This is a genomic window from Enterococcus sp. LJL120, from assembly GCF_054871765.1.
Genome location: NZ_JBTXLV010000009.1, coordinates 57,672 through 114,878, shown reverse-complemented (window position 1 = coordinate 114,878; position 57,207 = coordinate 57,672). Strand labels below are relative to the sequence as shown.

Here is a 57,207-nt window from a genome sequence, read left to right as displayed (position 1 = left end):
AAAAGCGATGGAGTATGCAAGAAGAAAAGATTTCGGAAAAATGTTAAGAATTACTCTTGTATCGACATTTTCGATGGGCTTGACGGCTGCCGTTCCAGTCTTTTTATCAATTACATTAGGTGTTAGTGTCGTTAGTCAGCTGTTAGAATTCTTACCGGATTGGTTTACAAGTGGCTTACAAGTCGCTGGTGGAATGTTACCGGCTGTTGGTATTGCCATGCTGCTAATGTATATGCCTGTTAAGAAACTATGGAGTTATTTAGCAATCGGCTTTGTCTTATCAGCTTATCTAGGAACACCGGTCCTAGGTGTTGCAATCATCGGAGCAGCTTTAGCATTTGAATTTTATAAAAGAGTTATTAATAGTAGTGGAGATAATCAACAAGTGATAGGAGTTGACATGGAAGATGAATAATCCAAATACAAACGGTGTGTTAACAAAAAAAGATTTAAAAAAGGTTGGTAATCGCTGGTTTATCGGAGTTTCAACTTTCAACTATGAAACTCAGATGGCGCCTAGTGTAGTATATGCACTTTTTCCAGCATTAAGAAAAATTTATGACAATGATGATGACTTACTAGAATCAATTGAAAACCATTATAAATACTTCAATACGCATCCCTGGATTGCTAATATTGTACTAGGTGCTGCACTAGCAGTTGAAGATGAGGGGAAATTGAACAGTTTGGAAGCCGTTCAAGATTTGAAAGTTGGTTTGATGGGACCTTTGGCTGGAATTGGTGATACTATTATCTGGGCAATGCTACCAACTATACTTGGTTCTATTGCAGCCTCTATGGCCCAAGAAGGTAGCCCGATTGGTGTCTTTATCTGGGTGTTAATTTACGGCTTGTCTTTATTTATTCGTCCTAGCTTGTATGAATTTGGTTATAAACAAGGAGCCAAGTTAATCACGCAGATGGGGAGTCAACTAAGTGCTTTTACCGATGCAATTTCTGTTCTCGGATTAGCTGTAGTTGGAGCGATTATTCCTACTACGATTAAACTCTCTACGGGTTTTGTATTTAAAAATGGAGATGTTGAACTTGAACTGCAGTCAATGCTGGACCAAATACTACCAGCTTTACTTCCGGTTCTCTTAGTAGGGCTAATCTATTTCTTAATGTCTAAAAAACATATTAAAATGACGACGATTATTCTGTTGGTAATAGCAGTTGCTTTGTTGGGAGCTTTTTTAGGGGTATTTACAGTTTAAGAGGAGAGATGTCATCTGATAGAAGTAGCAATTAAAAAAATATCAATTAACCCAACCGGTTATAAAGTTTATATGCCAGGTTATCCTCGACTGCAAGAGGCGCAAGGGATACATGATGATCCTGAAGCAGTTATGTTACTATTAAAATCAAATGGTACTGAAATTCTTTTTGTCAGTGTAGACGTGGTCATTGTCACAAAAGATCGAGCAGACAAGTTAAGAGAATTAATTTCTCGCAAAAATAAAATTCCCATGAATCAGATTTTTGTTGAAGCAACTCATACACATTCAGGGCCAAGTGGTTTTGATACGATGATAAAGATTCCAGACGACAATGAAAATAGTTGCTTTTTTACTTGGTCGATTAAAAAAATCCAAGAATCTGTTAATCAATTACGAGAGAATCTACAACAGGTATCTGCGGAAATATGTGAAACAACCAGTCAAGGGTTCTATAGCAATCGAATAGACGCAAGAAAAAAGTATAATAATAAAATATGGATTCTAAATTTTATCAATTCTGAAGATAAAATTATAGCAGGTATGCTAAATATAAATGTGCATTCAACTGTAGTTGGTCCAGAAAATACTTGGATTTCCAAGGATTTGATTGGCAGTATCAGAGAAACCTGTTATCAAGAACTCGGTGTACTTTATTATGCTTTTCCAGGAGCTTGTGGGGATGTCTCAAATCGGCATAACCGGCAAGGGAATGATTTCGCTGAATTAAGTCGAGTGGTAAAAGGAATCACAAGCCAAATTATAGATGCGAAGGATTTCAAAAAGATTACGATGGATTATCAGCAGATCCAGGCATTTTCTTACATCATCGATTATGATAATCAAACTAACTTTCCAGCTTATCATGAGTCCTTAACTAGGATTGACAGCATTCTAAATGCGCCAGAGACACTTAGCTTTGATGAAATTAAACTGAAAAAATCTGAAAAGAGTGCCCTTGAAAGTAAATTAATGACAAAGCATGTGCATATGGACGTAGAGATGGTGAAGATTGATTTTGGGGAGATTATCTTAATAACCTTTCCGGGGGAATTGTCTTCAAAATTAGGCGAGATAGTAGCAGATAGTTATACTCCTGAAATCGCGCTAATTCTCGGGTATACAAATGATTTTCACATGTATTTTATGGAGAAGGAATTATACGGAAAAACATACGAGACAATCGCTTCGTTGGTTCCTGAAGGTGAACCAGAAAAAATAGTTGAAAGGATGTCCAAAATATGAGGAAATTTTTAATAGCCACCCACCGGAGTATGGCTGAGGGTATTAAGGATACAGTCAATTTTTTTACTGGGTCAACTTATGATATTAGTGCTTTATCGGCATATATGGATAACAATGAATTACAGTCTGATGAAATCAACGATTTCATTCCACTATCTGCAGATGATGAATTAGTCATTTTTACGGATATTGCTTCAGGCAGCGTGACCCAAAAGTTTTATCCTTATCTAAAACAAGAAAATATTTTTTTGGTAAGTGGGATTAACTTGCCGATAGTCCTGTCAATCGTGTTAGCTACAGATCAAAAGTTAAGTTATCAAAAAATTGACGAATTGATTCGAGAAGCAAAGGACCAGATTGTACAAATTAAGTTAGAAGAAACTGTAAATATCGATGATGAGTAAAGATTGTTTTGTTATGTACAAAAGGAGTGAAGTGCTTTGAAAATTAACGAAATTATTACGAAATTAAAAGGGTATTACTCTGGAATTGATTTTAATGGTCAAATAATAGATGAAGAGACAACTAGAGACAAAGTTCTATTTGGCTCCGAAAAAATAGACATAGAATGCACTGGGATTGTAACATGCTGCTGGGCTTCAGCAGAGGTAATTAAAAAAGCTGGTGAATTGAATGCCAATTTAATAATTTGTCATGAAGCTCTTTTCTGGAATCATGGAGATCGTACTGACTGGCTCAAAGAGAACGAAACATATCTCGAAAAGAAACAATTATTAGAAGAAAACAAGATTGTGGTATGGCGTAATCATGATTATATTCATTCAGGTTTTCCTCTAAATGGGGCAGGGTATGTGGACGGAATTTTTTATGGCTTAGCCAAGAAACTAGGCTGGGAAAGTTATATTCAAGAGGACAAAAAATTAGTCACAAGTTTTTTGTTACCTGAAACGACTGTCGAAGAAGTTGCCAACGATTTTATTCAAAAACTTAATTTAAATGGGGCAAAGATAATCGGAAACTCTAAGACGAAGGTGAGCAAGACCTTCATTTGTGCCCATGTAATGGGGGAGCACGATCGTGAACTAATCACTCTGGCTGAAAAAGAAAAAATTGAGCTACTAATTGCGTTGGAACTAATAGATTATACTTTAACTGAAAACATCCATGACCGTAGCTTTCTTAATCAAGATAAAGCAATTTTAACTGTCGGCCACTTCAACACTGAAGAAGTTGGTATGGAATATATGCTTGAATATCTCGATGAGGCTCTAGGTGAAAAAGTCCCAGCTCATTTTATTCAATCGGGAGACATGTACACCTATATCACGCCTTAGGAAAAAATAAAGAATCAGAAAGAGCCAGTAAAACTATAGGGCTCTTTCTTTTTTGTATAAAGTGCCCCTCTCCTTTATAATTGAACTTGAGGTGAAAAAAGTGGAAAAACGCCGTCAATTCAATCAAGGCAAAAGCAATTGGATTCAAATCAGCAGTCACAATTCAGATACGATTACCGATTTAAAGGAAAAATACCAGCTCACCGATGAAATTTTGGCATATGCGCTGGACCGCCATGAGCAAGGGCGAGTGGAATATGATGGCGATGAGGCTACTTTATTGGTAGTCTTCAATGTCCCCTTTAAAAAACAACCGGACAATCATTATATGACAAAGCCAATCACTTTTATTTTAAAAGAAGAAAATATTTTCACCTTCACAATGAAGGAAAACGAGTTTATCGTACCGATGATTGAAGGCATTTTGCATCAACATCCCGATCAAAGCATCTACAGCTTGCTGTTTCACAGTCTCTTGTCGATTAGTGAAAGCTATTTTCCGCTACTGGAGGAAATCACGGCCCAGCGGATTTTATTAAATGATCGCTTGCGGAACCATACCACTAATAAAAATTTGATTGCCTTGTCAGATCTTTCTGTAGGGCTGGTCTATTTAGTGACGGCCACTAAACAAAATGCGATGCTCTTGGAATCCATCAAAACGTTGGAGGTCTATCGCAAAATGAAGGCCAATGAAAAAGAAGAACTGGATGATGCGCTAGTCGAAGCCAAGCAGGCCGACAGCATGGCGCAAATGGCGGCCGACATCCTGCGTCAGCTTTCCAGCACTTACAATAATTTATTGAATAATAATTTGAACGACACCATGAAATTGTTAACGGTCTGGTCTTTACTACTGACTATTCCGACAATTGTCACCGGCTTTTTCGGCATGAACATGGACCTGCCTTTTACTAATTCAGCCTTTAGCTGGGGAATTGTGGTGGTTATCAGTTTAGGACTATCCCTGTGGCTACTGATTATTTTGTGGCGGCGGATAAAATAGAGACTTAAAATAAGGTTTAATCAGAATGGTTAAATTAAAAAGCAGCCTTTCTAAAGTAGGCAGACAGTTCAACAGGTAGCTTAAGTTAACCTGCTGAAGCTGATGCTCCTTTAGAGAAGTTGCTTTTTAATCCTCAATTAGCAAACCTAACCCAGCAGCAATGACGATAGCATGCTCTTGGTTGACCTTCAAGCCTTTCAAAAGTTCTTGAGATAACGCAATTTTTTGAAAAGAATTGCTGGAGAAATCAAGGCCACTGAGCTTTGTTCGAAACCAGTTGCTGTCGTCAAGGTTGCAGTTAATTAATTTTAAATGCTGCCAAGTGCTTTCGAAAAATTCACTTTGCGGCAGCTGACAATTTTCAAAGGTGACAACTTTCAAATTGGTACTGCTAAAGCTGCTGAAATCTCCCAGACAATCATCAAAGAGGCAGTCGCGGAAATAACTATCGGCAAAATTAGTGCCGGTCAGCTTGCAGTTTTTAAAAAGAACTCGATGAAAGCTGCCGCCAAACATTTCGGCATTGGAAAAATCACAGTGGTCAAAGATGGTATTGCTGATATCCAGATGATCCAATCGGGTTTTGTGGAAAATCACATGGTCCAAATGACTGCTTCTGACCGCAATATTATCGGCGGTTTGATAGCTGATATCCTGACTGTTAAATTGTAAATTTTCAAACAGCGCTTCTTCCTCCACATCAAAGAAACCTTCTGTGAGGGCGGGCAACTCAGGCAGCGCCGGATTATTTTTCTTCATTTGTTTTCGCTCCAATAAATTTTTTGCTCGTTTAAAATTTGCGGTACAAGGTTTGTTGATGAAATACCCAATAGCCGACAAAGATTTCTTTGACTTTACAGGTGATAAAGGTGGCGAAGGGGCGAACTGCTGTAAAACCAACTGCCGCCAGTAGCGCTGCTAAAATTAGCCGCCACAAAGCAAAAGCTTGCAGGTGCATGACATCAGCTAAAACAACTAGCAGTGGCGATGCGATAAATGTAGCCACAACCACCCACAACGAAAAGATAATTGCCACCAAGCCAACCGCAAAACCAAATAAAACCACATCAAGAAATAGTAAACCAACCAAAGCAAGACCATTTATTCTCATAGAGATACTCCTTATTTTGTTTTCTATTTTATTAGTATCCCTTAGAAAACTAAAAATGGCAACGGGACTTTGGTCGGAGAATAATATTACTAACATCTGATCCAAGCTAAAAAATTTATTGAGACGAAAATAAAATCTTTTCTATTTTTCACAATAAAATGATATAATCTAATATAGAAAATGCCCTACTGGTCTTGTATGCGAGGTCATTTAAATGAATATTTTTAATTCAGTAAATATGCTACTCCTATTCTTTACAATTCTGTTTATGTCGTTAGTTTTTTTTGGTTGTTACTATTGTTTGGTTAGTGATACACTACGTGAGAAAAAAGCGAAATGGGTTTTTTTAAAAATTCTTGAATTATATAACAATACTTTGCTTTTTTTTAGAAGAAAAAAGTAGCTCATTAACATCTCTTTTAAACTTTCATTTTGCATCTTAATTTCACAAGGATATACCGTGCATTTCGTAAATAAACAAGTACTGTAGGAGCGTAGAATGAAAGAAAATAGCCTTTCAGATGAGTAAGTCGTAATTACTCATCTGGAGGCTATTTTTTCTGAAAAACCTTATAAAGGTAGCTTGATAATTAATTGAAGTTAGTATCTGACTTTGACTGGTAGTATTTGATTAAAATCCAATTAAAAAAGTAATCTCATATTCTTTTTTGTTCTCATAAAAAATATTATCCATTTACTTTTTCATTAGTAAAACAAATAATTTGATATTTTCTTAACTCTTAAGAATCTCCTCCTATCCATAATTTCCTCACGGTGCTATAGATCTTTGGAAATCTAGGACTTTTTCTTACTTAAGTAAAAACTTAAGTATAATGATCATAATCACAAACTATTTCACACCCAATATAAGATTTTTTCAGACTGAGGGCTACTCCTCAATACTATTCTATTAGGATTTGTAAAAAAAAACAACTAATTTCCAAAATAAAATCCTCTTGACATCCTTTCTAAAAGTCTGTATACTGTAAAAGTTGAGAAATAAAAGCAGAAGCCCCGCTTCTCGCCTTAGTTGACAGTGTCACTGGGCTAGATAGAAATTTTCCTGAGGTAACTCAGTTTAATTTGTACGGGCGTGTTCTGAAAAAGGACGCGTTTTTTTGTGTCTTGATTTGTTTCTCTCAATATATTCGGAGGTGAATGACCATAGCAAAGGATATGATGGTTAACGACGGCATTCGTGCTAGAGAATTACGATTGATCGGTGCAGACGGCGAACAATTAGGCGTTAAAACTAAAGCAGAAGCTTTATCAATTGCTGAAGCAGCCAACTTGGACTTAGTTTTAGTCGCTCCAACCGCAAAACCACCAGTTGCACGAATTATGGATTACGGGAAATTCCGCTTTGAACAACAGAAAAAAGATCGTGAAGCTCGTAAGAAACAAAAAGTGATCAGCGTAAAAGAAGTTCGTTTAAGTCCGACAATTGATGTCAATGACTTCAACACAAAACTTCGTAATGCACGGAAATTCTTAGAAAAAGGCGATAAAGTGAAAGCTTCAATCCGTTTCAAAGGCCGTGCCATTACCCACAAAGAAATTGGTCAAAAAGTTCTTGATCGCTTAGCTGAAGAAACTGCAGACATTGCTACAGTTGAGCAAAAAGCGAAAATGGATGGACGCAGCATGTTTCTAACGCTGGCACCGAAAAACGAAAAGTAAGCATAACCGGTGAAAAATTCACCGATGAAAGATTTTGAGGAGGAAATTAGTCATGCCAAAACAAAAAACCCACCGCGGATTAGCAAAACGTGTTAAACGTACTGGTAATGGCGGTTTGAAAAGATTCCGCGCGTTTACTAGTCACCGTTTTCACGGAAAAACTAAGAAACAACGTCGCCAACTTCGCAAAGCAAGTATGGTATCTCGTGGCGATTACCGTCGTATTCGTCAACAATTAGCAAGATTAAAATAAGAGCCTTACTTGGCTTCAAGAAAACAAAAATTTATCTAGCTTCACCGCTGCTTGTCAGTCGTTGTGAAGGTTTTAAAAATTAGGAGGAATTAACCATGGCACGTGTTAAAGGTGGAACTGTAACTCGTAAACGCCGTAAAAAAATCCTTAAGTTAGCAAAAGGATATTACGGATCAAAACACACTTTATTTAAAACAGCTAAAGAACAAGTAATGAATTCATACAACTACGCATACCGCGATCGTCGTCAAAAGAAACGCGACTTCCGCAAATTGTGGATTGCCCGCATCAACGCGGCAGCTCGTATGAACGGCTTGAGCTATTCTAAATTAATGCACGGTTTGAAATTGGCAGAGATTGATATCAACCGCAAAATGTTAGCAGACTTAGCAGTTAACGATGCATCAGCATTCACTGCGCTAGCTGACCAAGCTAAAACAGCTTTAGCAAAATAATATTTTAAACAATAAAAACTACCTCTCTTGGATGATTTTTTCAAGGGAGGTAGTTTTTTTGTTTGGTTAGAAGTATTGGAGGACGCTAGGATTTTTAATGGTTAGTTTTTGTTTTAAAATAAGCGGCTTAGATAAATAATCTATGCGGTCACTCCTCGTTAATCTTGATAATCAATCGGTTATTTAGAAACGGTGAAATTATTTCTAATAAAACTATCTTTGTTTTATTTCCGAATTGTGTTGAAATGTAAAAAAACAGGTTGGAAATTCATAAGTCTTTTTTAGAAAATTTCATTAAGATATAGGTAAAAGAAATCTGGGAGTGGGACAAATGCTATTAAAAAATGAAACCTTCTCTTTGAAAGTATCTAAAGAAGGGATTGTGAAATCTTTATACTTAAATAATGATGTTGAGAGGATGAATTGGGTTATTTCAGAGGATTATCTGCAGGAAGCAGGTTATTTTTCCTGTGATAAGCTATTTGGAAACTTTGAAATAAAAGTAGAAGATAAGTTTTATACCAATCAAAATCTACGACCAATCATCATGCAAGAGGCGCAAAAAATTAGTTGTCTTTATAATTTTGGCTCATTTTCTTTGTTAGTGACTTTCGATGTGTCGGAGGAAAGAAGCTTACTCCTTGATATTGAATTTAAGAATGAGGCACTTATTCCTTTGAAAATTCAGCATTTCAGCTTTTGGACCTCCTTTAGTTACATTATGTTTAGGGATAAAAATGTTTTAAGAAATGCTCAACATTCAGCGGCTATATTTTCTGGAATATCACCAGATTACAGCAAAATTGCGATAATGCGGCGCAGTCAAAAGAACACAAGTTTAGGAATGTATCAGTTGAAGGGTCAAACTTGTTCAGTCGGAAGCTATTGTGAATTTACAAATCGTTTTCTTGAGGATGTCTCACCGTCGTTGGATGGATTGCTGTATCATAAATTAATTTTAGCAGTGGATGAACATTTTCAACAGAATCCAAAAGATTGGATTTATTCAGGAAAAGTTATAGAAGTTATGCCAGAAGGAAGCTATAGCTGGCGTTACTCAATCAATGAGATTAACAACTTTAATGGATTTCAAGAAATGGGGCTATCTTTGGGGCATCCAATTATTGATTACCCTCCCTTTATTTTAAGAGGGAGCCCTTTATCTATTGATGTTTCTGGTAAAACGATAACGAATGTGTTTACTCGATGGAAAGACGACAAAGGATTACAAAACCGAATTTTAAATTTTGAATCGAATCGGATAATAGATAGTTTAGAAGAGTTAGGGGAGCATCAAATCTTGATTACGTTTGCGGATGGTAGCGAGGATCAAATAATCATGAATGTGATGGAGAACCTTGCTGAGATTGTAACGCAAAGAGTAGATTATTTGTGTAACGTCGCTTTTCAACCGGCCGATTCAGAGATGCCGTTTGCTTTTTTACCCGTGTCTAATCAAGGGGAATCCTTAGGGAAGCTGAGTCTAATTATAAAAAAAAATTTATTGGCAACTCCGGATTTTGAAGAGATAAAAAAGGTTGAGATGAGTGTTAACTATTATGTATTGCCGAAATGGTTTGAATCAGGGGATTTAAAAAAGCCACGCGATTTGTATGGTAAGTTTTATAGAGTCATGGATTTTGAATATTTAGCTCATGTACTCTATCTGTTGGCACTGTTACCGGCCGATTCACTGCACTTGCAGGATTCAGATACCTATTTATTATGGGCGGGTGAAATTTTAAATCAAAGAATAAATCCTTCCTTACATCATACGCTAAGAGAAAAAGAAGAAGCCGAAATGTTAGGTGTTTATTTCCTTTATATTGAGGATTTAATTTCAGAATTAATAAAAAGAGGTTTCCCTTTAGGAGAGCAGCTAGCAAAATTATGGCAGAATAATTTGTTTTTGATTTTAGAGGAAAAGCAGAATCTGAAAGCTGCGATGACAGAACATTATTTTGATAATGCTGGTTTTGCTCCTGCAGCGGCGGCATTATGTAATGCCGGCTATGTTTCTGAAGCGGAGGGGTATTGCGACTTACTATTGGCTAATATTGGTTTTAGCAATGATTTTCGAAGTCAAAATCCTGATCGTTGGTGGGAGAGTTTAGCGTATATGATTCATTCTTTATGGGGGGGAGTCAGTGCGGCAGCAGCTCTAGATGTGTTTTTAGCTACATTAAATCCTGAATACTTACTTGCTAGTTATCGGGCTTACGCAGCTGTTCTATATTGTTATGATAGTCACTCCACCACAACCACTCCTTTAAAAAAAGGACAAGCAGCATCAACATATGCTGTGGCTAATCCTTTAGATAACCGACCAGACCTCTCTCATAATCGTTTTGGACAAGAGGTTTTTGCGAAGGATGGTGGAATATTTTCGAAAATATTTGAACCAGATACCCAACAAACCAGTGACTGGGATATGGGAGAAGAGCTGGTCGGCTATCTGGATCGTTTTGGTCAGACTGCATATTGTTTTTTTGAAGGAGAAATCTTACATGTAGTGAACGGCTGTTATCAAGAAGAAGATGAATGCTATCGTATTTCTTCATGGGCTCCATATCCTAAAGAAATAAAGTTCCTAAAAGGACAACATTTATTCTCTCTAGAGGGAAATGGCAGAGAGGCAATTTTACCAAAACCCTCATTAAAAAAAGAGGCAAATCTATGACTACCTATCAAAGTCCGGAATGAGCCTTTCGATAAGCCAAAGGGGAAAGCGAATATTTTCCCTTAAAGCAAAGAGAAAAATAAGCCGCACTTTGAAACCCGCATTTTTGGGCAATCTCTGAAACAGAAGAGTTTGTTTTAATCAACAGACCAGCTGCTTTTTCTAGACGGTAGTTAGATAAATATTCTAATGGGGTACACTGAAAAACTTGTTTCATACAACGAATCAGATAATTCTCATGAAAATGGAAATGGCTCGCTAAAGAATGATTAGTAATGCTGGTATTATAGTTTTCTTTTAGGAAAAGTTCGATATTTTCAGCTAGTTCAATCCCGCTAGTTTTTGAATAACTTTGTTCCTCCAAAACTTTCAATAATTGTGAAAAGCGTTTTTGATTATCCCAAAAAACGATTGATTTTTTTTCACCTTTTGTACCGAGTAACAGCCTATCCAACAAATTATAAATGTAATTTGAATCAGACAATTTTTGATTTTTCCTAAGATGTAGGGTGTAGTCTTCATTGTGATAATGAAGATCAGGCATAAAAATATTAGAACTTAAGTCAACAGGATAATCAGACATTTCCCAGTGTCCATCATAATGAAAATGCAGCCAATAGAAATTAGTATCCTCTTGACAAGGTTGCGTTGCATAATGGTTGGAAAAAGGCGATAAAATAAGCATATCGCCTTTGCTGACAGTATAATCTTGCTGGTCTTCGGTGAGGAAAAGCTGTCCCTTAATAACGAAAATCAAATCAAAGTAAGGAAGATGATTTCGCTTAGGGTGACTGTGACCTGCATTGTATCGCGTGAGATTACCTTCAATAAAAGTAGGAAAAGGAGGTACTATTAAAGACAAGATATTTTTTTCTTTCATTTTTATTTATTCCTCCCTATAGTGTGAAATTTTATAAATTAAGTTTAAATATCTATAAAAAATAAAAGCGATTACATTATATAATATATATAAATAAAGAGGGTTTTGCAAACGGAATATCATCAACAGAAAGGACACAAACCAATGCTTAACGGGAAAATTAAGGTAGAAAAGAAACGAATTATTAGTCATATTGATAACCGTTTATATGGGTCATTTATCGAACACATGGGAAGAGCTGTATATGGTGGGATTTATGATCCTCAACATGATTCGGCAGATCCGGATGGGTTTAGGGAAGATGTAAAAAAATTAGTTAGAGAATTGAACGTACCGCTAATTCGTTACCCAGGGGGGAATTTCTTGTCGGGCTATAATTGGGAGGATGGCATCGGTCCCCGTAATCAAAGACCAACTCGTTTAGATTTAGCTTGGGAAACAATTGAAACAAATGAAGTAGGATTGCACGAGTTCATGAAATGGGCTAATGAAGTTAATGCTGAAGTCATGATGGGTGTTAATTTGGGTACTAGAGGCATTGACGCTGCTAGAAACTTAGTTGAGTATTGTAATTTTCCTAAAGGTACCTATTATAGTGATTTAAGAAGAAAAAATGGTCAGGAGTCCCCTTATGCAATCAAAACTTGGTGCTTGGGAAATGAAATGGACGGTCCTTGGCAAATTGGTGCAAAAACTGCCGAAGAATATGGACGTTTAGCTTGTGAAACAGCTAAAGTGATGAAATTAGTTGATGAGAAGATTGAATTAGTAGTTTGTGGTAGTTCAACTAGTTCAATGGCGACCTTTGGTTCATGGGAGGAAACAGTTTTAGACCACACATATGAACATGTCGATTATCTTTCATTGCATATGTATTATGGAAATTCAGAAAATGACATAAAAAATTATTTAGCTAAATCATTGGATATGGATCAGTTCATCAAAGGTGTCGTAGCCATTTGCGATTCAATTAAGGCGAAAAAGCATAGTAAAAAGACGATTAATCTATCCTTCGATGAGTGGAATATTTGGTACCACACTTTGGATTCTGATAAACAAATTGAAAAATGGCAAAAAGCTAGACCAGTTTTAGAAGACATCTACAATTTTGAGGATGCTTTAGTTTTAGGTTGTTTACTAATTACTTTATTAAAAAATAGTAACCGTGTGAAGATTGCCTGTCTGGCACAGTTGGTGAATGTTATTGCGCCAATTATGACTGAAACAGGTGGTGCAAGCTGGCGGCAAAGTACCTTCTATCCCTTCCAACAAGTAGCAACTTTTGCGCGTGGATCAGTTTTGGAAACTGAAGTGATTGCTGATAAATATGACAGCCTAGATTTTACTGATGTTCCTTATTTAGAAAGTGTCGTCGTGGAAAACTCAGAAGCTGGAGAGTTAGTTATTTATGCAGTTAATCGTTCGGAAACAGAAAGCTTAGAGTTGTCAATGGACTTAGCAAACTATCAGCTTCAGCAAGTTATTGAGTTTCAGTCAATGCAGGGACATGATTTAAAACAGACAAATACTAAATCTATTGGAGATGTTAAACCTAAAAATAGCGAAGCAATTACGATTGTTAATCAGCAAACCGTTACAGCTAGATTAGCACCATTATCATGGAATATGATCCGAGTGAAAATTTAAAAAGATACAAATACAATAGTTGATTGATGAGGAGGGGTGACTATGAAAAAGACTAAGAGGAGGACTCTTAAAGGGTTGCTGTATTCACAGAAAGTTGCACCTTATGTTTTTATATTACCGTTTGTTTTAACATTTCTGCTATTTTGGCTGACACCAATCATTCGCTCTGGAATTATGAGTTTTCAGAATATTTTAATGACAGATAAATGGGTTGGATGGGCAAATTACAGTAAATTACTCAACGACAAGACATTTTTGCTAGCTATTGAAAATAGTCTTATTTACACCGTTCTAACAATTGTTGTTTTGATTCCTATCCCATTATTTTTAGCTACTTTGATTAATTCAAAATTGCTTGGTTCACGCTTTAAAAATATTTTTAAGTCCTCATTATTTGTTCCGGCTCTGACATCTGTAGTTGTTGCTGGTACCATCTTTCGGTTGATTTTTGGAGAAAGAGATTCTTCTCTAATGAATGAATTAATTAGCCTACTTGGCTTGGCACCGATTAAGTGGTTAAAAAATCGTGCAACAGCAATGTTTGCCTTAGTCCTGTTGGCTTCTTGGAAATGGATTGGTGTGAATACAATGTATTTTCTATCCGGGCTTCAAAGCATCTCTGAAGATTATTATGAGGCGGCTTCAATTGATGGCGCTACCAAATGGCAAGGGTTCTCAAAAATCACCTTGCCAATGTTGAAACCAACGATGGTTTATGTCTTGACTATCAGTATCTATGGCGGCTTATCTATGTTTAATGAGTCTTATGTTTTGTGGGCGGGCAAAGCTTCACCGAATAATATCGGTCTAACAATCGTTCGCTATTTATATCAACAGGGAATTGAAAAAAATCAGATGGGCTATGCCTCAGCGGTTGGAATTGTCCTATTAATTTTAGTTTTAGGGATCAATCTGATTCAGCTAACAGCCACCGGTATGTTTAAAAAGGAGGAGAGGTAGGATGGATGGTGCCAAAAGGAAAAAGAATGTGACAAAATTCCCTAAAATCATTGCCTACCTGTTTAGTTTTACTTTAATTGTGGTTATTTTGATTCCTTTGTGGGCAATTTTTGTCGGGACGTTTCAAGATGGTACTTTATTGGTTAGAAATGGCTTAAATTTAACTCTCGACTTTGCAACAGCCAATTTGGAAAATTATAAGCTGCTTTTTACTAACTCAGGAGATTACTTCACTTGGTTTTTTAACAGTATTTTACTAACTGTCGTTCAGGTCTTAGGGACATTATTTATCAGCTCCTTTGTTGCTTATGGATTTGCAGCATACAATTTTCGGTTCAAGAATGTCCTGTTTATCTGCGTTCTGATTATTATGTCTGTCCCTTTCGAAATGGTCATGTTACCACTATACTCGCAAATGAATCAAATGGGTCTGAGTGACACTTACACAGCAATCTTACTGCCATTTCTGGCCCATGCCTCAACAATATTTTTCTTCCGCCAGTACTTGAGGGGAATCCCATTAGAGATAGTTGAATCAGCCCGGGTAGATGGTGCTACAGAATACGGAATCTTTTTCAGAATTATCGTGCCGATTATGAAGCCATCATTTGCAGCGATGGCAATTTTAAATGGGATGAATAGTTGGAATAATTTTCTCTGGCCACTGTTAGTCTTAAGATCATCACAAAAATATACTTTACCAATTGGGTTAAATACTCTAGTCACTCCATACGGAAATAATTACGATTTATTGATTGTGGGAGCCTTTTTCTCGGTCATCCCGATTCTAATCCTGTTCCTTTGCTTCCAGAAATATTTTATTGAAGGTATGACAGCTGGTGCTGTAAAAGGTTAATAAAAAGTGAGTTAACGAGGAGGAAAAAACATGAAAAACAAATGGAAATTGGCAGTCGTAGGTCTTTTAGGGGTAAGCTTGTTATCGGCGTGTGGCGGTAGTGACAGCGCTGGGTCATCTTCCAGTACATCGGCGACTACTGAAGATGGAGCGACAGTGTTGGAGTACTGGACTTTTACTGAACTACATCAAGAATTTTTTGAAACAATGGAAGAAAAATGGAATGATGAAAATCCCGACAATTTGATTTCAATCAATGCCCAAGTACTACCGTATGAGGACATGCACAACAAATTACAAATTGCCTTGTCTGACAATCAAGGGACACCAGACTTTGTAGATATTGAAGTTGGAAAATTTTCCAATTTTACTCGAGGCGATAATGTTGGATTAATGGATTTAACTGATGTAGCGGCTCCTTACCGAGAAGATATTGTGGAATCCAGAATGCAATTGTATACTAAAGATGACCACTTGTACGGTTTGCCGACCCATGTTGGAACTACTGTCGCCTTTTACAATACTGAATTATTAGCAGCAGCAGATATTGATTATGCAACAATTGAAACATGGGCAGACTATCAAGCTGCTGGTGAAGCATATTATGAGGCCACCGGAAATTATTTAGGGACAGCAGATACTGGAGCATTGTGGCAACTAAATTTATTAACTGTTCAAAATGGTGGCGATTATGTGGATGAGGCTGGTGATTTAACGATTGATAGTGCAGCGGTGAAAGCAGGACTAGATACAATTGTTGAATTGAGGGATGCAAATGCAACAGCAACAGTTCCTGGCGGAAATCCAGACACTGAAGAAGCTTTCGGAGCCTTTAATGATGGCGAATATGCAACAGCAATTATGCCATTATGGCAAATGTCCCGTTATTTGGAATATATGCCGGACTTAGCAGGGAAAATTGCAATTGCTCCTGTTCCGCAAGTAGCTGCTGGTGATCAAGTTACAGTTGGTGGCGGTGGTACTGGTACGGCAGTCATTGCCGACAAAGCTAATTCAGAATTAGCTGCTGAATTCATTGCATATGCTAAACTTTCAGTGGAAGGAAATATTGAAATTTGGAATCAACTAGGCTTTGATCCTTGTAATATGAGTGTATGGGAAGATGAGACAGTTACCCATAATCCAGACAATAAATTTGTAGAATATTTTGCAAATAACCCATTTGACATCTTGAATGAAATGAAGGATGGCATTAAAGGTTTGCATGCAGAAACAACACCTTATTATCCATTAATCAACACAGAATTTTCTAGTATTACGTTGAATGATGTGCTGGAAAGTGGGACTGATGTATCAGAAGCTTTGGCGACTGCCCAAGATTCTGTCGCAAACCAAGCAGATTAAACTAGCTAATTATTGAGGTTGTGACATTAGTTAGAACAGAGTCGAATTTTACCAACCATATCTAGTGAAAACCACTAGATATGGTTGGTTTGCGATGAAGACCTACTGGATCGCAGGAGCAAATATAATATAGTTCGGGATTTCATCTGTTAATAAGACTAAAGTCACAGGCTCAATAATTTTTAGAAAGAAGGGAAGGTTATGAAAAATAAAACAGTACTTCATTTTTTTGATTGGTTAGGGACTGCCCTACTAGTTAATTTATTAGTTTTGTTGACATCTTTTCCGTTGATTACTTTTGGGTCTGCGCTAAGTGGAGCAGCTGCTGTTTATCAACAGGTGGCAGAAGGCTCAAACTCAAATTTAGTTCGAACATTTTTCCATCATTTCCGAGAAAATTTTATTAGCAAACTTTTACTTACTAGCTTACTTTTTGTGAGTGTTTTTTTTGTAAGTTTCGACTTTTTCTTGCTTTCTCAATTACTAACAAATGATTTATTAGCAGTAATGTTGTACATGGCTTTAATCTTTAGTTTAATCATTCTTAGCTTGACATTTTTAAACTTATTTACAATAATCAATTTCACTCAAACAAGAAAAATTAAAGAGTTACTTTTCCAAAGCTTTTTTTTCACAATGGGGCGGCTAGGTGATTCTTTAAAAATAATCGTAGTCAGTGTTTTACCCTTTTTTATAATGCTAATTTCACCCTATTTTGGTGTTTTCTTATTCTTGGTTCTGGGATTTAGCTGTCCAGTATATCTTTCTTACTCAACTGTTAAGCGAGGAAAACAGTGGATTGTCATTTAATTAAAAAAACTGAAAAAATAATTTTGACAAAATTTGTTTTCAAACGGTTGAGAAGTAGATTTCGTTGTCCTTTTTAGTTCTTTCTAACTTATCATCGTTGTTGTAGCTGAAAATCGCAAAATGAGAAAGGAAATAGATCCTATGACGCATCCCCCCACCCTAACCCAAATCTTCCAACAAGCTGAAGCCATCTATACCTTCAAAGTCCAAAAGGAAATCAAAAACGGTCTTTCTGGCAGTTGGGTCTTTGAAACACAGGGGCGATTACCGGGAATTCTAAAAATTTCTGAGTATAGCAAAGCTAGAGCAGCTCACCTTAACTTTGAAACCAAGTGGACAGCATATCTGGCGGAAAATATGACAGGCGTCGCTAGACCAGTGCTGAGTTGTAATAAGCGGTTGGTTGAAACAATTACTACGGAGGATGGCAAAGAATATCTTTTATTTCTTCAAGAAAAGGCCGCTGGAAAATTGATTGACAGCGAAAATCCAGCTGAATTTAATCTACAATTGTTTGAAAATCTTGGAGCAGTGATGGGCGAGATGCATCAATTGACCCGGCACTATCCTGAAAATCAAGAGGATTTTAGCTTTGCTTGGAATGGTCCGCAGATTTGGCGCAGCAATATTCCGATTTTGGATAAGGCAGTCAGCCAGCGGGAGCAGGAGTTGATTCATCAACTAACTTGTTTGCCAAAGGAGTCGGCAATTTACGGGATTGTCCATTTTGATATTCATCCTGAAAATTTTTTGGTGGAGGAAACGCAGATTACGCTGATTGATTTTGATGCTTGCCAGTTTAATTGGTATGCGGCGGATATTGCGAGCACGTTATTTTTTATGGTTCAAACAGCAGCCGGGCCACAAAAAAGATTGGCTGAGGAAAAGCGTAGCGAATTTGCTGAACAATTTTTGATTGCTTATCTAAAAGGCTATTTAGAGAAAAAAACGATTGAGCCTGAATGGATCCGTCGGCTTGATTTGTTCATGAAATATCAGATGGTCGACGAGTATGTCGCTGCCCAGACCTTTTGGCAAAATGATGATCAGGCAGAACAACAGTGGTATTTACAATGGTTCAAAGGGCGTTTGTTGGATAATTTGTCATATGTCGAAATTGTTTTTGATAAGGTTGTTAATAATGTTTTTTCTGAGTAGTGTTGGAAAATATCTTTAAAATTCCAAGCTGAGCATGGATGAATTTACCAACCAATAACACAAGTAGTTTGAAATTTTTTTACTTGAAATATTAAGCGGGCAGATGGCTATAGATACTATGCCATCTGTTTTTTTATTTGTCTCAGACGCTCCATAAAAATGTTACACTTTTTTTCATTTTCAACCACTTTTCTTCCTAAAGGATTACTTAATATCTGTTCTGTATTAAAGACAGCATAGCAAAAGTTTGCTACCATTCTAGAAAAGGTGAATGTTAGGACGAGGGGAGAAATCTGAGTGTCAGAAAATAGAAGAAGTAGCGGGCCGCAGACAAAAGGCGGGAAAAAATGGCCGCTGATTATTGGTGGCGTTGTGATTGTGTTAGGTGTCGGGGGCTTTTTTGCTTATCGTGCTTATAGCAGCAGTCAAAATTTGCAGGCAGCGGAAACGACTGTCACCGAATTTACGGACAATTTGATAGCGGCTGATTATGAAGCACTGCCGGAATTATTAGTAACGGATGAAGCACAGAAAAGTGATTATAGCGATCAAGAAATTATCGATAAATATCAGGCCGTCTATGGCGGTGTTGGGGCGGAAAATCTTTCTGTGGAAAATCTTTCGGTGACTGCCAGCGATGAGGGGTATGATTTTACTTATGATTTAAGCATGACAACCTCTGTTGGAGAATTACAGAATTTAGCTTATTCTGGCACGGTCGTGTTAGAAGATGGCGGGGCTAAGATGATTTGGGCGCCGAGTCTAGTTTTTCCTGATATGAGCGGGCAGGATAAAGTCAGCGTGTCGGTGGATGAAGCGGTGCGTGGGGAAATCTTAGACCGCAATCAGCGGCAGTTGGCGGCTAATGGTCAGTTAAATGAGTTGGGTGTAGTCCCGGAAAACTTAGGTGAAGGGGATGAGCGCACGCAAAATATCGCTGCAATCGCAGAAAGATTTTCGTTGGAAGTGGCGACGATTGAAGCGGCTTTGGAGCAGGAATGGGTTCAGCCGGATTATTTTGTGCCGCTGAAGGTGGTGGACAGTGATTCTGGAAATTTACCGGAAGGTGCAGTTGCAGCGACTGAGGAATTGCCGGCCGGAGCAGACATTCGTTTGGTGGATGCGAGAACTTATCCTTTGGGGGAAGCAGCAGCCCATTTAATCGGTTATGTCGGACAAGTCACGGCGGAGGATTTAGAAAATGATCCGACGCTATCCAGCAATAGTGAAATTGGTCGGGCTGGTTTGGAGGCGACCTTTGATGAGGAGCTGCGGGGGCAAAATGGCGGCAGCATCACTATCACCGATGAAGAAGGCAATTTGAAAACGACTTTGGTGGAGGCAGAAAAAACTGATGGTCAGACAATTCATGTGACGATTGACAGTCAAGCGCAGCAAATTGCGTATGATGCATTGGAGGGTCAAGCGGGTTCGACGGTGGTGACGCAGCCGACGACTGGCGATTTAATCGTTTTGACGAGTTCGCCGAGCTTTAATCCTAATAAGATGAGTCAAGGGATTTCCCAAGCTGACTATGATGCCTACGCCAATAATCCTGAGCTGCCGTTTATCAGTCGCTTTGCTACTGGTTATGCACCGGGCTCGACCTTTAAGGTGATTACCTCAGCGATTGGTTTGGATAACGGCACGATTACGCCGGAGGAAGAAGTCAGCATTGAGGGCTTGAAATGGCAAAAAGATGCTTCTTGGGGGGATTATCAAGTGACACGGGTTTCTGATGTGGACCCGGTTAATCTTCGGAGCGCTTTAGTTTATTCTGATAATATTTACATGGCGCAGGAAACTTTAAAAATGGGTGAGGAGGCCTTTCGAGAGGGCCTGAATAAATTTATTTTCGGAGAAACTTTGGATGTGCCGATTGCGATGAATACCGCTCAGATTTCTAATGAAGACAGCTTTAATTCAGAAATTTTGCTGGCAGATACCGGTTACGGTCAAGGGGAGCTGCTGATTAATCCAATTCAGCAGGCAACGATGTATTCGGTTTTTGCAAATGACGGCACCTTAGTTTATCCGAGATTAATCGTAGATGCAGAAGTTAAGACCAAAGCCGATGTGGTATCGGCTGGAGCGGTGGCAACAATCGTCGAAGATATGCAGGCGGTTGTCTCTGACGCGAATGGCACGGCTCATTCACTAAGTAGTTTAGGCATTCCGTTGGCTGCTAAAACTGGGACGGCTGAAATTAAAGAAACGCAGGATGAATCTGGTCAGGAAAATAGTTTTCTTTTGGCCTTCAATCCCGAAAAGAAAAATTATCTGGCAATTTCAATGATGGAAAACAGCCAAGACACGACATCGGCTAAAAATACTGCACCAGCTTTGCTGCAGTATCTAAACGGCTTGTTGTAAACTTGTAAATAATCAAATGACCGCTCACTGTTAGCTAAAAACTAACAGCGAGCGGTCATTTTTTGTGACTGTAAATCTCTTCAAAAACAGAAATTTAGTTCACTTTTTCAAAATTGGATAAAACGGCCAGCCTTATTAAATGGCAGTGTAGCCGCCGTCGATGATAAAGTCGGCACCAGTAGCAAAAGAGCTGACATCACTGGCTAAATAAAGCGCAATGCCCTGTAATTCCTCCGGCTTTCCTAAGCGGCGTTGCGGGGTGATTTCTTCCCATTTTTCTAAAAGCGGTTGCAGTTCTTCGGCTTCGAAAATTAAATCTGTGCCGATGTAACCGGGACTAATAGTATTGACCCGCACGCCTCGGTCGGCCCATTCGACTGCGAGTGATTTGCTTAAGTGTTTGACGCCGGCTTTGGCTGCATTGTAGGAAGCTTGCGGTTGCGGCACATTGACGATACTGCCGGACATTGAAGCGGTATTAATAATCGAGCCGCTGCCTTGTTTTAACATGACTTTTCCTGCTGCTTGAGAGGTTAAAAAGACACCATTCAAATCTAAATCAATTACTTTGTGCCAGTCTTCCGGGCTCATTTCCTCAGCGGGAATGTTCATGGTGATACCGGCATTGTTGAAGGCGATATCTAATCTGCCAAAGGCCTGGACAATTGTTTCAATCATTTGATTGACTGAATCTGCATCGGTGACATCTGTTTGGACTGCTAAAGTTTGACCGCCGGTTGCTTGAGCAATTTCATCGGCGACCTCTTGTGCTTTGCCACCCTCCAAATCAACGATGGCAACTTTTGCGCCGGCTTCTGCTAGAGCGGTGGCGATACTTTTACCAATGCCACCGGCTCCCCCTGTGACATAAGCTGCTTTTCCATCTAAACGCATTTTTTCAATGATTCCCATTTTCTTCGCCTCTTTTCTTAATTTTTATCTGAAAACAGCTGAGGTACAAGCTGGCTGGCAGTAAGAATCGCAATTGCTGCGTTCTTATTGGAAGTCGACCTGCCCTCAGCTGTTTACAACCTAAAAGGGTAAAACTTTATTCAATTTTTATTTTACATTTCGTCTTCCATCGGCGTGGCTTTGACAAAATTAGCTCCTAGCATGCCGGCAACAGAAGTTAAGACTAAGCCAACAACCATAGCAACAAAGGCCCAGATTGAAGCGCTAGCCGTTGCATCAGTGGCATCGTCAGCTGTTTCCCGGACTTCTTGAATCGCTTCGTCTAAATCATCACGAGCTTGCGCTAGACCGTCACGAGCATTTTCAATTTGGGTTTGCGCTTCTTCACTGGCAGTGTTCAAAGCAGTCACAATATTTGTGGTTGCTTCTTGAGCTTCCTGCTGCGTTAAAGAAGTGTTAGCAGAGACCGCATTGGCAATGACATCTTCATCAATAGCGTCGCCAATGGTCATGGCCCGCTCTTCTAAATCGGCTGACAAGTCATCAATAATTTGATCCGAATTATTTGGATTGGTTAACAATTCACGCCCGGCATCCGTAATTTGGGTAGTTGCTTCTGTTAATTCATTCCGCAAATAATCTGGTTGCAATTCTGGAATATCTGTATCGGTTAAAACCGCTTCGACATCTGTTTGCAAGGCATCGACATCAACTGAATCGATATTATTTGCGACTTCATCAAAACCATCTGAGATTAAATTGCCAGCTGTTGAAGCGACGTTGCCGACGCCATCCGTCACAGCACCGGTAATGTTTCCAAACAAAGAACCAACTGCTGAAAAAACGCCGACCGTCAGATAAGAAAGCATTAAAACTAAAACGAAAGCGCTGGCTGCCCAAGATAAAAATCCATGGAGCAGGCCGACCCGCCGTGCTGCCATCCCAGCAACAAAACCGCCGCCAAAGAAAGATAAAATTAAAGTAATTGCCGTCCAAATTAATACGCCGGTTCCTACGCCGTCAAGGGGATTTGCGGCCGTTGGGTCAGTCATGCCAAACCCGATAGCAGAGCTGATTAAAGATAAGGTGAAAAATAAAGCAAAGAATGTTACAACACCTGCAAAAATCGCTCCCCAAGAAATATTGTAGCCGGCCTCTCTTTCGCCTGCGCCTAAGTAGGATTTAAATCCTCTATTCATAACAAATGTACCTCCCAATAAATTTTAGTAACAGCCTTACTCTAACAAGCCAACTGTTTTTTTATCAATAAATAAAGCCAGCCGACAAGTTTACAAGGATTGTTAGCTTTCGGCGTTAGAAATTTGAAATATAATTAAATAAAGGTTGTTATATCAGTAGTTTTTAACGATTGTTAAGAAAGATTGGCAATTGTTTCAAAGAGATTTCACGCAGGCTTGTCAGGAGCAGCTGTCACAAATGGAAATTCATCTAAACGCTATTTATTCAAGGGTTTAAGAGCTTTTTCATTATTAAAAGAAAACGAGGGTTCATAATTTTCTGGAAAAATCCGCTCCTTGAAGGAAAGCGGATCACCCACAAAATAATTTCTTTTAAACTGAACAGCGTCTTATAAATTAGCCAAAAACAAACAGTAAAGGGAAAAAATTTTACAGGCTAAAACAGCACCTTTTTTCAAAATATATTATAGAAAGAAAAGTAACGACAGATTGAAATTTCAAGCAAGATTAAAATTAAATGAAAAAAACTTTGGCAAAAGGTGTTGACTTCTCTTTATTTGTCCTGTATTCTAATCCCAAGTTAATAATTACTTGCTCCGTTGAAGAGGAAAGTACTTTTGGGAAACTTTTAGAGAGATGTTGGTTGGTGAAAAGCATCAGTGAAACAAAAGGAAAAATGGCCTTTGAGGAGGACTGTCGATAGGTAGGCAGTCACGGTCCGCTAGTCCGATACCACTAGCACCATTCTTATAAGCACACTTATAACGATGGATCTGAGGGAATTTTATTCCGAACAAAAGGTGGTAACACGCATCGTCGTCCTTTTACTAGAGTTAATCTAGTAAAGGGACTTTTTTTATAGCCAAAATTGCAGTGAATTGATAAGTAATAGAGCAACTCTTTTGACAGAGAGCCTTGGTAGCTGAAAAAAGGCAGAGAGAAACTTTATGAAAATGGTCAAGGAGCAATTCGTCTCAAGCAGCAAATTATTTTAACAAATGCTGTGAGGTGGCGACGGGAGCAACCGTTATATTGCTAGAGTATGGAAGTACTTGAAGAGGGTTTATGTCAGAGCATAAACTAAACTGAGGTGGTAACACGCAATCGCGTCCTCATACAGCTGTCAATTTTTTGACGGCTGTATGGGGACTTTTTTATTTGGCAAAGGAGAGGGAAAAATGATTGAACTGAAAAATATTGACGTGACGTTTAAAGAGAAAAAACAGGAAATTGCCGCAGTCAGGGAAGTCAACCTGACGATTGAAGACGGTGATGTTTACGGAATTGTCGGCTATTCCGGTGCTGGCAAAAGCACCTTAGTTCGTGTAATTAATCTGCTGCAGCGCCCCACCAATGGCGAAGTTTTGATTAATCAGGTCAATCTGACAAAGCTGAACCAAAAGGAATTACGGCAGGCTCGCAAGAAAATCGGTATGATTTTCCAGCACTTTAATTTGATGCAGGCCCGCACGATTTTTGACAACGTGGATTTTTCTTTGCGCTATTCAAAATTGAATAAACAGGAACGCCAAGCAAAAGTCACACAGCTATTAGAGCTAGTCGGGATTGCCGACAAAGCTCAAGCTTATCCCAGTCAATTATCTGGCGGGCAAAAGCAGCGGGTGGCGATTGCCAGAGCGTTGGCCAATGATCCGGAAATTCTTTTGTGTGATGAAGCCACTAGCGCTTTAGACCCAAAAACGACATTGCAAATCTTAGAGCTGTTGAAAAAATTAAATAAAGAGCTGGGACTGACGATTGTCTTAATTACCCATGAGATGCAGGTCGTCAAAGAAATTTGCAATAAAGTGGCAGTGATGGAGGCGGGGTTAATCATCGAAAAGGGCAGTGCGATTGATGTCTTCAGCGCACCACATGAACCCTTGACGAAGGATTTTATTCGGACGGCCACCCATGTCGATCAAGCCTTAGCGACGATTTTGGAACATCCGAAATTTTCCGCTTTGCAGCCTAATGAATGGCTGGTGGAGCTGGCTTATGTCGGCGATGAAACTAACGAACCGCTGATTGCTTCGCTGTATAGCCGCTACCAAGTTGCCACCAATATTCTTTACGGCAATGTTGAAATTATTCAAGAAACGCCGCTGGGTAGCTTGATTGTCACGCTACAAGGTGGCTTACAGCAAAGACAGCAGGCCTTAAATTATTTAGCCGAGCAGGGCGTGCGGACGCAAGTCTTGAAAAAAGAAAATGCCGCCGCAACGAATGTCTATGTTTTAGAAGGGAGTAATCAACGATGAACCTATCACAACTTTTAGAAAAATGGCTGCCGAATGTAGTGGCTTACCCGACTGATTTTGTGGAAGCCACGCTGGAAACTTTATACATGGTTTTTTGGACGGCTTTAATTGCCGGTATATTAGGCATTATCGTGGGCGTCTTTTTAGTGGTAATCCGCCCGGGGGGGATTTTGGAAAACCGCTACGTTTATCAACTCTTTGATAAAGTCATCAACGTGGTGCGCTCGATTCCCTTTATTATTTTATTGACTTTATTAGCAGTCGTAACTCGCTTTATCGTGGGGACGACGATTGGCGCACAGGCGGCTTTAGTGCCGCTGATTATCGGCGTGATTCCCTTTTTCGCCCGCCAAGTTGAAAATGCCCTCTTGGAAGTTGACCACGGCGTGATTGAAGCGGCCCAAGCGATGGGCACGAGTAATATCGGTATTATTTTACGCGTCTATCTGGTGGAGGGGCTACCGGGAATTGTCCGGGCCTCGGCCTTGACGATTATCAATGTGATTGGGTTAACGGCGATGGCAGGAGCGGTTGGTGCCGGTGGCTTGGGTAATCTGGCCATCACCCGGGGCTATAATCGTTTTCAAACAGATGTCACGATTGTCGCCACTTTGTTGATTTTAATCTTAGTTTTTATCAGCCAATTTATCAGTAACTTAATTATTAAAAGAGTAACTCATTAAAAAAAATAGCAAACAACCATTTGGAGGAAATTATTTATGAAAAAATTAGTTGCAGGTTTATTTATCGGATTAGCAGGATTTACCTTAGCGGCGTGCTCCACTAGCTCCGCCTCACCATCAGAAAGCTCTAGCGATGAGGCAGTGACCGTAAAATTAGGTGTCGTCGGGGACAATACGGATGTCTGGGACAGCGTTAGTGAACGCTTGGCCGATGAAGGTATCAACATTGAATATGTAAAATTTACTGATTACACACAGCCAAATGTCGCTTTAAGTGATGGTTCAATTGATTTGAATTCCTTTCAAACGGAAATTTTCTTAGATGCTTATAATGAAGAATCCGGCGATGATTTGACACCCATCGGCTTGACGGTGATTGCGCCACTAGGAATTTATTCAGATAAGGTGACAGATGTAAAGGATCTAACAGAAGGGGCGACCATCGCCATCCCGAATGATACGACGAACGGCGGCAGAGCATTATTATTATTGGAAACAGCCGGCTTAATTGAAGTAGATGATGCCGCTGGTTCAACGCCGACAACTTCTGACATCACAGACAATCCATTGAATTTAAATATCGAAGAAGTCGATGCTTCCCAAACCGCTCGCTCGTTGCAAGATGTCGATGCATCAGTTATCAATAGCGGCATGGCTGTGGATGCTGGCTTTACACCGAGTGAAGATGCAATTTTCTTAGAGCCAGTCAGCGACACGTCCCGACCTTATGTCAATGTAATTGTGGCCCGCAGTGAAGATGTCGACAATGAAGCCTATCAAAAAATTGTCGCAGCTTACCAAACTGAGGAAACCGAAAAAGTAATTGATGACACATCTAAAGGCTCATCAATTGCTGCTTGGAATGATTTTGAATTATAGAATAGTAACCATTGAAAAAGCTGGCTGTTTAACAGTACAGGAGTGAAGCAGCCGGCTTGTCAAATAATTTAACCAAATAAAAAATTTACTGGAGGAATTTCCATGACCTATAAAGAAGAATTTGAAACATTTATCGCAGAACGCTTACCAGAATACCAAGCCTTGGCCTTAGACATCCATGACCATCCAGAAGTCAGCAATTACGAATTTTATTCCTCAGACGTTTTAATTGACCGTCTGAAAAAAGAAGGCTTTGCCGTCGAAAAAGATGTTGCCGGTCACCGGACGGGCTTTGATGCCCGCTATCAATCCGGCAAGGCTGGTCCAACGATTGCCTTTTTAGCCGAATACGACGCCTTGCCAGGCATTGGCCATGCCTGTGGTCACAATTTATTTGGCACTACTTCGATTTTAGCAGCCAGTGCGCTCAAACAAATTATTGATGAAATTGGTGGCGAAATCCGGGTTTATGGAACACCCGGCGAAGAAGGCGGCGAAAATGGATCGGCGAAAGGCAGCTTTGTGCGGGAAGGATTTTTTGAGGATGTGGATGCGGCGGTTTGCTGCCATCCGGGCCATCGCTATAGTTTGACGAGTCCCGGCTTAGCTAATGACCCGGTGGATATTAAATTTTACGGGCGGGCCTCCCATGCAGCGGCCGCTCCGGAAAAAGGGATTAACGCTTTGGATGCGGTGATTCAAGTCTATAACAGTATCAACGCCTTGCGGGAACATTTGCCAGGCGATGTGCGGATTCACGGCATTATCACCGACGGCGGTGTCGCAGCAAATGTTGTGCCGGAATTTGCATCAGCTCGTTTTTATCTGCGGGCTTTAAAACGCAATACTTTAAATGAAGTGTATCAAAAGGTTGAAAATATTGTGAAGGGGGCTGCCTTGGCCACCGGAACAACCTATGAATTTGGCTTATTCCAAAATTCTGTCGATGATATCATCGTGACGCCAGCCTTTGACGCAGTCTTTTTAAAACATCTGCGGGATTTGGGTATTTCTGAGGAGGAAATTGCCACCAAGAAACCAGATGCTTTAGGCTCATCAGATGTAGGAAATGTCAGCCAAGTCATTCCAACAATTCAACCTCTAGTCTCCATTTCGGACGACTACATCGCTGGTCACAGCATTGAATTTAAAGCGGCGGCCCGCAGTGAAAAAGGGCTAGCCTCTATCGGCATCGGAGCAGAATTATTAGCCCTCACAGCACTGGATTTGATTTTGCAACCAGAGCTATTGGCGCAAATTAAAGCGCAGCACCAAGCGGCGATTCAAACGGAAGTTTTAGTATAATAAAATACGACTTCTTTAGGCTAAAGAATCTAGCTTAAAGAGGTCGCATTTTGTTTTGAGGCAGACAAAGCAAGTCTGGCTGCTTGTCTTTTTATTTCAGTTGCCATTCAAAGTTGGCAAATAGTCATTTTTTGTGGTGCTTATTCCACATCGATTTTGCGGTACAAGTCGATGATTTCTTTAGCTAAGTCAGTAAAAGCAATCGCTGTCATTAAATGGTCTTGTGAGTGAACAGTTAATAATGTCACTTCCATATGATTGCCTTGGGCTTCTTCAGTTAACATATTGGTTTGAGAATGGTGAGCTTGTACTAAAGATTGTTCAGCATCGACGATTTTTTGGTCAGCTAATTCAAAGTTGCCTTCTTTGGCTGCTTGAATGGCTTCCATTGCATCGCTTTTAGCATTGCCTCCGTACATAATTAAGCCCATGATTGCTTCTAAATTTTGTTGATCTTCCATCGTTGTTCCCTCCAAATTTTGTTATTTCATTAAACTTTCAGCTTGGTCTAACACTTTTTCGCCATTCATCATGCCGTAATCAGACATGTTGATAACGTCCAAAGGAATGCCCAATGGTGCTAATTTATCAGCGAACTGATTTTTCATAAAGCGCACTTGCGGGCCTAAAAGTAAGACATCAATATTTTTGCTTTCGATATTATTGTCCGCTTCAGAAGCTGACACTGCAAAAATATCTGCATCCAGGCCGCGTTCGTCCGCCGCTTTTTGCATTTTTGTTACTAGTAAACTCGTACTCATGCCGGCTGAACAAACCAGCATAATTGTTTTTTTAGCCATTGTTATCACTCCTTATATTTTGATACCTTCTTATCATAATCTAATCTAAGCAGAAAATCAAAGCCGCTTTTTGAAAAGTTTTCTAAAAAGCTAGAACAGCAATCTAGAGAAAAGTTTCAAAGAGGCGGCTTGCTTTTTTATGGTTAACGTAGTGTTTCTTTAAAGGCTGCTACATCCTTCATGCTCAAGGAACGGATAAAGGCCACCAACAGCTGAATGGTTTGCCGATAATCCTCTTGGTGAATCAATAAACGGGAAGAGTGCATGTAACGGGTGGGCAAAGAGAGGGTCATGGTGACAACGCCCTCCATCGCCTTGTGAATATTACACGCATCGGTGCCCCCGACAGTCATAAAGTCATAGCGAACATTTAAATTTTCTTCTTTAATAATTGTTTCCATGCGCTCTAGTAAACCACGATTGGCAATCGTCAAGGAATCTAACACTGCTAAAATACAGCCATCACCTAATCGCAGCCCGTCTTTATCAAAGGGAGTGTCTTTTGCTGTGGTGACATCTAAAGCAATCGCAATATCAGGCTTGATGCTATGGACGGCCGTTCGTGCGCCCCGAATGCCGACTTCTTCTTGGACGGTTGCCGCAAAATAAACATCTGCCGCAATTTCGGATTGCGCTATATTACGTAGCACTTCTAAGCTTGTCCCTAGACAAATTCTGTCGTCCCAGGCTTTGCCCATTAAATATTCAGGGTCATTCATTTGCCGAAATTGCGTATTTGGCGTAATCATATCGCCCACGGCAATTCCCAGCTCGTTAATTTTTGCAGCGCTGCTAACCCCCATGTCTAAATAGAAATCCATCGGTGCAAAGACTTTATTTTTTTCTTCAGCAGGCATTCCGTGGGGCGCCCGACTGCCGATAACCCCAATATATTTTTGACCAGTGGCGGTGGTGACTTTCATTTCTTGGGCGGGCATTACATGGCCCCACCAACCACCAACAGGTAAAAGATAAAGATAGCCGTCAGGTGTAATTTTTCGCACCATAAAGCCGACTTCATCCATGTGGGCGGAGAGCATAATTTTCGGACCGGGACCTTTTTTGTGCAAAATCAAAGAGCCCAGATTGTCATAAAAATACTCATCGACTAACGGTGCGCCGTAGTTTTTGACGACACGGGAGACTTCCCGTTCACAGCCGCCGATACCATCGGCTTCACTTAAATTTTTCAGGAGCTCAAGGTCAATTGCTTGAATTGTCATAGTGAGGCCTCCTAACGATTTTCTTCTTGATAAGCTATAATTTTTTCAGGGGTCAAGGCTTTCAAGAAGGCAACTAAGGCAGCGGCGATTGCTTGATAATCTGTTTGCCTTGCGACCTGCAAACCAGCATCTAAATTACGCAGAGCTTGTCCGATTAATAAAGTCGGGCAGCCGGTCCGCAATTTATTAATCCAACCGGCATCAGAGCCAGTTAAAGAATAATAATTTTGATAAGCAATTTTTTCTGTATCACACAACTGACGGAGCTCACTTAAAAGCAAACGATTTGGTAAAACGGAGGGGTCGTAGTAGGTGAGTAATAAGCCCTCACCTAAAACCCCTTGTTGGTCATTCGCATCTGTTTGATAATCCCACGCCTGCTGCGTATCCAGCATCACCGCCAAGTCAGGTTGAACTAAATTGGCGGCGGTTTGGGCGCCGCGGGTACCGACTTGTTCCTGCACTGTACAGCCGACATATAAATCAAAAGGCAGAGTCACATCAGCTAATGCCCGTAGGATGTCAATTGTTTGACTGACGGCCAAGCGACCATTCCAATTTGCAGCATACCAAGTTTCCTGATTTTCTGAAGTGAAAAAATCAGCTGCTAAAGTAATCATATCGCCGACCATGATTTCCTTAGTCGCCGCTTCGGCTTCTGAAATAAAGCCAAAATCCAAGAGCACATCGCCGGTTTTGCCTAAGGCAGTGCCAGCTTGGTCTTGCCCTAGGATGACGCCGGTGAAAGTTTTTTGACTGCGGGTCATTAGGTTAACTTTGGTTCCCAATAAGGCTTTGTCGTTAAATTGCCCCAGCGCCAAAGCTGTTAAAGTACCATTTGTATTAATTTTTTTCAAAATAAAGCCCAATTCATCCATATGGGCGTTGACCATTACCCGCAGCTGACTAGCCCCGCTGCCTTTTTTCAACGCATAAATGGAGCCCAGATTGTCATAAATAATTTCGTCACAGTAAGCTGTGTACTGTTCCTTTAAAAAATGGGAAATATATTTTTCATTGCCGGCAATACCCGGCGTTGTGGCCAGAGCCTGCAGTTGTTCAACTAAGTCCATCTTTTATCCTCGATTCTTTTAATAGCAATATTCAGCAGTAAAGGCCGTGGTGTCTTCCTGATTGACTTTCAGCTGGCAAAGCTTCAGCATTGTTTCCATTGATTCCGTCAAGCCAGTGCCGCCTTTTTTCGGCATTTTAACAATGTCGACTTGGTCTTTGTACAATTCAATCGCTTCGGCACATTCCTGAGACATGGCGGCAATCACCGGTTTGTGGAGCTTGTCAGTAATCGTCGCTGCCACTTTGCCGGCCATCAAGCCGTATTTATCATAATTAAAACAAGGACCGCAAATGACGACATCGGGATTTAATTTTTTGACCATCGCAGTTAATTTCAAGGCATTGGTTTCAGCATCGGCGGCGAAATAATCATCGCCGCAATACAAGGTTGCCATGACTTCGCCGTTGACCGCTCCAAGATAATTTTCAAACATCTGGACCGAGCCAATCGCCATATATTTGCCGCCCAAGGGTTGGTCGCCTTTTTCAGCGCCTCCTAAACCGGCTTGAATTTGATCGAGTATAAAAATAATTTTCATGTCAGCCACCTCCTATAAGTCTTCGATTGAAATATCGTCAAAGGAAATTTCTTCTTCGGCTAATTTTTCCGCTGCCGCATCGGCTTCGTCTTGAAGATATTGTTTGTCTAATGTTTTGATGAACGGGTAATAAATCAGACAGCCAAGAGCCAGCAGAACAAACTGCCATAAAGCGGCCACTAAGCTACCGGTACTCAAGTAACCAGAAAAACCAATCGGAGTGGTCCATGGTAGCGAAACGCCGGTCGTATAAGGAATCAATCCAATTTTTGTAACAAAAGTTGACAGCAGTAGGTTAACCGTTGGTGTCAAAATAAAGGGAATGATGATAATCGGATTTAAGACGACCGGTAAACCGAAGATAATCGGTTCATTGATACCAAAAATCCCTGGGACAATCGATAATTTTCCCAGTTCTTTAATCCGCCGTGATTTACAGAAGAGCATCATCACGATAATTAATGAAAGGGTCGAACCGCCACCGCCGAAATTGGTAAAGAAATTAGAAAACGGATCGGTAAAGATATTTGGTAAAGTGGTGCCGGCTTGGAAGGCATCCAAGTTTTCCATTGTTAAAATTTTGGTGATTGGAGCAAAAACAGAATTGGCTACCGCCGGACCATTAATCCCAAAAAACCAGAAAATAGTACAAGCTAAGCTGTAAATAATTTGCGCTGTCAAAGTATTACCGGCCCCCCGCAAAGGTGTTTGCAGGACTTCAAAAATAAAATTGTGGGCGGTTTCAAAGGAAGTCATCCCAAATAAAATATTAATTAAGAAGAAGGTCATCATAACGAGCGCACTTGGAACTAAAGCGGCAAAGGATTTAGTAACTGCTGGCGGCACACCGTCAGGCATTTTAATTGTCCAACCCTTTTTAGTCGCATAGGAATAAATAATTACTGAAACAAAAGCGACAACTAAACCAACGAAAATCCCATTGGTACCCAGATGGTCAAAGGACAAACCACTTACCGGATCTGCAACACCTTCAATAAAAATTTTGTTGGGTGTTAAAATCAAAAAGCCAATCGCTGCCACAGCCGCCGCTTGAATCGGATCGCTTTTTTTCTCCCGAGCATAGGCATAAGCCGTACCAAGACAGGAGAAGAAGCCAACGGTATTAAAGACAGAACCGGAGACTCGGGTAATCCAAGATTCCCAACCAGTTCCAAAAATCCCCGCCCAAAATTCAGACCAGCCGGTGATCGGGAAATTGGCGATTAATAAAAAGATTGATCCTACGATTACCAAAGGGGTCGTGATTAAAAAGCCATCACGAATGGCAATCAGTGCTTTGTTCTGGCCCAGTTTAACGGCAACTGGCATCAAAACATTTTCCAACTTACTAAACATTTTTTCATCCTCTTTTCTTATTTTATTTAAACGATTAATCGATTGGTGCCTTAATCCGTTTTTCGTATGCGTCGAGCCATTCTTGGGTAATTGGCTCAATTATTGTTTGCTCGTCTGCTCCCATGTTGGCGATGAAAATCTGGCTGTCCTCACCATTGCCAGCGACGGAAAAAGTAAATTCAACATTGGTGGCAACGCCCCATTCGCCTTTGGGATTCATGGCGACTAACGAAAAGGCACCGGCTTTGCCATAGCGTTTTTTCAATTTATGGTGGAAGCGATAGACCGCTTCGTCACAGGCTTGTTGCGGAGCTAAGCCCTCAGACATTTTGCGGACAATTTCATAGGAGAGACAACCCTTCATCAAATCTTCTCCCAAGCCTGTGGCAACGGCACCGCCGACTTCACTGTCCACGTAAAAGCCACTGCCAGATAAGGGTGAATCGCCAACCCGACCAGCTTGCTTCATAAACAAGCCTGAGCTGGAGGTACCGGCACACATTTTGCCAAACTGATCCAGAGAAACCACGCCGACGGTATCATGTCCGTCATAAGGGTCTAAATTGTGTTTGGAAATTTCCTCCACCCGTTGTTCCCAGATTTTTTTTGCTCGGGGGGTTAACATGTTGCAGCGCTCAAAGCCCGCCAACATGGCATACTCGGTCGCTCCTTGACCAACCCGAAAGCTGTTAAATTTTTCATCGCTCAATTTACGGGCAACTGAAATCGGATTTTTAACATCGACAATACCTGCGACAGCGCCAATTTTAAAGGAGTCGCCATCCATAAAAGCCGCGTCCATTTCTAAAATTCCGTGGGCATTGGGCAGGCCGCCGTAACCGACCGATTTGTAATAGGGATAATCTTCGACGGTTTTGATGGCCGTCTCGACAGCGTCCCCCGCCGTTCCTCGGTTTGCTAATAATGCGGCGGCTTTTTGCACGCCGTCATCGGCCATCCGCCATGTTGCTATGGTTCCCCAACTCATATTGATTCCTCCAATTTTATAAATCAGCAACTGCTAAAGCGCAGATTGCCTTGAGATAAATTTCCATATTTAAAAATAAATCTTTTTTCGCCATATACTCATTTTTATTGTGGGCAATGCCTTTTTGTCCGGGAAATGATGGACCAAAGGCGACAATATTTGGCATTGAGCGGGCATAAGTGGCTCCTGTCGTTGTCACCGGCGTCCCATCTAAACCGCTAGTTTCCTCATACACTCGTGACAGAATCTGAATGCCGGCAGCTTCTTTAGGGATCACATGACTTTTGATGCGGCGAGTGACGTTTAGCTGACTGTTTTCTGGAATCACTTGTAAAAGTCCAGCTGTGACATCGTCTTCAGAAAAAGTTACGGGATAACGAACGGCAAAATCTAGGACTAGCTGCTTCCCATCTTTTTGCAGCTGATAAGGCGTAATCATCAATTTACCAGAATCGGCATCTTCAAAGGCGATGTTCAAGCCTTCGCCGGCGTGCTTTTGATGGAAACTTGTGTAAAGCCAAGAAAAAAACGTTTCAACTTCTGCTGGCAAAGCCGCTTCATCTAATAATTTTTCGGCCAAAAGTGTTATGGCATTTAAGCCTAAGTCAGGGGCGTTTGAAGGGGCTCGTTTACCAACTGCAGAAAAAGTTTTTCCTTGATAGGTGACAGTTAGTTCATCGGGGACGTGGTCGCGAGCTTGGTCGCCGTTAAAAGCATCAAGGTCAGAAAGAGCGCTTTCAGAAAAAGCAGTCCTCAATTGATAATTTACAACTCCTCGTTCTCCGTAAACAACTGAATATTTACCATCCGGCGTGAAACCAAATATCGGCGGCTGTTCCTCCGCTAAATAGAGCGGTAAATCTGCCGAACCACTTTCTTCGTCCGTTCCGAAAATAATGCGAATCTGCCGTTTAGGCTGAAAGCCGGCGTCCTTCAAAAGTTTCAAAGCAAACAGACAGGCGAGAATCGGACCTTTATTATCTAAAATGCCCCGTCCATAAAAATTTTCGACATCTTCGCTTAAATCAAAGGGGGGATAATCCCAACCGCTGCCGGCTGCCACGACATCCAAATGCCCAACGACTCCGATATATTCACTGCTCTCACCAAAAGCGGCATAGCCAACGGCATCGCCGATGGTCTTTGTTTGGAATCCGTAGCTCTCTGCCAATTTTAGCGTTTGTTCTAAAGCTGCCCGCGGCCCTGAACCAAAGGGCTCGCCGGTAGCGGCTGGTCCTTTAACGCTGGGAATCTGCAGGACACTTTTTAAATCTGTCAAAAATTCTGCAGCATGCTCTTGAATCAGCTGCTGATAATTCAGTTCATTCATTGTGACGTCTCCTTTAATGATTACGAATTAAGGTGTTCTTGAAAGTATATTTGTCAGCACGGTAATAGGAAGTATCGTAAATTATCGGAATTGCCGTGGCAGAATAGGCAATCGAATTAACTTTTAGTACAGGATCATTTTTTTTGATTTGCAAAAGCTTCGCCAACTCTTGGTCAGCTAGCATGGCCTCCACCTCTTGATGGGAATAGGCAATCTCAACAGTTTTTTCAATTAGTTCAAAAAGCGAATTCGTTAACTGTTCCTTGGTAACATCTTTGACAGTGCTGCTCTTCACGTATAAATGTTCAATTGTCATCGGCTCTTCATCAAAGGAGCGTAGCCGCTCGATATAGACCAAATCACCTTGTTTGGTCAATTGCATAGCATTTAAAATAGTTTGTGGCGCTTGTGGTGTTTGGTCATAAACTAAAACCTTTGTATTAGAAGATTTACCAAAGGCCTTCGCCGACTCGGTAAAGCCGACTAGACCGGATTTGCCGCTTTGATATTTTTCACTCGGCTGCATCACGTAGGTGCCTTTGCCCTTCATTTTGAAAAGCAAATTTTGCTGAATCAAAAAATCAATCGCTTTACGCACAGTCAGCCGGCTGACAGCAAATTCAGTGGCCAAATCGTATTCTGAAGGCAGCTTTTGCGAGCTGACGTAAACGCCTGTCTTGATTTTTTCTTCAATTTCTTTCGCAACGAGTTGATAACTCGGTAATTTTTCCATCCTAATCCATCCTTTTTTTACCATTCAAAAAAACTAGTATTGGTAGCAACACCGGAAGCAATGCTGATAAATGCCTGCTGGTCGGTTTGCGTAATAATTGCTTTAACGGCCGCTAGCTCTCTTTTGGAAACTACGACAATCAGCATTTTGCGGGACTCGTGGTCAAAGGCCCCTTCAACGTCATTGACAATCGTCATGCCCCGAGAAATTTTTTCTTGGATATTCGGCACCAACTGTGGCGCTTTTTGCGTAACAACTAATAGCTGAACCTTTTGCTGCTTGGCGTTGACATAATCGACCACCCTGCCGCTGATAAAAACCGAAAAGGCACTGTAAAAAGCATACTGCCAACCAAATAAAAAGCCCGCCGCAAACTCAATCAAGACATTAAAAACAATAAAAACAGAACCGATGCTTTGTTTGGTATATTTGCGGGCGATGATGCCGATAATGTCTAACCCACCAGTTGAAAAGTCACTGTTTAACGTAATGCCCACCGAAATTCCGTGGAGCACGCCGCCAAATAATGCGCAGATAAAAGGGTCGGTAGTAATCACAAGCGGCGGAATAAGTTTCATTACAAATGAGGTGATGACAACCGCAAAAATTGTATAGCAGGTAAATTCTTTATCGATTTTAAACCACGCGACAATCAATAGTGGCAGATTAAAAATTAAAACGAGCAAGGGAATCGACAGCTGTACATCAGCAAAGTGATTTAAACTGACGGACAACAACTGCGATAAGCCCGTGATACCGTTTGCATAAATGTTGCCAGACAACCAAAAAAAGTTTAAGGCAATCGATGATAGCACCGCATACAATAAAGCAATTCCCATTTTTGAAAAATTAGCTTTTGGCATAGCACTGATCTCCCGTTGATTTTTTCAAGTTCATTATAACTAGTATATACTATTTTGTATATACTGTTTATTAAATTTTTTTGTGGAAGAGAAAATGTGAAGGCTACTCTTGCTATAATAAAAATAAAAAAATTTTTATAAAGCTGTAACATTATCCAACGTCAAACGTATATAAAGTGAAGGGGGAGTGGGATGGAAAGTTCACAATTGGAATTGTTGTATCAGTTGTATGCTAAGGAACTATTTTTATATGCCCGCTCCTTTACCAAAGATAATTATGGGGCTGAAGAGCTAGTCAGTGATGCTTTTTTTCAGTTGGCGATGCAAGAAGTGTTGCCTGAAAATATGAAATTCTGGCTCTTTGCAGTGGTTAAGCATCGTTTTATTGATTTGAAGCGGAAAAATCGCCGCTGGCAGCTGTTGCCGCTAGAAAAGGCGACAGAAACCAAGTCGCCACTATTTCAGTCAGCAGATGAGCAGTTGCTTCAAAAGGAAAACTATCAGCAGCTCTATCAGGCAATCAACGATTTGAAACCACCCCAAAGTGAAATTATTTTGCTCTTTTATTTTTTACATTGGTCAACAGCCGATATTGCCCAATACTTAGGCTTAAAGCCAGGGCAGGTGCGGGTGCTGCTCCATCGCAGCCGCCGCAAATTGAAGGGAGTGTTAACAGATGACGGAAAAGTTAACTGATTTATTGGAAAAATATCAGCGGGGGGAAGCTACTGCTGCTGAGAAAAAATATGTGGAGGAACGCTTAAAAGAATTTGCTGCTCTGCAGGAGGTTTTATTGGAGCAAGAAGCTGGCGAAGCCTTTGAATTGCCGAATTTGACTGAGGCAGAAACAGTCGATTCAAAAAAATTGAAACGCCAAGTCAATCGTAAATTTTTACGATTAGGGTTAGGGGTAGCTGGGATTTTACTCGTTGTTTTCGCGGTTTTGCAGTGGCTGATTTTCCCATTGACCAATTTTTTCTATTTCAATCCAACAGAAAAAGTAGTTCATGAAGAAGTCGTTCCTTATAATATTGTGGCGGCGATTCAGACGGAGGTGACGAGTCCTTTGTATCATCTAGCAGCGGTTGATTATCAGCATAATGGCATTGGAAAATATGCTGTCACCAAAACATATCAGACCAATCTGCCAGCAGTCCCCCTTTCAAACAATCAAGAAACTTTTGAAATTGTGCGGGGAAAAGTGGGGGAAACCAGCAGCAGTTTGCCTGCCGCCAGCGGTCTGCTTGGCGTTACCGGCAATCTGAGTGAAGAGAGTCGGCAATTATTTCTCGCAAACAAGGAACAAACTCTCGAAAAACTTACAGCGTTACCGGCGACTAGCGAAATCGCCGGCGGACTGACTTTTGCTACACCACTGAGCCTTGGGGAAGTCCAGGAGATTTTTGGTACAGAAAGTTTTTTCAGTGACACCGATTATCGTGTGAACTGGTTTAGCGTGGACATCGGCGATAGCGATGGACTGCCACTGGGATTCAACTGGTTTGCGACCTTTGATTATGCTGCCAATTATATTGGCATTAGCAGTTCTTATCTCACAGATTTAAATGGAAAATATCCTCATCTGTTGCCGAGCACTGAGGCTGGGGCGACAGACGTTAATCTACGGCAGGACTTTAAAGAACATTTTACATCCTGCTTGCGATATCTTTTAGACAATCATGACTTATTAGAAAAGCAAAATCAGGCAACGCCTTTATCTACTGAATATTTGCAACAGGCCTTAGATTATATTGAAGAAAATGATGTAAAAATAACCGGCATTTATTTGTCGGCAACCACCGAACGCTATCGGGAAATTGTGAAGTCAGACCAAGTGTTGGATACACAGATTTTGGGGACAGAGCTGTTTAGTCAGTGTTTTATGAATTCATAAAAAGAGATAGAAGAAGCAAATTGATTCTAATTTCTATTAGTTGACAAAAACCAAGAGATTCTATAGCTAGTTTGAACCAAAAGAAATATAAAGTAGTGAAAAGTAGAAAATTGGATGTATTCAGTTTTCTGCTTCTTTTTAATCAATCAGAAAAGAGAAGTTAGTGGATTTTTTTAAGTTTTATATTACTTCGAAAGAAAAGTCAATTTTTCAAAGAAAAGTATTAATTACAAAAAATATGTATCCGCTTACAATAACATTGTAAGGAATAAAATTTAGGGGGAAAAGAAGATGAAGTTTAAAAAGTTAATGACGGGTATATTTGCTGGAAGTTTATTGCTTGGAACATTGACAGCTTGTGGTACTTCAGATAGTGGTAGTGGCAGTTCTAGCTCAGAAGGCTCTGGTGAGCAGCAAACAATTCGGTTAACTTATTGGAATAGTGAAGACACAGTTAAGGAATTATTGGCTTATTTGGAGGAAGAAGTTCCAGAAGCAAAAATTGAGTTTCAATTCGTTGACAATACCAATTACAGTACAATTATTGATACTCAATTGGCAGCTGGCGAGGGGCCAGACATTATCAGTGAAACACCAGCGTCTGCTTTGAAGCATGCTCGGTTAGATTATATTGAAGATGTAACTAGTTTAACCGGAGATTATACTGAAAACGGTATTCTACCATTTACTTATGAAGGAACGGCCTATGCAGTACCAGGCATCAGCTGGTTTGAAGGACTTTTTTATAATAAAGAAATTTTTGAAACGAACGGCGTTGAAATTCCGACTTCCTTTGATGAATTTATCGCCGTTTGCCAAACACTGCAAGACAAGGATATTCTACCATTAGCAGCGGGGCTAAAATCTTGGGAACCTCTTTTAAAGAGCTCAATGGCTTTTGTACAGGCTGAATACTTATCTAAACCAGCTGGAGAAAACTTTAATGAAGAGTACCGAGAAGGTGAAACAACTTTAGAAGGTAATTGGGATCCTTACATCGAACAATGGTCACAAATGATTGAGGCAGGAATTTATACTCAGGAGCAAACAGGAATTGACCATGACCAATCATTGAAAGAGTTTGCAACTGGTGAAGCGGCGATGTTTGCATCAGGAGCATGGGATGTGGAAGCAATCAAGTCGCAAAATCCTGATTTACAATTTGATATGATGCCTTGGTATGGTACTACTAGCAATGAAGGTTGGTTAGTGGGTGGACCGGGTGCTGGCTTTGCTGTCAATAAAAACTCTAAGAACAAAGACATTGCCATGAAAGTAGTAGAGGCAATCGCATCTAAAGAAGGCCAAGAAGCGTTATGGCAAAACAATGAAGGTGGCTCTTCTTATTTGAAGGATGCAGACTTCCCGTTACCTGCAGAATATGATGGCGTAAAAGAAACGATTAATGCCGGTCGGGTCGCTTGCCCTTGGGAAGAATGGGGCAGCATCGGTGATATTCATAAAGATTACGGTACAGAAATGCAAAAATATTTATTAGATGAAGAATCAATTGCTGATATGTTGACGAATGTTGATAAAGTGGCACAGGAGCTATTAGAAAAATCTGGTAATTAAATAAAACAGAGCAAGTGGAAAAGCGGTTGTAGCATAGGCAGTCGATGGTAAATTTCCGATTATTTACTAAATAGCTGAGATTGAGCACTACTTAAGGATTCAATCTCTCGGTTGCTTGTGAGACAGCCGCTTTTCAAATTTTAGATTGGAGGCGTCCATCTTGCTAAACAAAATAAGGAAACCAGCCTACGGAACACTAGGCTTCTATTTGTATGCTTTCTTAGTGCCAGCACTAGCTATCTATGCCATCTTTAGTATTATTCCTTTTTTGGCAACTTTTTACTACAGCTTTACTAATTACACAGATTTAAATCCGACAGACTTAAGCTTTGTGGGCTTGAAAAACTATATTAAAGTTTTTCAAACACCCTTAATGATGACCGGGATTAAAAATTCAATCATCTACGCCATCATCATGACAGGCATGCAGACAGTATTAGGGTTGCCCTTAGCTGTTTTATTGAATCAAAAGCTAAGAACACGTAACGCATTGAGAGCAATATTTTTTTTCCCAGCGGTATTTAGTCCACTGATTATCGGCTACTTGTGGAGTTACTTAATGTCCAGTTCCAATTATGGTTTAATCAACAACTTAATAACCAGTTTAGGGATGCAACCAATCAATTTCTTTTCCGCAGATAATGCCTTGTACTCAGTTCTTTTTACACAAATTTGGCAATGGACCGGGTGGGGTATGGTGATTTTCTTAGCCAATTTGCAAAGTATTCCCTATGACTTGTATGAAGCTGCTGAAATTGACGGAGCCTCAGCCTTACAAAAATTTTTCAGAGTCACACTGCCTTTAATGGCGCCATCAGTGAAAATTGTTGTCATTACCGGATTAGTCGGCGGTTTGAAGGTCTTTGATATCATTTATTCGATGACTAGCGGCGGTCCAGGTGATGCTACTCAGACTGTGATGACAGTTATGATGAAAAGAGGGATCTCTGAGGGCTTTTATAGCACAGGGGCTGCCTTTGGGGTTGTCTTCTTTGTGATTGTTATGATTATCAGTTTTATAGTAAATAAACTTATGAAGAAATGGAGTGACGCAATACGATGAACTCAGGACTAGAAAGTAAATCAAAAAAGAAATTGTTTGGTCTGGAAATATCCATGATAGTTCTGGCGGTAATTTGGTTCATTCCAATTTACTATCTGCTCGTCACTACCTTTAAATCTGCCAAGGATGCAACTGATAATCCTTTAAGTTTGCCTCATGAATGGTTATTTTCTAACTATACTTCCGCATGGGAAAAGATGGAATTTCCGCGGGCGTTTGGCAATACTCTAATCATTACAGTCTGCTCAGTAGTAATATTGATTATTTTATCTAGTATGGTGGGGTATGCCTTAGCCCGTAGTAAAACCAAAATTTCTAATGGCATTTTCTTATTTTTCATTGCTGGATTGGTAGTTCCCTTCCAAATGAACATCGTGAGCTTGTATAAAGTCGTTAAAATGCTAGGTTTGATGAATTCACTTGCGGCAGTCATTTTTGTAAATATCGCCATTAATTTACCACAGGCGATTTTTCTTTTTAAAGAATTTATCGAATCGACTATTCCAATTGAGTTGGAAGAAGCCGCTGAAGTGGATGGCGCCGGTGTGTTACGACGCTTTTTCCAAATAGTATTTCCGTTATTGACGCCTGTTATTTCAACTGTGGCAATTATCACCACTTTAAATGTATGGAATGAATTTATGACACCATTATTATTTTTACAAACAAGAGATAAAGGTGTTATTTTGCAGGAAGTGTCCCGTAATATTGGGCAGTTTTCAACCGACTGGACAGCACTATTCCCAATGATGATGTTAGGGGTTGCACCATTAATAGTCTTTTATTTGTTCATGCAAAAATATATTATTGCCGGTGTTTCAGCAGGAGCAGTGAAGGGCTAATGATGACACTTGAACAGTTCAAAAAAATCTTAATTTTAATGCCTCACCCTGATGATGAGGTGCTGTTGAGTGGTGGAATAATTTTTCAAGGGCTGCAGCTTAACAAGCAAGTAAAAGTTGTTCTAGCAACAACCGGGGACTATGACGCCCCGCATCGAGAAATCGGGAAAAAGCGAATGTTAGAAAGTATAGCGGCTTGTAAGTTGTTGGGACTTTCTGAGAATAAACTAATTTTTATGGGTTACCCAGACACTGGGATGTCCTATGGTAATAGCTTTTTATACAATTTATTTTTAGAACAAGACGCCTATGCTATTCATGATGGAAAAGCGGGCCGCTCTACATATGGACCTATTGGAAATGATTCTTTTCATGAGCTTTGGACAGGTGAAGCTGGCATGTATACGAGAACAACCTTCAAAGAAGATTTAAAACAAATTCTTATGAACGAGCAAGCAGATGCTATTTTTACTACTTCAGAATATGATTTGCATGGTGATCATGTTGGATTGTTTTGGTTTTTACAGGACGCCTTAGCAGAAATTCCTGATTATTCACCAACTGTCTATACTGGAATTGTTCATTCTTTCGATGGAGATGACAACTGGCCTTTAAGAAATCATCATGAATTAGCTTTTTCTGAACCAAAAACTCTAGCAGAAACTGACTTCATATGGAGTGAGCGCAAGGTATTTCCGATGCTACCAGAGATGTTAGCTGAACCTGCTGGAAATTTAAAGGCACAAGCATTAGCCAGTCATGTAACAGCAATGAAACCTGATGATGCAGCGTATCTGTCTGCCTTTGTTAAAAATGAGGAAATATTTTGGGAAGTGGGGGTTAAATAGTGAAAAAACAACAACGTATTTATCCAGTTGAGCCATGGATAGTTAGAGAGATTGGCTTTGATCCGAAAAATAATTATCGCAATGAGACAACCTTTTCATTATCGAATGGCTATATTGGCACTCGTGGTACTTTGGCGGAAAGCTACCCTTTTACAATTGATGAGGGATTAGAAGGTAATTTTATCAATGGTTTTTACGATAGCGACCAAGTCCGTTACGGAGAATGGAATTATGGTTTTCCTGAATGGAGTCAGAGTCTTCTAAATGTTCCGAATATGAAAAAAATTGGCGTGAGTATTGAAGATGAGTTATTTGATTTATTTACTGGAGACATTATCAGCTATGAACGTAAGCTTGACATGAAACGCGGCATTGTCTCACGGGATATTGTATGGCGTTCTCCTAGTCAAAGAGAACTCCAAATCCATTATGAAGAATTGGTTTCGCTGGAAAATAAACATTTGATGTTCCAGCTTTATGAAGTAACCCCTTTGAATTTTTCCGGCGAAATCAACTTCCATCTGAAACTTGACGGCAAAATTCAAAATCATACCCGCAAGACAAATCCCTTAGTTGACTATGGTCCCTTTGGGCAGCGGCTGCAACATAAACAGGTGAGTTTTTCAGATAATTTAATGTATTATCAAGGGACAACAAAACATAGCCAGTTATCCCTTGGCTGTGGTTGCAGTATTATGTTTAACCAACCTACTCTTGGTGAAGCAAATGTAATTGAAGAATCCTGTGAGGCAACGTATACCACACAAGGTAAAGAGCAGCAGACCATAAGACTTACCAAAGCACTGGCGTATGTTACTAACCAAGACTTGGAAAAAACTGATTTTAAGAATTTTATTCAAGAGACTTTAGCTGAAGCAACAGAGTTAGACTATTCATTTTACGCTGAGAAACAAGCTGAGCATTTTCAAAAATTTTGGGATTATGCGGCAATTGAAATTTTTGGAGATGAAGAGACAGAGCAAGGCCTGAGATTTAACATGTTCCACGTTTTTCAGCATGCTGGAAGAGACGGTCTACGGGGGATGCCGGCAAAAGGCTTAAGCGGTGAAGGATACGAAAGACATTATTTTTGGGACACAGAAATATACATGCTTCCATTATTCACTTATACGAATCCTGAAATCGCTCAAAAATTATTGAGTTATCGGTATCATACACTGCCAGAAGCTCGTGATCGAGCTCGGATTCTCGGTCATCAAAAGGGGGCATTGTATCCTTGGCGAACGATTAATGGGCAAGAGGCTTCGACCTATTTTCCTTTAGGAACTGCTCAGTATCATATTAATGCAGATATTGCCTATGCTTTTATGCACTATTATCGAATCACCGGAAACAGTGATTTCTTATTTGCAGAAGGCTGTGAAGTATTAGCTGAAACAGCTCGAGTATGGGCAGACGTCGGGAGTTTTTCTGAATACCGTAACAATCAATATTGTATTTGTGCGGTAACCGGGCCAGATGAGTACAACGCAATCGTTGATAATAATTTCTACACAAACTTGATGGCTCAGCAAAATCTTTATGATGCTTTAGAGGCATTGAAGCTGATGGCAGTAAATCGATCAGAAGCGTATCAGCAGTTGATTGAGAAGCTGGGGCTCACTGAGGAAGAGCTGGCAAATTGGAAATTGATTGCGGATAATATGTATTTTCCAATGGACAAAGAAAAAGGGAATCTACCTGCAAGATGATAATTATATGCTGAGAAAGCCGTTGAGTGAAGCGACTATTCCGGAAGAAAAAAGGCATCTACTATATGAAAATTACCATCCGCTTTTTGTTTGGCGTCAACGGATGAGTAAACAGGCCGATGCTGTTTTAGGACTATACCTACATGGCGATAAATTCACTTCAGATGAATTGGTGCAAAACTATGACTTTTATCAGAAAGTCACTCTGCATCATTCGTCACTCTCCACGGCAATTTTTGGGATTATAGCCAGTCAAATTGGTAAACTAGCTGAGAGCTATGCCTATTTTATGGATTCCGCTCGAATGGATTTGGATGATTACCATCATAATTTTTATGCTGGCATTCATGCTGCAAATATGGCTGGCACCTGGCAGTTTGTCGTCAATGGTTTTGGTGGGGTGAGGCTCAACGCTGGCAAGCTAACAATTGCACCGGTTTTACCAGAACAGTGGCAAGGATATCGCTTCAAACTTCAATACCAAAAAGGTGTATTTGAGATTGAGCGGACTAAAGAACAGACAAAAGTGACGTTAATTCACAGTAATCAACTGCAAGAGTTGACTTTTAATGGTGTAAGAATCTCATTAAAACAAGGAGAAAGCTATGTTCAAAAAATATAAAGCAATTTTTTTCGATTGGGATGGGACTGCCGTCTTATCCAGAAATGCTCCCGTTGATGAGATAATCGCCGCCATGAAGCAATTGCTTGAGAAAGAAATCAGATTAGTGATTGTAAGTGGAACCACGTATGAGAATATTGCAGGTGGCAAGTTACATGAGTATTTTTCGTCAGATGAACTGGCTAATCTTTATTTAGGTCTAGGACGAGGAGCCTACAATTATCAGTTTGAGCAAGGTAAACGGCAAACTTTTTCAGATAATTTACCGAAAGATCAAAGTGAATTGTTGTTGATTCATCAAATTTGTTTTGAGATTCATCAATCATTATTGCGGGATTATGGGATTGCCAGTGACATTGTGTTTTCAAGACCTAATTATTGTAAAATTGATATTTTGGTGAATCAAGACCGTGGAGAGCAACTTTTCTTTCAAGGAGAAGACTTGCAAAAAGTATTAGCTCTGTTGGAAAAGCATCAATTTGCGGGTTCGTTAGCTGATTTATTAGCTTATTGTCAGCAAATTTCTGTTAAGCAAGGCTTGCCATTGAAAATCACTAGTGATGCAAAATACTTAGAAGTTGGCCTCTCTGATAAAAGTGATAATGTCGATAGTATTCTGCAGCGATTAAATGAAAAAGCAATAACCGCTGCAGATTGCAGCTTTTGGGGCGATGAGTTTGTTGAATATGCTGACGGCTTATTTGGTAGTGATAGCTATATGCAGACAACAAAGGCTGCAGCAGGGGATTTCTTTGATGTCTCTGATGCTGTGGGACAACGGCCTAAAGGAGTTCAAGTGCTGGGCGGCGGTGTACCGACCTTTCTCAGTTTTTTTGCAAGAACAAACTAGGCTATAAGATAAGAATAGTTGGGCTTAAACAGGTGTCTGGAAATTATGCAGATATAAATGAGACAATTTAAATACCGGAAACCACAGGGCTATTTTTCAAAAATGAAAGATAGCTTTGCGGTTTTTCCTGCTCAATTAATCTCTGCTTGAAGACTGTTGAAATAATCATCAACCACCCTAGAGTACAAAAACCTTTTTTGTAGCTGGAAAGGTAAGGGAATTGTTATATAATTAAATTGTATATAGATGAGTTTGTGATATTAGTTAGAACAAAGCTGAACTTTTACGAAATATATCTAGTGAAAACCACTAGATATTGTCAATTTGCGATGAGGAGCTACTGAACCGCAGGAGCAAGTATCATATAGTTTGGGATTTCATCTGTTAATAAGACTAATATCATAGGTTACTTGGAAAGTTATTTTTAGTAGAAATGAAAGCGCAAACTAAAGAGTGGAACGAAAATTACTCTAAAATCTTTTTGGAGCATGGAGGATTGAAAGGGAGAGAAGTTTTAAGGGGGCTGAATTATGCGCAATATGTTGCTTGTTGATGACCAGAGGGAAGAGAGAAACGGCATCAAGTATTTGATTGAAAAATTTAATTTCCCAATCAAAACCTATGAGGCTGCCAACGGTTTAGAGGCATTGGAAATATTACAAAGTCAAAAAATAGATATCCTGCTTACGGATGTCAAAATGCCATTGATGGATGGTATTGCTCTTGTTTCACAAGTCAATCAAGATTTTCCACAGGTCATCAGAATCATTTTCAGTTCTTATGGGGAGTTTGATTATGCCAAAGGAGCCATGGAGGCCAATGTTAGATATTATCTTTTAAAACCAATCGAGATAGAGGAATTTGCTAAAGTAATTAATGAGGCTTTAAAGGAGCTGGCAACTCGAGAGCTTAAAGAAAAAAATCAAAGTCAAGAAGAGCTGACCCGCAGTCTAAGTCGATTGTTTATGAATTCAAAAATTGGGAATTGGCCTCTTCAAATTTCCAGTATTTTAGACGAATATTTACAAGAGAAACAATTGCAACTACTAGAATTGGACTTCCCAACAGAGCTAACTGAACCAGAGCGAAGCATGGTAATCAAACAGTTCGATCAATTCAAAGAAGCATCTAAATTTTATGTCAAAATTGATAATAAGACTCTCTTTATTCTGTTAGTCAGTACAAAAAAATTTGTCAAGGAACGAGTGAGAGATTTTGCTTCAAGAAGTATTATCCATTTGAAACAGACACAGAAAATTTACCCACGGATAATTGTCATGGAGGAGGTTGATCAACTGCCGCTTTTTTTACGAAAATTAACGAAGCTTGAGAAATATCATCGAGAATTTCTACTAGCCCAGAACCAGCTTTATCCAGAAACCGAGATTGAAGAGTATAAAGAGGATCGGCGCCCTTTTGATATTCACTTAGAAGCTTGCTTAAATGCGATAGGAAGAAAAGAAAATCATGAGCTGGCAGCAGCTTTCTCACAGCTTGCAAAGTTGATTGATAGACAAGTTATTTTGACTACTAGTCTAGCTCAGTAAATTTTTTTTGAGCTCAGCTCTACTCTAGAAAAAACCTATTTTAAACAATTGCCCAAAAGCTATAATACCGGATGGCAATCGATAACAGATTTTTCTCACTCTTTGATGAAGGTCACTGAATTTTACCAAGGCTTGGCTCAGCAAGGTCAGATTGATATTTCACGGCAAATTTTAAACTATATCGAACGTAACTATCTGCATGATATTAGTTTAGAAGACATTGCCAATGACTTAAACTTCTCTAGCAGTCACCTTAGTGTGCTTTATAAACAGGAAACCGGCCGGACCATCATGGGAGATTTAGCGAATTTTCGGTTAAAAAAAGCGAAGCAGCTACTAGACACAACAAATTTAAAAGTGATTCAAATTGCGGAAAAGGTTGGCTACAAAAACCATTCCTATTTTGACAGGGTGTTTAAAAAGCAATATGGTGTTACGCCGAATCATTATCGTAAAATGAAGTAACTATACTGGGGAGCAGGCCGATGAAATTTAAAAAGTGGTTTTTTCATAATGCAGGTTTAAGAACAAAATTGGTCTTGAGTTATAGTTTTTTGGTGTGCCTGCCGATAGTTTTAATCGGCTTTTTCTCATTTTACCTTTTTTATCAGGCAGCGGAAAAGCAGATTGTCAGTAATATGAGCAACAACATCAAAATTATGAGCAATGAACTTGCCAGTCAGCTAGAGGGGGAAATGAAAAATGTGAATTTTTTGGCATACAATAAAGAATTTCGCAATGATATTGTTGAATACCAAGATAATCCCATAGAGCTGGCAAGAATTTTAACTCAAAAAATCGAACCAACCTTTTCTTACTATTTGGCTAGTGATCAAAATATTAAAGAGATTGTCGTCTCTTCACCATATTTTAGTAGAGCCATCGGAAACTATTTTGTTCCAATGGAAGATTTAAATGAGTCGGCTATTGAAAGTAATGCAAAGGTCGTTTGGGATACAGTTGAGCAACAGCTTTACATTGATCGGAAAATTCTCGATGCCGCTTCCAGCACCCGGGTAATCGGCCACATCCGTTTTAATCTATTTCCGTCTTTTTTTAGCTACGCTTTAGCAAATGATAATATCGAGATGGGCAGCTTAGTTTTAACAGATGCTGCTGGAAATTTAGTTTATCAGCAGAGCACCGAGTCTATTGCAGAATCCATTATAGAGGATGTTCAGTTCGGTAAAAGTCAAGAGGTGGTGCAGGAGGGCTATTTCGTTAAAAAAATTGCGGTTGAAAATACAGATTGGCAGCTCGCTTACCTAGTAAGCAAGCAGGAAGTTACCGGGATTTTATGGCCAATTATTCAACAAACAATCTTGGTATTAATTATCTGCTTAATGCTTTCCATCATTTTAATTTCCTATTTGTCAAAACAAATTACGTCCCGTTTGTATCAATTGAGTGCAGATTCAGATTCAGTTGCCAATGGTGCTTTAAATAGTATAGAGTTTACTGAAGATCAAGATGAAATTGGTATTGTGACCAATAGTATTGCCAAGATGCAGCAATCACAGCATGAATTGACCGAAAAGCTGGTGACATCTGAAATTGAGCGTAGTGATGTCGAGAAAAAATCATTGCAGTCAATGATTCATCCTCATTTCCTCTACAATACCTTGTCCAGTATGAAGTGGAAGGCGATTTATCATGATGAGACAGAGATAGCCCAAGGACTTTCTTGGCTGGCAACTTTTTATCGAACTAGTCTCAACAGCGGCCATTTCTTCACCACAGTTGAAAATGAATTAGAGAACGTCCATGCTTATATTGACCTTCAACAAGTTATGCATGAGCAAAAATTCACGGTCAATGAATCTGTTGAGGAAGAGACATTAGCCTGCCGCATGCCTAATTTTCTGTTGCAGCCCTTGATTGAGAATGGTATTCAGCATGGCTTTGCAATGAATGATATGAAGGGGCTAGTGTCTATTTTAAATATCCGAATTTATTTGTCTGAAGACCAGCTGATAATTGAAATTGAAAACAACGGAGCAACCTTTGACCGTGAAAAGTTGGCAAGGGCCTTGGAACACAAGGGCAATGGATATGGCTTATATAATCTTCGACGGCGCTTAGAATTAGCCTATGGTGAAAGAGGACATATCTATTTTGAAGAAATAGCAGCCGATTTTACCAGAATCCGGATTGTAATCCCCAAAGAGAGTAATGAGAGTTAAAAGCCACAGAGAGAGTTTTATATAGAAAGGGCGAGCCAGCTTTAAGGGGTGTCAGCTGATACGTTACGGTAAACCTCTTTATGAATAATATGCTTCAAATAATTCATCTGTAAAAACTTGGCACAGCTATATGATAAGCGAATTGTTCTTATCAAACTGTTTAAATGCTGATTTCAGATAAAATCATAGTCAGAGCTTTATGAATTCATAAATAAACGAATCAGTTACTAGCAAATGCCAAGTAACTAATTTATTTTTGTTTATTTTTGGAAACAAATCTCTCCTCGATAAAAACTCGTTTCCACCGATGTTTTACGGGCCACAAATTCAGCAGAACAGCTACTATCAGTCAAAATAAAATTAGCTGGCTTGCCACTGGTTAAAAAATTGTCGGGTCCCATTGTGGTTTGTCCGGTGACCAGGCTTAAGGCTTCAGTCAAGGCTTCTTGCGTGGTGAGTTGGTAAATTTCTGTGTAACGGTTCAGCTTTTCTAAGACACTGCCATCTCCAAAAGGTGACCAAGAATCATCAATATTGTCACAACCTAAAGCAAGTTGTACGCCGGCTTGACGAATATCTTCCAGCGGTGGTCTAACACTATCTAGCGGCACGCTGGAAATCAGCGAGATACCCTGCTCTACCAGACCGTGGAAAATTTCTTGGCTTTCCTGCGGCGAAAAATCCTGTAGGCCATAGCCGTGGCTGATGGTGACGCGGTTTTGCCAACCGGCGTCTGCCGTTAAGGCCATCATTTTTTGATAGGTCTGCCGAGCAGCGTCGCCCCGCTCGTGGAGGTGAATATCAATGGGCACGTTGAACTGCGTTGCTAAGTCAAAAGTTTGCTGCAATGATTTTTCTAGATTGCCATCCAAAGAGAAAGGATCAACACCGCCAACGAGGATGGCGCCATTTGCCAAGGCGCGTTTCATCTCGTCGTAAGCTTCAGATAATAACAAACCATGCTGCGGAAAGGCGACCAGCTCGTAGCCAAATTTTCCCTGATACTTGGCTAAGACAGCCTGTGCCTGTTCTAAAAATTTTTGGCCAATTTTCGGGTGGACATCAATGTGGGAACGGAAAAAAGTGGTGCCATTAGCTAATTCCAGCTCAATCAAGCGGCTCATTCGGTCTTCAAATGAGGCATTGACCGCTGTTAAGTCGCTCATTTCCTGAGTAAAGCGCTCAACAATTGAGGCGGCCGGTTTGATTGGTGCCCAAGGCAGGCCGAGCTTGCTTTTATCAAAATGACAATGCATCTCACGAATCGCCGGCAGCACTAATAATCCTCGGCCATTAAAATCATCTTTAGCTGGCTCAAAATTTTGCGCTGGCCGGATTTCTGCAATTAAGCCATCCACCAGTTTAAGATCCACATTTTTAGTTGCTGTGCCAGAGGTAATGCCCGCCGTTTGTAGGTACTCTGTTTCAATTTTTACGTTGTAAAGCCATCTTGTTGTCATAATGCACCTCGCTTATTTTAAAATAACCAGTCAGTCAGTTGCTGAAAAACTTTTTGAACCTGTGAATTATCAGTATCCTTTAAAAAATCATGCTCCAAGTCATAAACAGGAACAAACTGACTGGCAGAAACTTGCTTAGCCAATTGCTTGCTGTAGTGAAAAGGCACTTCTAAATCATTCGTGCTAGCGCTGGTAAAGACCGGTGGCAGCTGTGAAAAAGTCGCCGCCGCCAGCTGGAAATCAGTCGCACTAGCTTGGTAATAGTCCAACAGCAAATTGTGCTGAATCCCATAAATATATAACAGTACCCGTCGCAAATTTGGGTCATCGTAGACTGGTTTGACCGTTTCGATTGCCCGCAAACTTTCCTCAGGAATTTTCGTTGGGAAAATGGCCCGCGGCGTTTCAACGAATTTCAAATCAGTATAGCCGTAGAAACTGACCAGTTGCTTAGGCAGTTTCTGTTTTTTTGCAATCAGTTTTTCCGTCAATAAAAGCATCAGATAAGCGCCGGCGGAACGGCCGCAAAAGACAAAATCTGCGTCAGCGATTTTCTTATGAATCTCAGTAAAAGTTTTTTCTAAATCAGCGAGGATTGCTGCCAACGAGCTGTTGGGAGCTAACAGATAGTCAACAGCCAACACAGCATAGCCCTGATCAAGAAAAATTTTTTGCAAAGCCTGCGGCATGTCAGCCTTCGTTCCATAAACGAGGCCGCCACCGTGGAAATAAATCAGATATTTGCTGGGACGATCAGCGGTTTGGGTAACGGAAACGTTAGCCCCGTTCGTAAGGTGCCAGGTATTATTCAAGTTGAGCCCTTCTTTTCTTTAGGTTGAACAGAGTTTCGGGAAAAAGAATTCAAGGTGATAGTTCCAATTAAGTTATCGAAGTTTACTATCAATAAATAGTCATGTGAGCTAATTAAAAAATTTTTTTCCCACTGTGAATTCTTTTCGTAGACTATAATTGAGAGCCTGATGATAAAAAAATACAATAATTTCTCAGCTCAAGACTTCACGTTTATCCTTGCGTTGAATCCATTTTAACAAATAGGGTATGATAGAGGGTAGAAAATAGTCCAGTAATTTTTGCGATATTAAGATAAGAATGATTTTTTTATGTCATTCAACAAATTCACTAAAGATTCTGGGCTTGAGATTAGGGACTGTAGGAGTGTTGTCGTAGCCATACTGCTCTGTCTCACGAGACTGCTAAAGCACAGAGATACAGGGAAATTCAGATAACTGTATTTGTGATAAAATTTTATGTTAAGGCCCTAGTTCCCACAATGGAGGTAAGCACCATGAGTCAACCTATTTTAATCAGCGATTATGTTTTTCCTTTAGATAAATTTGGCAAGGTGGGGAAAATCCACAGCCGCTTTGAGCATTCCTTCAATATTGAAGTCAGCGGCCAATTAATCAATGTCGCCAACTATCGTGAGTACCTTTCCTGTTATGGCATTTTTCTGCCGGATAATTTATTTGAAAAACAGTTGAAAAATTATCAGCAGGGGGATGTAGTGCGCTTACAGGAAGATGGCTTTGCGATTTATAGTCGTCAAGGTGTAGCCAAAATTGTTTTGGCAGATTATCAATTGGTTTCCTTGCAAATTAGTCAAGCCAACTTGCAGCAAGCAACCTTGCTGGCGTTGAAAACTATTTTAGAGGAGAAACAGCTGAGCCAACTTTTGGGGCTGGACTATCAGACAATTCCTGTTGACTTGCTGCCCCAATTAACTGGCGAGCTGCCATTGACGAATTGGCAGCCAATCATCGAATGGCTGATTGGTCGTGGAAAAGGCTTGACTCCGAGCGGGGATGATCTATTGACGGGTTATCTATTTTTATTGAAAATTGCGGGTCTACCGGATGTAGCTGATTTGCAACAGGCGTTGGTGGCATCCAAATTACCAACGACAGATATCAGTAAAAATTATTTAGAGGTCCTAATGAAGGGCTACGTCAGCTCACCTTTTTATCAGCTCTATCAAGATCTGCTTCAAGCAAGTTCTGCTGACATTTTGGCGCAGGACGTGGCCGCAATCATGAAAATCGGCCACACTTCAGGAAAAGATTTGAGCTTTGGAATTTTGCTGGGGATTTTGTTTGTGTTGAAGCAACGACACGGATAGTCTGATAATTTGAAAGGCTAAAAAGCGTCACAGATTTCCACTTGTTTGCAAGTGGGGAGACTGTGGCGCTTTTATTTTAAATGTAGAGCAAATGATTTTTTATCAAAGAACCTTTACTGATTGGCGATAACTTTGTTTGAGATTTTCCGGCAGCGCATCATCACTAATCAGTAGGCTGATTTTATCCAAAGGGCAGAAACGGACAATTGCTTTTTTGTCGAACTTGCTGTGGTCAACTAGGGCAATGGTTTTTTCGGCACTTTGAACAAACTCTTTTTTTAACTCTGCTTCATACAAACTGAAATCAGATAGGCCATCGACAGTCGAAATAGCGTAGCTGGAGGTAAAAAAGGCATCGACACTGAAATTATCCAAAATCTGAATGCCAATGGTGCTTTCAATTGCATTCGAATTGGCTTTGACAATCCCGCCGATAATCACCACCGTAAAATAATTGGATTCCTTCAAAAGATTGGCAGTCCGCAAGCCACTGGTCAAAATTGTGATCCGTAGCGGTTGATTCAACAATAACTTTGCTAGCTCGTAACAGGTAGAGCTGGCATCTAAAATAATGCAATCTCCCTCGTTAATTTGAGCGAGGGCTTTTTTTGCGATATTTTGCTTTTCGGTAATATTTTTCTTTTTACGAGTTTCGTATTCAGTGTCAACTTTCATATTTTGTTGATTATCAGTTAATTTAGTCGCTCCTCCATGGGTGCGGACTAATAAATTTTGCTCTTGCAAATCCTTTAAGTCAGAGCGGATGGTGACTGGAGAGACTTGGAATTCTTGGGCCAAATCTTCGACGGAGACAGAATTATCCCGCTCAATCAGTTGTAAAATCGCCTGTTTTCTTTCAGTTGCATACATGGGTGACAACTCCTTTCAACTTATTTCTTATTATACGAAGGTTTTTAGAAAAACGCAAGCTTTTTAGTTTCATTTGTTTTCGTTTAATCTTTAAATAAAAATAAATGAAAAAAACAGTTGACAAACGAACTTTATCGAAGTAATATGAAACCATAAATTACAGGTGGTGAAAGAATATGAAAGTAGGTTTAGGTGCAGACGTAAACGCTTTTGATATGAAAGAAGATGTAAAAGAGTATTTGGCAATGTTAGGTTATGAAGTAGTTGATTACGGAGTTTATGAAAAAAATGATACGGATTATCCGCAAATTGCGGCGACAGTTGCCCATGCGATTAAAGCTGGCGAAGTGGAGCGAGGAATTTTATTTTGTGGAACTGGTATCGGTATGGCGATTGCTGCCAACAAGGTTAAGGGCATTCGTGCAGCACAAACCCACGATGTTTACTCAGCAGAGCGGGCACAATTAAGTAATAACGCACAAATTATTACAATGGGAGCAAAAGTAATTGGTCATGAAACTGCCAAGACAATTGCCAGAGAATATTTAAGCAACGCCTTCACGATGAGCGGCAGCGGTAAAAACTCTGCCCGCAAGATTGATGAGATTATGGAAATGGAAAAAATTAGCTAGTCTAAAAAACAGGAGGCCAAAAATGAAATTCTTTTTAGATACAGCAAATCTTGCTGAAATCAAACGAATCAATGCATTAGGTTTAGTTGATGGCGTAACAACAAATCCAACGATTATTGCTAAGGAAGGTAAGGATTTTGAAACGGTTATAAAAGAAATCTGTCAAACGGTTACAGGGCCGGTCAGTGCAGAAGTAACTTCTCTAGATAGTGAGGGGATGATTAAAGAAGCTCGGGTCATCGCACAGTGGGCAGATAATATCGTAGTTAAAATTCCGATGACCGAAGAGGGTTTAAAGGCTGTTCATGTAATTTCACGAGAAGGTATTAAAACTAATGTCACTCTGATATTTTCTGCAGCCCAAGGATTAATGGCTGCTAAAGCCGGTGCTACCTATGTCAGTCCGTTTTTAGGCCGATTGGACGATATTGCTGCTGATGGGTTAAAATTAGTGTCAGACCTGCGGAAAATTTTTGATATTTATGACTATCAAGCTGAGATTATTGCTGCTAGTGTTCGCAATATTGGTCATGTTGAGAGCGTAGCCTTAGCGGGCTCACATATTGCTACGATTCCGGGTAGTCTGTTTCCTAAGTTGTGGAGCCATCCTTTAACAACTAATGGAATTGCCCAGTTTGAAGCGGATTGGCAGGCTTATCAAGCAGAGATGAAAAAATAAAAAGGCGACTTGGAGGAATAAGTTATGACTAAACCAACAGTTTGTATTACTATCGGCGATCCAGCTGGCATTGGGCCAGAAACCAGTGTTGAAACCTTGCAGCAAAAGGAAGTTTATGAACAAATGAAACCTTTTTTAATCGGCGCTGAAGGCACCATCCGTAAAGCAATGAAGTTAAAGGATTGTGATTTTAACTTAAATATTATTAGCGATCCTAGCGAAGGCGTTTATCAATACGGCACTATCGACTTGTTGACTACGGGGGAGTATGACTGTGATGCGATTGAATATGGTAAAGTTCAAAAGTTAGCAGGCCAAATGTCCTATGATTTTGTAATGAAGGCTATTGAATTAGGTAACGCTGGCAAAGTGGACGTGGTGGGAACTGCACCCATCCACAAAGAAGCAATCAAATTGGTTGGCGTTAAAGAAGAAGGACATACAGAGATTTTTGATAATAATACAGTGTCTGATTATGCATTAACCATGTTTCATGTACAGAATTTGCGGGTCTTTTTCGTCAGTCGTCACATGTCATTAAAAAATGCTTGTGATTATGCTACTAAAGAGCGCTGTGTGGAAAATCTCGAACATATTGATGAAGTGTTTGGTACGCTTGGCTACACCAATCCTAAAATTGCCTTAGCTGCTTTGAATCCCCACGGGTCAGATAATGGCTTATTCGGTGATGAAGAAGCCCGCGAATTAATTCCCGCTGTTAAAGAGGCTCAAGCCCGGGGGTTAAACGTTGTTGGACCGGTACCGGCAGACTCGGTTTTCCACTTGATGCGTCAAGGTCATTATGATGCTATTTTATCTTTGTATCACGATCAAGGACATATTGCTTGTAAGACACTTGATTTTGAACGGGCAGTCACGATTACTTGGGGATTACCATTTATGCGCTGCTCAGTCGATCACGGGACAGCGTTTGATATCGCTGGAAAAAATATGGCAAATTATATCAGTCTGATGGAATCTGTGATGGTCGCTTCTGACTATTGGAAAATGCAGGCAGACAATAAGGCGAAGGTAGCAAATTAAGGAGGACATTCCATGGGGAAAATCGGCATTATCGCAGATGATTTAACTGGAGCAACAACTGTTGGTGTGCTCCTAGCACGTTCTGGAATTACAACAGCAGCCTATTTTTCACC

General features: G+C 40.1%; 56 protein-coding genes and 2 other annotated features (2 of these 58 running past the window's edge). Of the genes, 38 read left to right on the top strand and 18 right to left on the bottom strand.

Features of this window, described 5'->3' with window-relative positions:
• From ACYSNU_RS15160 to ACYSNU_RS15135, 6 genes are all read left to right on the top strand, one after another.
• Positions 1–415 carry the 3' portion of a PTS mannose/fructose/sorbose/N-acetylgalactosamine transporter subunit IIC gene (locus ACYSNU_RS15160; protein ID WP_461738035.1) on the top strand. It extends 365 nt beyond the left edge of the window, so the window shows 415 of its 780 coding nt (coding positions 366–780); the start codon falls outside the window, past its left edge; it ends in the stop codon at positions 413–415.
• Entirely contained in the window at positions 408–1,217 is an 810-nt protein-coding gene (locus tag ACYSNU_RS15155; protein ID WP_461738034.1) for a PTS system mannose/fructose/sorbose family transporter subunit IID, read from the top strand. The genes ACYSNU_RS15160 and ACYSNU_RS15155 overlap by 8 nt, the downstream gene beginning before the upstream one ends.
• Before the next feature lie 72 nt (positions 1,218–1,289).
• Positions 1,290–2,462 carry a neutral/alkaline non-lysosomal ceramidase N-terminal domain-containing protein gene (locus ACYSNU_RS15150; protein WP_461738033.1) on the top strand — a complete coding sequence of 391 codons (1,173 nt, stop codon included), beginning with the start codon at positions 1,290–1,292 and terminating at the stop codon, positions 2,460–2,462.
• A complete protein-coding gene (locus ACYSNU_RS15145; protein WP_461738032.1) occupies positions 2,459–2,866 on the top strand; it encodes a PTS sugar transporter subunit IIA in 408 nt (135 codons plus the stop codon). The genes ACYSNU_RS15150 and ACYSNU_RS15145 overlap by 4 nt, the downstream gene beginning before the upstream one ends.
• Positions 2,867–2,902: 36 nt before the next feature.
• Complete coding sequence (locus ACYSNU_RS15140) at positions 2,903–3,757, top strand: Nif3-like dinuclear metal center hexameric protein (RefSeq protein WP_461738031.1); 855 nt, start codon at positions 2,903–2,905, stop codon at positions 3,755–3,757.
• A 100-nt stretch (positions 3,758–3,857) separates the two neighbouring features.
• The gene (locus ACYSNU_RS15135) at positions 3,858–4,763 is read left to right on the top strand and encodes a magnesium transporter CorA family protein (protein ID WP_461738030.1); all 906 of its coding nucleotides are present in this window, start codon (positions 3,858–3,860) and stop codon (positions 4,761–4,763) included.
• A 126-nt stretch (positions 4,764–4,889) separates the two neighbouring features.
• Here the strand turns inward: ACYSNU_RS15135 and ACYSNU_RS15130 are convergent, their stop codons facing one another.
• Both ACYSNU_RS15130 and ACYSNU_RS15125 read right to left on the bottom strand, forming a co-directional pair.
• Positions 4,890–5,522, bottom strand: coding sequence for a pentapeptide repeat-containing protein (locus ACYSNU_RS15130; RefSeq protein WP_461738029.1), 633 nt, complete (start codon positions 5,520–5,522; stop codon positions 4,890–4,892).
• Between the two features lie 31 nt (positions 5,523–5,553).
• On the bottom strand, positions 5,554–5,874 hold the full coding sequence (locus ACYSNU_RS15125; RefSeq protein WP_461738028.1) for a hypothetical protein: 321 nt from the start codon (positions 5,872–5,874) through the stop codon (positions 5,554–5,556).
• Between the two features lie 1,158 nt (positions 5,875–7,032).
• Between ACYSNU_RS15125 and infC the strand changes: the two genes are divergently transcribed.
• The 4 genes from infC (at position 7,033) to ACYSNU_RS15105 (ending at position 10,942) form a co-directional block, all read left to right on the top strand.
• Positions 7,033–7,554, top strand: coding sequence for a translation initiation factor IF-3 (gene infC / locus ACYSNU_RS15120; RefSeq protein WP_265459772.1), 522 nt, complete (start codon positions 7,033–7,035; stop codon positions 7,552–7,554).
• Positions 7,555–7,606: 52 nt separating this feature from the next.
• Positions 7,607–7,807, top strand: a complete 201-nt coding sequence (gene rpmI / locus ACYSNU_RS15115) for a 50S ribosomal protein L35 (RefSeq protein ID WP_461738027.1) — start codon at positions 7,607–7,609, stop codon at positions 7,805–7,807.
• A gap of 95 nt (positions 7,808–7,902) precedes the next feature.
• The gene (rplT, locus tag ACYSNU_RS15110; RefSeq protein WP_265459774.1) at positions 7,903–8,262 is read left to right on the top strand and encodes a 50S ribosomal protein L20; all 360 of its coding nucleotides are present in this window, start codon (positions 7,903–7,905) and stop codon (positions 8,260–8,262) included.
• Positions 8,263–8,593: 331 nt separating this feature from the next.
• Positions 8,594–10,942 (top strand): hypothetical protein, encoded by a 2,349-nt coding sequence (locus ACYSNU_RS15105; RefSeq protein ID WP_461738026.1) that lies wholly within the window; start codon positions 8,594–8,596, stop codon positions 10,940–10,942.
• A 7-nt stretch (positions 10,943–10,949) separates the two neighbouring features.
• Here ACYSNU_RS15105 and ACYSNU_RS15100 read toward each other — a convergent pair whose 3' ends face one another.
• Positions 10,950–11,822, bottom strand: a complete 873-nt coding sequence (locus ACYSNU_RS15100) for an AraC family transcriptional regulator (RefSeq protein ID WP_461738025.1) — start codon at positions 11,820–11,822, stop codon at positions 10,950–10,952.
• Positions 11,823–11,966: 144 nt separating this feature from the next.
• Between ACYSNU_RS15100 and arfA the strand changes: the two genes are divergently transcribed.
• The 7 genes from arfA to pbp4 all read left to right on the top strand — a co-directional run bounded on the left by arfA (position 11,967) and on the right by pbp4 (position 20,991).
• A complete protein-coding gene (gene arfA / locus ACYSNU_RS15095; protein WP_461738024.1) occupies positions 11,967–13,469 on the top strand; it encodes an arabinosylfuranosidase ArfA in 1,503 nt (500 codons plus the stop codon).
• Positions 13,470–13,511: 42 nt separating this feature from the next.
• Positions 13,512–14,429: a carbohydrate ABC transporter permease gene (locus tag ACYSNU_RS15090; protein ID WP_461738023.1), complete on the top strand. Its 918-nt coding sequence runs from the start codon at positions 13,512–13,514 to the stop codon at positions 14,427–14,429.
• Between the two features lies 1 nt (position 14,430).
• Positions 14,431–15,285, top strand: a complete 855-nt coding sequence (locus ACYSNU_RS15085) for a carbohydrate ABC transporter permease (protein ID WP_461738022.1) — start codon at positions 14,431–14,433, stop codon at positions 15,283–15,285.
• Between the two features lie 30 nt (positions 15,286–15,315).
• Positions 15,316–16,650 (top strand): ABC transporter substrate-binding protein, encoded by a 1,335-nt coding sequence (locus ACYSNU_RS15080; RefSeq protein ID WP_461738021.1) that lies wholly within the window; start codon positions 15,316–15,318, stop codon positions 16,648–16,650.
• A gap of 201 nt (positions 16,651–16,851) precedes the next feature.
• Positions 16,852–17,460: a DUF624 domain-containing protein gene (locus ACYSNU_RS15075; RefSeq protein WP_461738020.1), complete on the top strand. Its 609-nt coding sequence runs from the start codon at positions 16,852–16,854 to the stop codon at positions 17,458–17,460.
• Between the two features lie 141 nt (positions 17,461–17,601).
• Positions 17,602–18,618, top strand: coding sequence for a phosphotransferase enzyme family protein (locus ACYSNU_RS15070; protein ID WP_461738019.1), 1,017 nt, complete (start codon positions 17,602–17,604; stop codon positions 18,616–18,618).
• A gap of 297 nt (positions 18,619–18,915) precedes the next feature.
• Complete coding sequence (gene pbp4 / locus ACYSNU_RS15065; protein ID WP_461738018.1) at positions 18,916–20,991, top strand: penicillin-binding protein PBP4(5); 2,076 nt, start codon at positions 18,916–18,918, stop codon at positions 20,989–20,991.
• A gap of 135 nt (positions 20,992–21,126) precedes the next feature.
• Here the strand turns inward: pbp4 and ACYSNU_RS15060 are convergent, their stop codons facing one another.
• Together ACYSNU_RS15060 and ACYSNU_RS15055 are read right to left on the bottom strand one after the other, a co-directional pair.
• Positions 21,127–21,903, bottom strand: coding sequence for an SDR family oxidoreductase (locus tag ACYSNU_RS15060; RefSeq protein ID WP_461738017.1), 777 nt, complete (start codon positions 21,901–21,903; stop codon positions 21,127–21,129).
• 152 nt (positions 21,904–22,055) lie between these two features.
• Complete coding sequence (locus tag ACYSNU_RS15055; RefSeq protein ID WP_461738016.1) at positions 22,056–23,102, bottom strand: hypothetical protein; 1,047 nt, start codon at positions 23,100–23,102, stop codon at positions 22,056–22,058.
• Positions 23,103–23,692: 590 nt separating this feature from the next.
• Positions 23,693–23,929: a binding site (T-box leader), on the top strand.
• A 37-nt stretch (positions 23,930–23,966) separates the two neighbouring features.
• Positions 23,967–24,219: a binding site (T-box leader), on the top strand.
• Between the two features lie 61 nt (positions 24,220–24,280).
• Here ACYSNU_RS15055 and ACYSNU_RS15050 point away from each other — a divergent pair.
• The 4 genes from ACYSNU_RS15050 (at position 24,281) to ACYSNU_RS15035 (ending at position 28,230) form a co-directional block, all read left to right on the top strand.
• Positions 24,281–25,363 carry a methionine ABC transporter ATP-binding protein gene (locus ACYSNU_RS15050; protein WP_461738015.1) on the top strand — a complete coding sequence of 361 codons (1,083 nt, stop codon included), beginning with the start codon at positions 24,281–24,283 and terminating at the stop codon, positions 25,361–25,363.
• Positions 25,360–26,046 (top strand): methionine ABC transporter permease, encoded by a 687-nt coding sequence (locus ACYSNU_RS15045; RefSeq protein ID WP_461738014.1) that lies wholly within the window; start codon positions 25,360–25,362, stop codon positions 26,044–26,046. Before ACYSNU_RS15050 ends, ACYSNU_RS15045 begins: the two co-directional genes overlap by 4 nt.
• Before the next feature lie 36 nt (positions 26,047–26,082).
• Positions 26,083–26,925 carry a MetQ/NlpA family ABC transporter substrate-binding protein gene (locus ACYSNU_RS15040; protein WP_461738013.1) on the top strand — a complete coding sequence of 281 codons (843 nt, stop codon included), beginning with the start codon at positions 26,083–26,085 and terminating at the stop codon, positions 26,923–26,925.
• A 102-nt stretch (positions 26,926–27,027) separates the two neighbouring features.
• Positions 27,028–28,230, top strand: coding sequence for a M20 family metallopeptidase (locus ACYSNU_RS15035; RefSeq protein WP_461738012.1), 1,203 nt, complete (start codon positions 27,028–27,030; stop codon positions 28,228–28,230).
• 140 nt (positions 28,231–28,370) lie between these two features.
• Here ACYSNU_RS15035 and ACYSNU_RS15030 read toward each other — a convergent pair whose 3' ends face one another.
• The 10 genes from ACYSNU_RS15030 to ACYSNU_RS14985 form a co-directional block, all read right to left on the bottom strand.
• Positions 28,371–28,691 (bottom strand): PTS lactose/cellobiose transporter subunit IIA, encoded by a 321-nt coding sequence (locus ACYSNU_RS15030; RefSeq protein WP_265459798.1) that lies wholly within the window; start codon positions 28,689–28,691, stop codon positions 28,371–28,373.
• A gap of 21 nt (positions 28,692–28,712) precedes the next feature.
• Positions 28,713–29,030: a PTS sugar transporter subunit IIB gene (locus tag ACYSNU_RS15025; protein ID WP_461738011.1), complete on the bottom strand. Its 318-nt coding sequence runs from the start codon at positions 29,028–29,030 to the stop codon at positions 28,713–28,715.
• A 143-nt stretch (positions 29,031–29,173) separates the two neighbouring features.
• Positions 29,174–30,253 carry a M42 family metallopeptidase gene (locus ACYSNU_RS15020; RefSeq protein ID WP_461738010.1) on the bottom strand — a complete coding sequence of 360 codons (1,080 nt, stop codon included), beginning with the start codon at positions 30,251–30,253 and terminating at the stop codon, positions 29,174–29,176.
• 11 nt (positions 30,254–30,264) lie between these two features.
• Positions 30,265–31,326, bottom strand: coding sequence for a M42 family metallopeptidase (locus tag ACYSNU_RS15015; protein ID WP_461738009.1), 1,062 nt, complete (start codon positions 31,324–31,326; stop codon positions 30,265–30,267).
• Positions 31,327–31,344: 18 nt separating this feature from the next.
• Positions 31,345–31,866 carry a GrdB-related putative oxidoreductase gene (locus tag ACYSNU_RS15010; RefSeq protein ID WP_265459802.1) on the bottom strand — a complete coding sequence of 174 codons (522 nt, stop codon included), beginning with the start codon at positions 31,864–31,866 and terminating at the stop codon, positions 31,345–31,347.
• A 12-nt stretch (positions 31,867–31,878) separates the two neighbouring features.
• The gene (locus tag ACYSNU_RS15005; protein WP_461738008.1) at positions 31,879–33,222 is read right to left on the bottom strand and encodes a PTS sugar transporter subunit IIC; all 1,344 of its coding nucleotides are present in this window, start codon (positions 33,220–33,222) and stop codon (positions 31,879–31,881) included.
• Between the two features lie 34 nt (positions 33,223–33,256).
• Complete coding sequence (locus ACYSNU_RS15000) at positions 33,257–34,210, bottom strand: N(4)-(beta-N-acetylglucosaminyl)-L-asparaginase (protein WP_461738007.1); 954 nt, start codon at positions 34,208–34,210, stop codon at positions 33,257–33,259.
• 16 nt (positions 34,211–34,226) lie between these two features.
• On the bottom strand, positions 34,227–35,540 hold the full coding sequence (locus ACYSNU_RS14995; RefSeq protein WP_461738006.1) for a Sapep family Mn(2+)-dependent dipeptidase: 1,314 nt from the start codon (positions 35,538–35,540) through the stop codon (positions 34,227–34,229).
• Positions 35,541–35,553: 13 nt separating this feature from the next.
• A complete protein-coding gene (locus ACYSNU_RS14990) occupies positions 35,554–36,273 on the bottom strand; it encodes a GntR family transcriptional regulator, LSA1692 subfamily (RefSeq protein WP_461738005.1) in 720 nt (239 codons plus the stop codon).
• A 17-nt stretch (positions 36,274–36,290) separates the two neighbouring features.
• Positions 36,291–37,136 carry a YitT family protein gene (locus ACYSNU_RS14985; RefSeq protein ID WP_461738004.1) on the bottom strand — a complete coding sequence of 282 codons (846 nt, stop codon included), beginning with the start codon at positions 37,134–37,136 and terminating at the stop codon, positions 36,291–36,293.
• A 192-nt stretch (positions 37,137–37,328) separates the two neighbouring features.
• Between ACYSNU_RS14985 and ACYSNU_RS14980 the strand changes: the two genes are divergently transcribed.
• The 12 genes from ACYSNU_RS14980 to ACYSNU_RS14925 all read left to right on the top strand — a co-directional run bounded on the left by ACYSNU_RS14980 (position 37,329) and on the right by ACYSNU_RS14925 (position 50,272).
• Positions 37,329–37,832: an RNA polymerase sigma factor gene (locus ACYSNU_RS14980; RefSeq protein WP_461738003.1), complete on the top strand. Its 504-nt coding sequence runs from the start codon at positions 37,329–37,331 to the stop codon at positions 37,830–37,832.
• On the top strand, positions 37,813–39,030 hold the full coding sequence (locus ACYSNU_RS14975; protein ID WP_461738002.1) for an anti sigma factor C-terminal domain-containing protein: 1,218 nt from the start codon (positions 37,813–37,815) through the stop codon (positions 39,028–39,030). The genes ACYSNU_RS14980 and ACYSNU_RS14975 overlap by 20 nt, the downstream gene beginning before the upstream one ends.
• A gap of 291 nt (positions 39,031–39,321) precedes the next feature.
• A complete protein-coding gene (locus ACYSNU_RS14970; RefSeq protein ID WP_461738001.1) occupies positions 39,322–40,605 on the top strand; it encodes an ABC transporter substrate-binding protein in 1,284 nt (427 codons plus the stop codon).
• 160 nt (positions 40,606–40,765) lie between these two features.
• Positions 40,766–41,668, top strand: coding sequence for a carbohydrate ABC transporter permease (locus ACYSNU_RS14965; RefSeq protein ID WP_461738000.1), 903 nt, complete (start codon positions 40,766–40,768; stop codon positions 41,666–41,668).
• Positions 41,665–42,510: a carbohydrate ABC transporter permease gene (locus ACYSNU_RS14960; RefSeq protein ID WP_461737999.1), complete on the top strand. Its 846-nt coding sequence runs from the start codon at positions 41,665–41,667 to the stop codon at positions 42,508–42,510. The genes ACYSNU_RS14965 and ACYSNU_RS14960 overlap by 4 nt, the downstream gene beginning before the upstream one ends.
• 2 nt (positions 42,511–42,512) lie before the next feature.
• On the top strand, positions 42,513–43,358 hold the full coding sequence (locus ACYSNU_RS14955) for a PIG-L deacetylase family protein (protein ID WP_461737998.1): 846 nt from the start codon (positions 42,513–42,515) through the stop codon (positions 43,356–43,358).
• A complete protein-coding gene (locus ACYSNU_RS14950) occupies positions 43,358–45,070 on the top strand; it encodes a glycoside hydrolase family 65 protein (protein ID WP_461737997.1) in 1,713 nt (570 codons plus the stop codon). The genes ACYSNU_RS14955 and ACYSNU_RS14950 overlap by 1 nt, the downstream gene beginning before the upstream one ends.
• 22 nt (positions 45,071–45,092) lie before the next feature.
• A complete protein-coding gene (locus tag ACYSNU_RS14945) occupies positions 45,093–45,692 on the top strand; it encodes a glycosyl hydrolase family 65 protein (RefSeq protein ID WP_461737996.1) in 600 nt (199 codons plus the stop codon).
• Complete coding sequence (locus ACYSNU_RS14940; RefSeq protein ID WP_461737995.1) at positions 45,676–46,542, top strand: HAD family hydrolase; 867 nt, start codon at positions 45,676–45,678, stop codon at positions 46,540–46,542. Before ACYSNU_RS14945 ends, ACYSNU_RS14940 begins: the two co-directional genes overlap by 17 nt.
• A gap of 530 nt (positions 46,543–47,072) precedes the next feature.
• A complete protein-coding gene (locus tag ACYSNU_RS14935; protein ID WP_461737994.1) occupies positions 47,073–48,089 on the top strand; it encodes a response regulator in 1,017 nt (338 codons plus the stop codon).
• 105 nt (positions 48,090–48,194) lie between these two features.
• Positions 48,195–48,554 (top strand): helix-turn-helix transcriptional regulator, encoded by a 360-nt coding sequence (locus ACYSNU_RS14930; RefSeq protein ID WP_461737993.1) that lies wholly within the window; start codon positions 48,195–48,197, stop codon positions 48,552–48,554.
• Positions 48,555–48,574: 20 nt separating this feature from the next.
• Positions 48,575–50,272 carry a sensor histidine kinase gene (locus ACYSNU_RS14925; protein ID WP_461737992.1) on the top strand — a complete coding sequence of 566 codons (1,698 nt, stop codon included), beginning with the start codon at positions 48,575–48,577 and terminating at the stop codon, positions 50,270–50,272.
• A 260-nt stretch (positions 50,273–50,532) separates the two neighbouring features.
• Here ACYSNU_RS14925 and ACYSNU_RS14920 read toward each other — a convergent pair whose 3' ends face one another.
• The gene (locus ACYSNU_RS14920; protein ID WP_461737991.1) at positions 50,533–51,732 is read right to left on the bottom strand and encodes an amidohydrolase family protein; all 1,200 of its coding nucleotides are present in this window, start codon (positions 51,730–51,732) and stop codon (positions 50,533–50,535) included.
• Positions 51,733–51,749: 17 nt separating this feature from the next.
• Complete coding sequence (locus tag ACYSNU_RS14915; RefSeq protein WP_461737990.1) at positions 51,750–52,544, bottom strand: alpha/beta hydrolase; 795 nt, start codon at positions 52,542–52,544, stop codon at positions 51,750–51,752.
• Between the two features lie 494 nt (positions 52,545–53,038).
• Between ACYSNU_RS14915 and ACYSNU_RS14910 the strand changes: the two genes are divergently transcribed.
• The gene (locus ACYSNU_RS14910; RefSeq protein ID WP_461737989.1) at positions 53,039–53,869 is read left to right on the top strand and encodes an oxamate carbamoyltransferase subunit AllH family protein; all 831 of its coding nucleotides are present in this window, start codon (positions 53,039–53,041) and stop codon (positions 53,867–53,869) included.
• A gap of 102 nt (positions 53,870–53,971) precedes the next feature.
• Here ACYSNU_RS14910 and ACYSNU_RS14905 read toward each other — a convergent pair whose 3' ends face one another.
• Positions 53,972–54,739, bottom strand: a complete 768-nt coding sequence (locus ACYSNU_RS14905) for a DeoR/GlpR family DNA-binding transcription regulator (protein WP_461737988.1) — start codon at positions 54,737–54,739, stop codon at positions 53,972–53,974.
• Between the two features lie 176 nt (positions 54,740–54,915).
• On the opposite strand from ACYSNU_RS14905, the gene ACYSNU_RS14900 reads away from it, so the two are divergent.
• The 4 genes in view from ACYSNU_RS14900 to ACYSNU_RS14885 are tightly spaced (at most 24 nt apart) and all read left to right on the top strand, a layout consistent with a single transcriptional unit that may run on beyond the window.
• On the top strand, positions 54,916–55,371 hold the full coding sequence (locus ACYSNU_RS14900) for an RpiB/LacA/LacB family sugar-phosphate isomerase (RefSeq protein WP_461737987.1): 456 nt from the start codon (positions 54,916–54,918) through the stop codon (positions 55,369–55,371).
• A gap of 22 nt (positions 55,372–55,393) precedes the next feature.
• A complete protein-coding gene (gene fsa, locus ACYSNU_RS14895) occupies positions 55,394–56,050 on the top strand; it encodes a fructose-6-phosphate aldolase (RefSeq protein WP_461737986.1) in 657 nt (218 codons plus the stop codon).
• 24 nt (positions 56,051–56,074) lie between these two features.
• Positions 56,075–57,094, top strand: coding sequence for a 4-hydroxythreonine-4-phosphate dehydrogenase PdxA (gene pdxA / locus ACYSNU_RS14890; protein ID WP_461737985.1), 1,020 nt, complete (start codon positions 56,075–56,077; stop codon positions 57,092–57,094).
• Between the two features lie 12 nt (positions 57,095–57,106).
• Positions 57,107–57,207, top strand: partial view of a four-carbon acid sugar kinase family protein gene (locus ACYSNU_RS14885; protein WP_461737984.1) — the start only. The gene runs 1,243 nt beyond the window's last position; the window shows 101 of its 1,344 coding nt (coding positions 1–101); the start codon lies at positions 57,107–57,109; its stop codon lies beyond the right edge, outside the window.

What these genes read in the sequence shown, in the direction of transcription:
- ACYSNU_RS15035 (WP_461738012.1), top strand. Translation starts at nt 27,028, where the DNA reads ATGACCTATAAAGAAGAATTTGAAACATTTATCGCAGAACGCTTACCA.
- ACYSNU_RS15085 (WP_461738022.1), top strand. Translation starts at nt 14,431, where the DNA reads ATGGATGGTGCCAAAAGGAAAAAGAATGTGACAAAATTCCCTAAAATC.
- ACYSNU_RS14925 (WP_461737992.1), top strand. Translation starts at nt 48,575, where the DNA reads ATGAAATTTAAAAAGTGGTTTTTTCATAATGCAGGTTTAAGAACAAAA.
- ACYSNU_RS15125 (WP_461738028.1), bottom strand. Translation starts at nt 5,874, where the DNA reads ATGAGAATAAATGGTCTTGCTTTGGTTGGTTTACTATTTCTTGATGTG.
- pdxA (WP_461737985.1), top strand. Translation starts at nt 56,075, where the DNA reads ATGACTAAACCAACAGTTTGTATTACTATCGGCGATCCAGCTGGCATT.
- ACYSNU_RS14935 (WP_461737994.1), top strand. Translation starts at nt 47,073, where the DNA reads ATGCGCAATATGTTGCTTGTTGATGACCAGAGGGAAGAGAGAAACGGC.
- ACYSNU_RS14975 (WP_461738002.1), top strand. Translation starts at nt 37,813, where the DNA reads ATGACGGAAAAGTTAACTGATTTATTGGAAAAATATCAGCGGGGGGAA.
- ACYSNU_RS15075 (WP_461738020.1), top strand. Translation starts at nt 16,852, where the DNA reads ATGAAAAATAAAACAGTACTTCATTTTTTTGATTGGTTAGGGACTGCC.
- ACYSNU_RS14905 (WP_461737988.1), bottom strand. Translation starts at nt 54,739, where the DNA reads ATGTATGCAACTGAAAGAAAACAGGCGATTTTACAACTGATTGAGCGG.
- ACYSNU_RS15145 (WP_461738032.1), top strand. Translation starts at nt 2,459, where the DNA reads ATGAGGAAATTTTTAATAGCCACCCACCGGAGTATGGCTGAGGGTATT.
- ACYSNU_RS14930 (WP_461737993.1), top strand. Translation starts at nt 48,195, where the DNA reads ATGAAGGTCACTGAATTTTACCAAGGCTTGGCTCAGCAAGGTCAGATT.
- ACYSNU_RS15040 (WP_461738013.1), top strand. Translation starts at nt 26,083, where the DNA reads ATGAAAAAATTAGTTGCAGGTTTATTTATCGGATTAGCAGGATTTACC.
- ACYSNU_RS14985 (WP_461738004.1), bottom strand. Translation starts at nt 37,136, where the DNA reads ATGCCAAAAGCTAATTTTTCAAAAATGGGAATTGCTTTATTGTATGCG.
- fsa (WP_461737986.1), top strand. Translation starts at nt 55,394, where the DNA reads ATGAAATTCTTTTTAGATACAGCAAATCTTGCTGAAATCAAACGAATC.
- ACYSNU_RS15080 (WP_461738021.1), top strand. Translation starts at nt 15,316, where the DNA reads ATGAAAAACAAATGGAAATTGGCAGTCGTAGGTCTTTTAGGGGTAAGC.
- ACYSNU_RS15050 (WP_461738015.1), top strand. Translation starts at nt 24,281, where the DNA reads ATGATTGAACTGAAAAATATTGACGTGACGTTTAAAGAGAAAAAACAG.
- ACYSNU_RS15090 (WP_461738023.1), top strand. Translation starts at nt 13,512, where the DNA reads ATGAAAAAGACTAAGAGGAGGACTCTTAAAGGGTTGCTGTATTCACAG.
- ACYSNU_RS14995 (WP_461738006.1), bottom strand. Translation starts at nt 35,540, where the DNA reads ATGAATGAACTGAATTATCAGCAGCTGATTCAAGAGCATGCTGCAGAA.
- ACYSNU_RS15070 (WP_461738019.1), top strand. Translation starts at nt 17,602, where the DNA reads ATGACGCATCCCCCCACCCTAACCCAAATCTTCCAACAAGCTGAAGCC.
- ACYSNU_RS15105 (WP_461738026.1), top strand. Translation starts at nt 8,594, where the DNA reads ATGCTATTAAAAAATGAAACCTTCTCTTTGAAAGTATCTAAAGAAGGG.
- ACYSNU_RS15000 (WP_461738007.1), bottom strand. Translation starts at nt 34,210, where the DNA reads ATGAGTTGGGGAACCATAGCAACATGGCGGATGGCCGATGACGGCGTG.
- infC (WP_265459772.1), top strand. Translation starts at nt 7,033, where the DNA reads ATGACCATAGCAAAGGATATGATGGTTAACGACGGCATTCGTGCTAGA.
- ACYSNU_RS15010 (WP_265459802.1), bottom strand. Translation starts at nt 31,866, where the DNA reads ATGAAAATTATTTTTATACTCGATCAAATTCAAGCCGGTTTAGGAGGC.
- ACYSNU_RS15055 (WP_461738016.1), bottom strand. Translation starts at nt 23,102, where the DNA reads ATGAATAGAGGATTTAAATCCTACTTAGGCGCAGGCGAAAGAGAGGCC.
- ACYSNU_RS15005 (WP_461738008.1), bottom strand. Translation starts at nt 33,222, where the DNA reads ATGTTTAGTAAGTTGGAAAATGTTTTGATGCCAGTTGCCGTTAAACTG.
- ACYSNU_RS14900 (WP_461737987.1), top strand. Translation starts at nt 54,916, where the DNA reads ATGAAAGTAGGTTTAGGTGCAGACGTAAACGCTTTTGATATGAAAGAA.
- ACYSNU_RS15150 (WP_461738033.1), top strand. Translation starts at nt 1,290, where the DNA reads ATGCCAGGTTATCCTCGACTGCAAGAGGCGCAAGGGATACATGATGAT.
- ACYSNU_RS15100 (WP_461738025.1), bottom strand. Translation starts at nt 11,822, where the DNA reads ATGAAAGAAAAAAATATCTTGTCTTTAATAGTACCTCCTTTTCCTACT.
- ACYSNU_RS14955 (WP_461737998.1), top strand. Translation starts at nt 42,513, where the DNA reads ATGACACTTGAACAGTTCAAAAAAATCTTAATTTTAATGCCTCACCCT.
- ACYSNU_RS14920 (WP_461737991.1), bottom strand. Translation starts at nt 51,732, where the DNA reads ATGACAACAAGATGGCTTTACAACGTAAAAATTGAAACAGAGTACCTA.
- ACYSNU_RS14970 (WP_461738001.1), top strand. Translation starts at nt 39,322, where the DNA reads ATGAAGTTTAAAAAGTTAATGACGGGTATATTTGCTGGAAGTTTATTG.
- rpmI (WP_461738027.1), top strand. Translation starts at nt 7,607, where the DNA reads ATGCCAAAACAAAAAACCCACCGCGGATTAGCAAAACGTGTTAAACGT.
- ACYSNU_RS14960 (WP_461737999.1), top strand. Translation starts at nt 41,665, where the DNA reads ATGAACTCAGGACTAGAAAGTAAATCAAAAAAGAAATTGTTTGGTCTG.
- ACYSNU_RS15060 (WP_461738017.1), bottom strand. Translation starts at nt 21,903, where the DNA reads ATGGGAATCATTGAAAAAATGCGTTTAGATGGAAAAGCAGCTTATGTC.
- ACYSNU_RS14980 (WP_461738003.1), top strand. Translation starts at nt 37,329, where the DNA reads ATGGAAAGTTCACAATTGGAATTGTTGTATCAGTTGTATGCTAAGGAA.
- arfA (WP_461738024.1), top strand. Translation starts at nt 11,967, where the DNA reads ATGCTTAACGGGAAAATTAAGGTAGAAAAGAAACGAATTATTAGTCAT.
- ACYSNU_RS15045 (WP_461738014.1), top strand. Translation starts at nt 25,360, where the DNA reads ATGAACCTATCACAACTTTTAGAAAAATGGCTGCCGAATGTAGTGGCT.
- ACYSNU_RS15030 (WP_265459798.1), bottom strand. Translation starts at nt 28,691, where the DNA reads ATGGAAGATCAACAAAATTTAGAAGCAATCATGGGCTTAATTATGTAC.
- rplT (WP_265459774.1), top strand. Translation starts at nt 7,903, where the DNA reads ATGGCACGTGTTAAAGGTGGAACTGTAACTCGTAAACGCCGTAAAAAA.
- ACYSNU_RS15015 (WP_461738009.1), bottom strand. Translation starts at nt 31,326, where the DNA reads ATGGACTTAGTTGAACAACTGCAGGCTCTGGCCACAACGCCGGGTATT.
- ACYSNU_RS15025 (WP_461738011.1), bottom strand. Translation starts at nt 29,030, where the DNA reads ATGGCTAAAAAAACAATTATGCTGGTTTGTTCAGCCGGCATGAGTACG.
- ACYSNU_RS14990 (WP_461738005.1), bottom strand. Translation starts at nt 36,273, where the DNA reads ATGGAAAAATTACCGAGTTATCAACTCGTTGCGAAAGAAATTGAAGAA.
- ACYSNU_RS15155 (WP_461738034.1), top strand. Translation starts at nt 408, where the DNA reads ATGAATAATCCAAATACAAACGGTGTGTTAACAAAAAAAGATTTAAAA.
- ACYSNU_RS14910 (WP_461737989.1), top strand. Translation starts at nt 53,039, where the DNA reads ATGAGTCAACCTATTTTAATCAGCGATTATGTTTTTCCTTTAGATAAA.
- ACYSNU_RS15130 (WP_461738029.1), bottom strand. Translation starts at nt 5,522, where the DNA reads ATGAAGAAAAATAATCCGGCGCTGCCTGAGTTGCCCGCCCTCACAGAA.
- ACYSNU_RS15020 (WP_461738010.1), bottom strand. Translation starts at nt 30,253, where the DNA reads ATGACAATTCAAGCAATTGACCTTGAGCTCCTGAAAAATTTAAGTGAA.
- ACYSNU_RS14940 (WP_461737995.1), top strand. Translation starts at nt 45,676, where the DNA reads ATGTTCAAAAAATATAAAGCAATTTTTTTCGATTGGGATGGGACTGCC.